Genomic DNA, 56012 nt, shown 5'->3' on the forward strand with positions numbered 1-56012 from the left:
ACGACGACGTCGTGCTCGGCCATGACGCATTCGCCGGCTATCTCGCCGAACGGAAGTTCTTCGGCGCCACCGTCGGCCGCTACGCCAATCGCATCGCCAACGGACAATTTGCGCTGGACGGCGAGACGGTGCAGCTTCCCGTCAACAACGGTCCGAATGCGCTGCACGGCGGCGTTGACGGTTTTGATCGCAAGCTCTGGGACATTGCGGAGATCGACGCTGGCGCCGAGCCCGCGGTCACGCTGACCTACACGAGCCCGCATGGCGAGGAAAACTATCCCGGTCGGCTCGATGTGCGCCTGACCTATCGCGTCACCGGCCCGGCCGAGCTATCCCTGATCATGGAGGCGCGGACCGATCGGCCGACCATCGTCAACCTGACCAACCACAGCTTCTTCAATCTGGAAGGCGCGACATCAGGCACGCCCATTCTCGATCACAAGCTGACGGTCGCCGCCGGGCATTTCCTCGCGATCGATCCCACCGCCATTCCATTGCCGGAGCCGCCGCGCAGCGTTGCCGGCACGCCGTTCGACTTCCGCGGGCCGCGGCCCGTCGGCGAGCGCATCCGCGAGGGCGACCAGCAATTGCGCAACGGCAAGGGCTACGACCACACCTACTGTCTCGCGCGCGACGGCAAGCTCAGTCTCGCGGCACGGCTGGAGGCGCCGCGCTCGGGGCGCATCATGGAGCTGTTCACGGATCAGCCTGGTCTGCAGGTCTATTCGGGTAATTATCTCGACGGCACCATTTCGGGCAAGGGTGGCAAGCTCTACCGGCAGTCGGACGCGATGTGCCTGGAGCCGCATATCTGGCCGGACGCACCGAACCGGCCGGATTTCCCGAGCCCGCGCCTAGCGCCCCGCGAGGTCTATCGCCATCATACGGTCTATCGCTTTGCGGTGAGAAGGTCATGATGGAACAGGTGCCGACCTCGGTTCTTTCGGACGATCCTTGCCATCTCGGCGAGGGGCCGACCTATGACGTGACCACGGACACGGCCTGGTGGTTCGATATCCGCGAGGGGCGACTGTTCGAGGCGCAGCTCGGCCGTGGCAGCGTTCGCGTTCATGCGCTGGGCCGGATGGCGAGCGCACTTGGGCGGATTGACTCCGAGCGGCAGTTGATTGTCGCGGAAGACGGGCTCTATATCCGCAAAACTCCCGACGGCGCGATGACGCTGCTCTGTCCGCTCGAAGCGGACAATCCCGCGACCCGCTCCAACGATGCCCGCGTGCATCCCTCCGGCACGTTCTGGATCGGCACCATGGGCCGCAAGGCGGAAGCAGGGGCAGGCGCGATCTACGCGTTCCATCACGGCGAGATATCGATGCTGTTTCCGCGCATCAGCATTCCCAACTCGATCTGCTTCTCGCCCGATGGCGCCACTGGCTACTTCGCCGACACCGCGCGCGCGCTGCTCTACGCGGTGCCGCTCAATCCCACGACCGGCCTGCCGCTCGGCGAGCCGGAAGTGCTGCTGCGCCACACCGGCATCGGCGGTCTCGACGGCTCGGTGTGCGACGCCGACGGGCAGATTTGGAACGCGTGCTGGGGCGCAAGCCGCGTCGACGTCTACTCTCCGCAAGGCGAGCGCCTGCGTTCGCTGAGCGTGCCGGCAAAGCAGGCGAGCTGCCCCGCTTTTGTCGGCCCTGATCTGTCGCGTCTCCTCGTCACCTCGGCCTGGCAGGACATGGATGCGGCGGCGCGTGCCGCCGATCCGCAAGCCGGCTACACCTTCCTGTTGGAGGCATCCGCGCGCGGTCGCGCGGAGCCCGACGTCAAGCTCGGATAGGAGGCTAGAAGCCGCACACGACCAAATTTCTCGACGACACGAAAAAACAGTCTGACATCAAGGGAGTGAAACATGTTGAAACTGAAGACGACATTCCTCGCGCTGGCGCTGGCCGGCGCTGCGACGATGGCCGCGGGCGTCACCGCCTCGGCCCAGGACAAAGCAACGGTCGGCATCGCCATGCCGACCAAATCGTCGGCGCGCTGGATCGACGATGGCAACAACATGGTGAAGGTGCTGAAGGAGCGCGGCTACAACACCGACCTGCAATATGCCGAGGACGACATTCCGAACCAGCTCTCGCAGGTCGAGAACATGGTGACCAAGGGCGCGAAAGCGCTGGTGATTGCCGCGATCGACGGCACCACGCTCTCCGACGTGCTCAAGCAGGCGAAAGCAAAAGGCATCACCGTGATCGCCTATGACCGCCTGATCCGCGGCACGCCGAATGTCGACTATTACGCGACCTTCGACAATTTCCAGGTCGGCGTGCTCCAGGCGCAATCAATCGAGAAAGGGCTTGGCCTAAAGGAGGGCAAGGGTCCGTTCAACATCGAACTGTTCGGCGGATCGCCCGACGACAACAACGCCTACTTCTTCTACAACGGCGCGATGAGCGTGCTGAAGCCGTACATCGACAGCGGCAAGCTCGTCGTCGCCTCCGGTCAGATGGGTATGGACAAGGTTGCGACCTTGCGCTGGGACGGCGCCACCGCGCAGGCCCGCATGGACAATCTGCTCAGCGCCTACTACGGCAACAAGAAGGTCAACGCCGTGCTGTCGCCGTATGACGGCCTGTCGATCGGCATCATCTCCTCGCTGAAGGGCGTCGGTTATGGCAGCGCCGGCCAGCCGATGCCTATCATCTCGGGCCAGGATGCCGAGGTGCCCTCGATCAAGGCGATGCTGCGCGGCGACCAGTATTCGACCATCTTCAAGGACACCCGCGACCTCGCCAAGGTGACCGCCGACATGGTCGACGCTGCGCTTGCCGGCAAGCAGGTCACCGTCAACGACACCAAGACCTACGAGAACGGCGCCAAGACCGTGCCGTCCTATCTGCTCAAGCCGGTCGTGGTCTACAAGGACAATTGGGAGAAGGTCCTGGTCGAGAGCGGCTACTACAAGAAGGCGCAGTTCCAGTAAGGCTTCTTTTCTTTTCTTTTCCCTCTCCCCGCTTGCGGGGAGAGGGTTAGGGTGAGGGGGAGCCTCCGCGAGGAAGGTAGCAGTGTGTCTCGCGGAGACTCCCCCTCACCCGGATCGCATCTAAAGATGCGATCCGACCTCTCCCCGCAAGCCGGGAGAGGAGCTAACACTGATTGAGGGACGTGAAATCATGACCGCAATGCTGGAGATGCGCAACGTCAGCAAGAGCTTTTCCGGCGTGCAGGCGCTGCGCGATGTCAATTTCTCGGTTGAAGCCGGGCAGATCCACGCCCTCGTCGGCGAGAACGGTGCCGGCAAGTCCACGCTGATGAAGGTGCTCAGTGGCGTCTACCCGGCCGGCAGCTACGAGGGCACCATCATCTTTGATGGCGAGGAGCGCCGCTTCCGCGACATCAACGATTCCGAGGCGCTCGGGATCATCATCATCCATCAGGAGCTGGCGCTGATCCCGCTGATGTCGATCGCCGAAAACATTTTTCTGTCGCACCCGCCGTCCAAGCTTGGCGTCATCGACCGCGACCAGGTATATCGGCGCACGCGCGACCTGCTCGCGCAGGTCGGCCTGAAGGAATCCCCGGATACGCTGATCACCGATCTCGGCGTCGGCAAGCAGCAGCTGGTCGAGATCGCCAAGGCGCTGTCCAAGCGGGTGCGGATGCTGATCCTGGACGAGCCGACCGCGAGCCTCAACGAGGCCGACAGCGCCGCGCTGCTCGAACGTCTCATGGCGTTCCGCGCGCAGGGCATCGGCTCCATCCTGATCTCGCACAAGCTGAACGAGGTCGCCAAGGTCGCCGACCACATCACCGTGCTGCGCGACGGCCGCACCGTTGACGGCATCGACTGCCGCGCCGAGCCGATTCAGGAAGACCGCATCATCCGCAGCATGGTCAACCGCGATCTCGCCCATCGCTTTCCCGAGCGCAGCGTGAAGATCGGCGAGCCCGTTCTCACGGTCGAGAACTGGTCGGTCTACCATCCCATCCATCCCGAGCGGCAGGTGATCAAGAACGTCGATTTCAGCGTGAAACGCGGCGAGGTCGTCGGCATTGCCGGATTGATGGGCGCCGGCCGCACCGAATTCGCGATGAGCCTGTTCGGCCGGTCCTGGGGCACCACGATCAGCGGTCGCATCCGGCTTGAGGGCCATGAGATCGTGCTGCCGAACGTCGCGGCCGCGATCGACGCCGGCCTTGCCTATGTCACCGAGGACCGCAAGCAGCTCGGACTGATCCTCGCCGACGACGTCCGCAAGAACATCACGCTCGCGAGCCTCGACCAGGTCGCGCCGAACCGCGTCATCGACGACATCGCCGAGCTGAAGGTCGCCAGCGACTACCGCAACCGGATGCGCATCCGCTGCTCCGACGTCTACCAGGAGACCAGCCAGCTCTCCGGCGGCAACCAGCAAAAGGTCGTGCTGTCGAAATGGCTGATGACCGACCCCAAGGTCTTGATCCTGGACGAGCCGACCCGGGGCATCGACGTCGGTGCCAAATACGAGATCTACTGTATCATCAACGAGCTTGCGGAAGCCGGCCGCGGCGTGGTGGTGATCTCTTCGGAGATGCCCGAGCTGCTCGGCATCTGCGACCGCATCTGCGTCATGAACGACGGCGCCTTCGTCGGCGAGTTCAAGAGCGCAGACGCAACGCAGGAAAAGATCATGCGCGCCATCATGCGCAACGACAGAAATTATGGAAGCAGCGCCCTTGCGGGTGCGGAGATGGGAGGATCGCAGCCATGACCGACAAGACGGTTTCGCTGCCCGAGGAGGGCCGGCACGGCAGCTTCATCAAGAACAATCTGCGCAATTACGGCATGCTGATGTCGCTGATCGCGATCATGCTGTTCTTCCAGGTCATGACGGGTGGCACGCTGCTGCAGCCGCTCAACCTGACCAATCTGGTGCTGCAGAACAGCTACATCGTCATCATGGCGCTGGGCATGCTGCTGGTGATCGTCACCGGCCATATCGATCTCTCGGTCGGCTCGGTCGCGGGCTTCGTCGGCGCGGTGGCCGCCGTGCTCATGGTGACCTACAAGGTCGACTACACGCTCGCCTTCATCGCCTGCCTGCTGCTGGGCGCGGCGATCGGCGCCGCGCAGGGCTATTGGGTGGCCTATTTCAAGATACCGTCCTTCATCGTCACGCTCGCCGGCATGCTGGTGTTCAAGGGGCTCGCGCTTGCGGTATTGCAGGGCCAGTCGCTCGGACCGTTCCCGGCGACCTTCCAGAAATTGTCGTCGGGCTTCATTCCGGAGATGCTGCCCGAGGCCGGCACGTTGCATCCGACGTCGATGCTGGTCGGTGCGGTGCTCGCGCTCGGCCTCGTCTACGCCAGCGCCAAGGGGCGCTCGCGCGAGCAGCTGCACGGCATCGAGGTCGAGCCTTACGCGTTCTTCCTCGGCAAGAGCATTCTCCTGGCCTGCGCCGTGCTCTATTTCACCTATCTGATCGCCTCGCATCGCGGTCTGCCGAACGTGCTGGTCATCATGACCGCGCTGATCGCGCTCTACGGCTTCGTCACCCGGCGCACCGTCATCGGTCGGCAGGTCTATGCGGTCGGCGGCAACGCGAAAGCGGCAAGCCTGTCGGGCATCAAGACGGAACGGTTGACCTTCCTTACCTTCGTCAACATGGGCGTGCTCGCTGCGCTCGCCGGCCTCGTCTTCGCCGCGCGCCTCAACACGGCAACGCCGAAGGCGGGTCTCGGCTTCGAGCTCGACGTCATCGCCGCCTGCTTCATCGGCGGCGCCTCGGCCTATGGCGGTGTCGGCCGCGTCGGCGGTGCCGTGGTCGGTGCCATGATCATGGGCGTGATGAACAACGGCATGTCCATCCTCGGCATTGGCATCGACTATCAGCAGGTCATCAAGGGACTGGTCCTGCTCGGGGCGGTGTGCATCGACGTGTATAATCAGCGGAGATAGAGACTATCTCTTCGTAGCCCGGATTGCGCTGCGCTCGATCCGGGCTACCATCCAAGATCGACGGCTCTACTGCGTCGTGAACAGCACCGCCGCGATCGCGATGGAAAGGCTCACTGCCGATACGGTTGCCACGGTCGACAGCACGCCCATTCGCCGGAGCGCGATGGCGAAGACGATGATGATGGGCGTTGCGGTCATCAGCCCGATTTGTGCATCGCTCACGTTATCGCTCGCAGCTCCACGGAACCCTGGAGCGTTTGGTACTGCGATCCGGCCGGCAGGACGTTGCGACGGCGCAAACAAATTGATCGGCATTCCCCAAATTTGTCCGGCAACAAACTCGGATCGGCACGGCTGAGCTAAAGCTGGCCGGTGTCCTGATCCGGAAGAGCAGATGTCGGCAGCCGATTGCGAACCACAGGGAACGGGCTGGGGAATCCTGGACGATCTTCCCGGCGATCCCATGATCTGGGTGCTGATCTTCAGCGAGTTCGCCGCCTTCGGTCTGTTTCTCGGTACCTTCACAGTCGCCCGCGCGATCCACCCGGCCGTGTTTGCGGCGGGGCAGGCGGCGCTTGATCCGGGTCTCGCCGGATTAAACACTGTCGTGCTGGTGACGAGCGGTTGGGCCGCAGCCCGGGCTACGAAGGCCGCGCGGGCCAGCGAGAGGCGGGCGACACGATGCTGGCTCCTCACAGCCATGGGGCTTGGTGGCCTGTTCGTGGCGGTCAAGCTCGCCGAATATGCGGAAGAGATCGGGCGCGGCATCGGACTTGAAACCAGTCCGTTCTTCACACTCTATTTCCTCCTGACCGGCTTCCATCTCCTGCACGTCTGCCTCGGCATCATCATCCTCGCATTCGTCTGCCGCCGCGCCGAGGCGTTCGGCGTCGAGACGGGGACGGCCTTCTGGCACATGGTCGATCTGGTCTGGATCGTGATGTTCCCGATTCTTTATCTGGTGCGGTGACGATGCCGGATCGCCTGGAAATCACCTGGCTCGCGCTGATCGGCCTCGCGCTCGCGACCATCATGGTGCCACTACTGGTGCCGCTGCCGCTGCTCGGCGACGCCCTGCTGCTGGCCGTGGCCGCCGTCAAGGGCCGCCGGATTGCGCTCGATTTCCTCGATCTTCGCGCGGCGCCTGCGCTCTGGCGCGGCCTCGTCAGCGCCTGGATCCTCATGGTGGTGCTGTTTGCCTGGCTCACATCCGCCGTCGCCGCCCTGATCTGACCCACTCCTTGCGCCCTGACAAAGAACAGGCCGGGCCAATCGGCAATAGATCGCATCACCGATTTTCTCGACGGGACTCAATTGAAAGGATTGGCAATGGCTGAACGCCTGACCAAGTCGGCCGCTCGAAACGTCTTCTACGGCGGCTCGGCCTTTTTCTTCGCCATCTTCATCGGGCTGACGGCGCACAGCCACTACTACATGGCCACGACATCGACGGACGCGGCGACGCTGACGTCGTCGGTCGCCCGCGGCAAGCATGTCTGGGAGAAGAACTCCTGCATCAACTGCCACACTTTGCTCGGCGAAGGCGCCTATTTCGCGCCCGAAGTCGGCAACGTCTGGGATCGATGGGGCGGCAAGGAGGATCCGGCCGGCGCGCGAGAGACGTTGAAGGCCTGGATGCAGTCGCAGCCTTCGGGCGCGGAGGGCCGGCGACAGATGCCGCAGTTCAACCTCACCGATCAGGAGCTCAACGATCTCGCCGATTTCCTGCAATGGGTGAGCACGATCAAGCGCCAGGATTGGCCGCCGAACAAGGCCGGCTGAGCCCGCCGCTTTCCTCTTTCAAGACAGAGAGAATCCGAGATGAAATATCAAACGCAGAAAGTCGCGATGCTGTATTTCTACGGCGCGCTGACCCTGTTCCTGGCCCAGGTCCTGTTCGGCCTCCTCGCCGGGACCATCTACGTCCTGCCCAACACGCTGTCGGTGCTGCTGCCGTTCAACATCGTCAGGATGATCCACACCAATGCGCTGATCGTGTGGTCGTTGCTCGGCTTCATGGGCGCGACCTACTACCTGCTGCCTGAGGAAACCGAGACCGAGCTGTACAGCCCGCTGCTCGCAAAGATCCAGTTCTGGATGTTCTTCGGCGCAGCGGGCGTCGCGGTGGTCGGCTATCTCTTCCACTACCATGAAGGCCGCGAGTTCCTCGAGCAGCCCTTCATCATCAAGGTCGGCATCGTCGTCGTCTGCCTGATGTTCCTGTTCAACGTGACCATGACCGCGCTCAAGGGACGCAAAACCACGGTCACCAACATCTTGCTGTTCGGCCTGTGGGGCGTTGCGATCTTCTTCCTGTTCGCCTTCTACAATCCGGCGAACCTCGCCGTCGACAAGATGTACTGGTGGTACGTCGTCCATCTCTGGGTCGAGGGCGTCTGGGAGCTGATCATGGCCTCCGTGCTCGCCTATCTCATGATCAAGCTCAATGGCATCGATCGCGAGGTGGTCGAGAAGTGGCTCTACGTCATTATCGGCCTCGCGCTGTTCTCCGGGATTCTCGGCACCGGCCACCACTTCTACTGGATCGGCGCGCCCGGCTACTGGCAGTGGATCGGCTCGCTGTTCTCGACGCTCGAGGTCGCGCCGTTCTTCACGATGGTGATCTTCACGGTGCAGATGACCTGGAAGGCCGGCCGCAAGCATCCGAACCGCGCCGCGCTGCTGTGGTCGGTCGGCTGTTCGGTGATGGCGTTCCTGGGGGCCGGCGTCTGGGGTTTCCTGCACACGCTGTCCTCGGTGAACTACTACACCCACGGCACCCAGGTCACCGCCGCGCATGGCCATCTCGCCTTCTTCGGCGCCTATGTGATGCTCAATCTTGCCGTGATGGCTTACGCCATCCCGCAGATCAAGGGACGCGCACCCTATAACCAGTGGCTCAGCATGACGAGCTTCTGGATCATGTGCACGGCCATGATGACGATGACGTTCGCGCTGACCTTTGCCGGCGTGGTCCAGGTCCATCTCCAGCGCGTGCTCGGCCAGGGCTACATGGACGTGCAGGACCAGCTCGCCTTTTTCTACTGGGTGCGGCTCGGCTCCGGTGGGTTCGTCGCGATCTCCGCGCTGATGTTCGTCTGGGCGGTGCTGGTGCCCGGCCGCGAAAAGCTGGCGACCATTCCCGCCGCGCTGCAGCCGGCCGAGTAAGCGTGACGGCGGCCGCGTTTCGTCGCGGCCGCCGCTTCAGACATCTACGGAGAGAGATCATGAAAGCAGCCCTTCACGCCTTGGCCGCGCCCGCACCCGCGCTACCGGCCTACGTCGCAAGCGGCAACGAGTGTGCCCTGTTCGAGCACGCCTGGCGGCACCGGCTTCCGGTCCTGCTGAAGGGGCCGACCGGTTGCGGCAAGACGCGTTTCGTCGCGCATATGGCGGCGCGGCTGGGCTTGCCGCTCCACACCGTCGCCTGCCACGACGATCTCACCGCCGCCGATCTCACCGGCCGCTATCTGCTGAGGGGCGGCGACACCGTGTGGACCGACGGTCCATTAACGCGCGCGGTCCGCGAGGGCGGCATCTGCTATCTCGACGAGGTGGTGGAAGCCCGCAAGGACGTCACCGTCGTGCTGCATCCGCTCACCGATGACCGCCGTATCCTTCCGCTGGAGCGAACCGGCGAGGAGCTCGCTGCTCCCGCGAGCTTCATGCTCGTCGTCTCCTACAATCCCGGTTACCAGACCCTGCTCAAGGCGTTGAAGCCATCGACGCGGCAGCGCTTCGTCGCCATCGAGTTCGGCTTCCTGCCAGCCGAGCAGGAGATTGCGGTGGTGTCGGCCGAGAGCGGGCTGCCACCGGATCGCGTACGGCCGCTGGTCGCGCTTGCCGGACGCCTGCGGGCGTTGAAGGGGCATGATCTGGAGGAGGGCGTCTCGACCCGGCTCGTGGTGTATTGCGCGACCTTGATCGCGGCGGGTGTCTCGATCGCCGATGCCGTGCTCGCCGGCATGATCGAGCCGCTGACCGACGATTCCGACGTCAAGGCGGCGCTGCTGGATGTCGCGCGCGCCGTGATCGGGTGAGGCAGGTTCCATGCTCGACTTCCTCGAACTTGAGGAGACGGTCGGCCGCGCCTGGCATCGGATGGTCGGCGGCACCGCGAGCTATCCGGTTCACGATGATCACGCGGTGGCACTTGCGGACATCAGAGGCCGGCTCGCGGTGATGTTCCGTGCGCTTGGCGGCGAGACGGGCGTTCAGATCGCGAGCGCGGGCGCACGCAGGGCGGGCCATCGGCCCGGCTGGCGGCAACGCATCGGCCTTGGAGACGAACGTCTCGAACAGCCGGGCCGCGACGCCGCGACCATCTTCCTTCCCGATCGCATCGCGATATTTGCCGACCGCGGCCTCAACACATGCCTCTATCGCTGGCTTACGGCGTGGTTCGCGGTCGCGCCGATCGAGACGATCACGGAGGATGATCCGCTGCGGCGGGACCTTCTGGTCTTGCGCCGGGCGAGCGAGACGGCGGTCTTCGTGCTCACGCAGTTTCCCGGGCTCGCCGCCGATTACGCGCGGCTCGCCGCAGCAATGGCCAAGGCCCGGCCGCGACGTCCGTTGCCGCGTCTCGAGCAGGAGATCGAGCAGATCGCTCTCGCCTTGCTCGGGGCCGGAAAGGCGTCCGCAAGCCGGCTGTGGCCGGCGATGATGGGGACAGGTCCGCTGCCGGACAAGGCACCGCCGGGCTATCGCTCGGTGCTGCCGTGTCCGCTCTGGGGCGATTGCTGGACGCGCGAGCTCTCGCCCGCGCATGCGGGCGGCGATGCGTGCGCACCGGGCGCGAATGCCGTGGCCCAGGATAATCGCAAGCGCTTTGCCGTGCGCGAGCGCGGGGACAACCCCAACCGCCGCGATCCCTTCGTGCTCAACCGCTTCGAAAAGATTCTCGCAATGGCCGAGATGGTCAATGTCGACCGTCCGGCTGACGACAGCGAGGATGAGGACGCGCAGAAGGCCGCCGACGATCTCGAGGAGATGACGCTGAGCCGCCGCAGCGGCAAGCCGGCGAGCCGGCTCAAATTCGATCTCGACCTGCCGCCGGAAGCCCTCGATGCCTCGCCGCTGAAGGCTGACCTCACCTATCCCGAATGGGACTACCGCAGCAGCTCCTACCTCTCCGATCACTGTCGCGTGCTCGCGGGCGCCGCGTCCGAGACCGGCGAGACCTGGTCGCCCGACGAGACGATGCGCCGGCATATCCGTCAGGTGCGGCAGCGCTTCGAGATCTTGCGGCCGCGCCGCGAATTGATGCGCGCCCAGGCTGACGGACACGACCTCGACCTCGACGCGCTCGTGCGCGCCCGCTGCGATCTTCGCGCCGGCAGCGGCGGCGGTCTCGATCGCATCCATGTCGCGATGCGCCCGCAGGGGCACGATCTCGCCGTCACGCTGCTTGTCGACGTCTCGCTCTCGACGGACGCCTGGGTCGACGGCCATCGCGTGCTCGACGTCGAGAAGGAGGCGCTACTCGTGCTCGCGCACGGCCTGTCGGCCTGCGGCGATCACCACAGCATCCTGACCTTCACCTCGCGCCGGCGATCCTGGGTGAGGCTTGAGACCGTCAAGGCCTTCGGCGAGCCGATGAGCGGGACAGTGGAGCGTCGTATCGGCGCGCTGAAGCCCGGCTATTACACGCGGATCGGCGCGGCGGTGCGCCACGCCTCGGCCGAGCTCACGCGTCAGCCCCAGCGCAAGAAGCTGCTGCTCGTCCTCACCGACGGCAAGCCGAACGATGTCGATCATTACGAAGGCCGCTTCGCGGTCGAGGACACCCGCAAATCGGTGCAGGAGGCGCGCCGGCTCGGCATCGCCGCCTTCGGCGTCACGGTGGACGCAACCGCGCAATCCTATTTCCCGACGCTGTTCGGGCGCGGCGGCTACGCCATCGTCGGCAACATCCGCCGACTGCCCGCGGCGCTGCCGGCGATTTACCGGCAGGTGGCGCACTGATTCAGGAAAGGGTGCGGCGTTCCGATCTCGGGGGTGAGCTATTGCCCATGCTATGGGTATATGATCGAATGGCGGGATGGACCAGGGCCGGCCGAAACCCGATCTGATCATCTTCGACTGCGACGGCGTGCTGGTCGACAGTGAGCTGTTGAGCTGTCGGTGCCTGTCCGACGTGCTGGCCGAATGCGGCATCGCGCTGAGCCCGGAGCAGGCGCTCGAGCTCTTTCTCGGACGCAGCACGAAAGCGGTCGAGCAGCATTATCGTGATCTCGGGCAGGTCGTGCCGGACGGCTTTCTGCCGCGCTTGAAGTCGCATGTGTTGAGCACGTTCGCCGGATCACTTCAGCCGATCGCGGATATTGCCACCGTGATATCGGAATTGCGGTCACCATTCTGCGTGGCCTCGTCCAGCGACATCGACCGTGTCGCGCTCTCCCTTGACGTTACCGGCCTGCGGGCGCATTTCGGCGGCCGGATTTACACCGCGCAGATGGTCAGGCATGGCAAGCCGGCGCCCGATCTCTTTCTGTACGCGGCCGAGCAGATGGGCACGCAACCTGCGCGCACGCTGGTGATCGAGGACAGTGCGAGTGGCGTGCAGGCGGGCAAGGCGGCCGGCATGATGGTCTGGGGATTTGCCGGCGGCAGCCATTATCGCGGACGCGACGGGCAGGCTATACTGTCGGGTGCGGGGGCCGACCGGGTCTTCGCGCGCATGATCGATTTCTAAGGACGCCTGACGCCTGCCATGGCCGCCGAGAACGAAAAGTCCAGGCTCGATGACGCCGCGCGTGCCGGCTGGCTCTATTTCATTGCCGGTCACACCCAGGACGAGATCGCGAAGATGCTCCAGGTGTCGCGCGCGTCGGCGCAGCGGCTGGTGTCGCTGTGTCTAGCCGAGCGGCTCATCACCTTCCGGCTCGAACATCCCATCGCCGCGTGCATGGAGCTGGCGGCGCGGTTGAAGGAACGTTTCGACCTCGCCCATTGCGAGGTGGTGCCGGCGGATCCCGCCGCGCCGCAGGCCACGGCGGGCATTGCCGAACGCTGCGCCAATCTGCTCGATTCCACGCTGCGTTCGGAAACCCCCGTCATCGTTGCGCTCGGCACGGGACGCGCCGTGCGCGCCGCGGTCGAGCGCGTCACGCCGATTGACCGGCCCAACCACCAGATCGTCTCGCTGGTCGGCAATATCTCCGCCGACGGTTCGGCGAGCTTCTACGACACCGTCGGCCGGCTTGCCGACCGCACCGGCGCGCGGCACTATCCGATGCCGCTGCCGTTCCTGATGTCATCCGAGGATGAGCGCAACAAAATGGTCCGGATCGAGCCGATCGCGAAGGTGAAGGCCGTCGCAGCCAAGGCGGATTTGCGCCTCGTCGGCATCGGTCAGATGGACCAGAAGGCGCAGGTCCATGTCGACGGCTTCGTCACCCGCGACGAATTGTTCGAGATGATGCGGCAAGGGGCGATCGGCGAGATCACCGGCTGGGCCTATGATTCCAAGGGCCGCCTGCTGAAGGCCGGCACCAACAGGCGCCTGACCAGCATCCCGCCGGAAGTGCCCGCGAAGACCACGACGATCGGCGCCGCCGTCGGCGCGGCCAAGGTGCCGGCGATTGCTGCGGCGTTGAATGGACGGTTGATCAACGGCCTGATCACGGACGAGGCGACGGCAAGGGCGATTCTGGAGCGCTGAGGCGGCTCGCTCTTCGTGCCGGGGAGGCAGGCGGTCTTTCCCCACACCACACTGTCATCGTCCGCGCAGGCGACGATCCAGTACGCCGCGGCTCCTCTTGGGGCAAACCAATAGACGACACGGCGTACTGGATGCCCCGCTTTCGCGGGGCAAGACACTGGGTGGGAGACGAGAGCTCAGCCCATCTCCCGCACCGCAGCACTCATAAGTTGCGCGAACAGCTTTGCGCCTGCTTGACAACGGCCCGCCCTCAGTCGAACATACGCCCAACGCGTGGGCATATGCTCAAAAGCGCGATTCTAGGGAGGTCACCGTGAAACACGTCCTCGGCGCCGTCTGCGGCGCGTCTTGCCTGTTGCTGGCCGTCCCCGCGATGGCTGAAACGACCCTGACGATCGCCACCGTGAACAACGGCGACATGATCCGGATGCAGGGGCTGACGGCCGAATTCACCAAGAAGAACCCCGATATCAGCGTCAAATGGGTGACGCTGGAAGAGAACGTGCTGCGCCAGCGCGTCACCACCGACATCGCCACCAAGGGCGGCCAGTTCGACGTCCTCACGATCGGCACCTACGAGGTGCCGATCTGGGCCAAGAAGGGCTGGCTGGTGCCGCTGGCCAATCTCGGCGCCGACTACGACGTCGCCGACCTCCTGCCCAAGATCAAGGATGCGGTCTCGGTCGACGGCAAGCTCTACGCCGCGCCGTTCTACGGCGAGAGCTCGATGGTGATGTACCGCACCGACCTGTTCGACAAGGCCGGCCTCAAGATGCCGGAAAAGCCGACCTGGGATTTTGTCATCGACGCCGCCAAGAAGCTCACCGACAAGAGCGCCGGCGTCTACGGCATCTGCCTGCGCGGCAAGGCCGGCTGGGGCGAGAACATGGCGTTCCTCTCCGCCATGGCCAATTCCTACGGCGCACGCTGGTTCGATGAGAAGTGGCAGCCGCAGTTCAACACGCCGGAATGGAAGGCGACCCTCACGACCTATGTCGACCTGATGAAGCAGGCCGGCCCTCCCGGTGCGAGCTCGAACGGCTTCAACGAGAACCTCGCGCTGTTCAATGCCGGCAAGTGCGCAATGTGGATCGATGCCACGGTCGCGGCGTCCTTCGTCACCAATCCGAAGGACTCCAAGGTCGCCGAAAAGGTCGGCTTCGCGCTCGCGCCCAACACGGGCCTTGGCAAGAACGCCAACTGGCTGTGGGCCTGGAATCTCGCGATCCCCGCGGGTTCGAAGAAGGCGGAAGCCGCCGAGAAGTTCATCGCCTGGGCAACGAGCAAGGACTACACCAAGACCGTCGCCGCAAAGGAGGGTTGGGCCAACGTGCCGCCGGGCACCCGAACCTCTCTGTACCAGAACCCCGAATATCTGAAGGTCGCCCCGTTTGCGAAGCTGACGCTGGCCTCGATCGATGCCGCCGATCCGAACAAGCCGACGGTGAAGCCGGTGCCCTATGTCGGCGTGCAATATGCCGCGATCCCCGAATTCCAGGGCATCGGCACGCAGGTGGGCCAGCAGTTCTCGGCCGCGCTTGCGGGATCGATGACGGTCGATGCCGCGCTCACCGCGGCGCAATCCTCAACCGAGCGCGAGATGAAGCGCGCCGGCTACATCAAGTGAGATCGAACTCTCCCTCCTGAGCTCAGACTTGCGGCCATCCACCGCTAAGGATGGATGGCCGCCGTCTTCCCGCAAGCGGAGAAGCCTAGAATGGCAACCCGGCAGACGCAGCTTCTCGCACGGATGCTCCTGACGCCGGCCGTCGGACTGCTGTTCATCTGGATGATCGTCCCGCTCGCGCTGACGCTCTATTTCTCGACACTGCACTACAGCCTGCTGGATCCCGGCTCGGAATCATTCGTCGGGCTGGAAAACTTCCGCTACTTCCTCACCGATCCCGCGTTCCTCGCCTCCCTCCAGAACACGCTGGTGCTGGTCGGCTCGGTGCTGGCGCTGACCGTCCTGCTCGGAATTCCGCTGGCGCTGTTGCTCGACCAGCCCGTGATCGGCCTCAACATCGTGCGGCTGATGGTGATCGCGCCGTTCTTCGTCATGCCGACGGTGAGCGCACTGGTCTGGAAGAACCTGTTGATGCATCCGGTGTCCGGGCTGTTTGCCTGGATCGCGTCGCTGTTCGGCTTGACGCCGATCGACTGGTTTACCGACGCGCCGCTGCTCGCGGTGATCCTGATCGTGTCCTGGCAATGGCTGCCGTTCGCCACGCTGATTTTGCTCACTGCGATGCAGTCGCTCGACGAGGAGCAGAAGGAAGCCGCCGAAATGGACGGCGCCAGCGCGGTCTCGACCTTCATCTACATTACGCTCCCGCACCTCGCGCGTCCCATCACGGTGGTGATCCTGATCGAGACGATCTTCCTGCTCACCGTCTTTGCCGAAATTTACGTCACCACGGGTGGCGGCCCAGGACTGTCGACCACCAACATCGCTTTCCTGATCTATTCGCAGGCACTGATCCAGTACGATGTCGGCACCGCCTCGGCGGGCGGCCTCGTCGCTGTCGTGATCGCCAACGTCGTAGCCTTCTTCCTGGTCCGCATCGTCGGCCGCAATCTGGAGGCATGAGACATGGCGCGGATGGCGACGAGGCGGCGGGTGGTGGTCTCGACGATCGGGGCGTGGTTCTTCGGCTTCCTGATCTTTTTCCCGATCCTCTGGATGGTGCTGGCGAGCTTCAAGACCGAACTTGAGGCCTTCGCGATTCCGCCGTCCTTCCTGTTCTTCCACTGGACCACCGAGAACTACGCGACCGTGCAGGAGCGCAGCGACTATTTCCTCCACGCGATGAACTCGATCATCATCGCCGGCGGTTCGACGCTCATTGCGCTATTGATCGCGATCCCCGCCGCCTGGTCGATGGCGTTCTCGCCGACCAAGCGCACCAAGGACATCCTGCTCTGGATGCTCTCGACCAAGATGATGCCACCGGTCGGCGTGTTGGTGCCGATCTACCTGATCTACAAGTCCTTCGGCCTGCTCGATTCCCGCATCGGCCTGGTTTTCATCCTGTGCCTCGGAAACTTGCCGATCGTGATCTGGATGCTCTTCACCTATTTCAAGGAGATCCCGCGCGACATCCTGGAAGCCGCGCGCATGGACGGCGCCACCATCGGCCGCGAGCTGGTCTATGTCCTGACGCCGATGGCGATCCCGGGGCTCGCATCGACCATGCTGCTGAACCTGATCCTGGCCTGGAACGAGGCGTTCTGGACGCTCAATCTGTCGACCTCGAACGCTGCGCCGCTCACCACGTTCATCGCGTCCTATTCGAGCCCGGAAGGGCTGTTCTGGGCAAAGCTGTCGGCAGCGTCGACGCTGGCGATTGCGCCCATTCTCGTCCTCGGTTGGTTCAGCCAGAAGCAGCTCGTGCGCGGGCTCACCTTTGGCGCGGTAAAGTAGGAAGGGCTGCCGGATCATGGGTCAGATCACACTTCAGGACGTGCAGAAATCCTTCGGCCCCGTGCACATCATCAAGGGCGCGGACCTGGAGATTGCCGACGGGTCGTTCGTGGTGTTCGTGGGGCCATCGGGCTGCGGCAAGACCACGCTCTTGCGGCTGATCGCGGGGCTCGAGGACGTCTCCGGCGGCAAGATCCTGATCGACGGCAAAAACGTGGTCGACACGCCACCGGCCAAACGCGGGCTCTCGATGGTATTCCAGTCCTATGCGCTCTATCCGCATATGAGCGTGCGCGGCAACATCGGCTTCGGCCTGAAGATGGCGGGGCTGGCCAAGGACGAGATCAACCGCAAGGTCGAGGCCGCCGCCGCGACGCTGAACCTCACGCCCTATCTCGACCGCAAGCCGCGCGAGCTCTCCGGCGGCCAGCGCCAGCGCGTCGCGATCGGGCGTGCCATCGTCCGCGAGCCCAAGGCGTTTTTGTTCGACGAGCCACTCTCCAATCTCGACGCGGCGTTGCGTGTGCAGATGCGCATCGAGGTGACGCGGCTCCAGAAGCAGCTCGGCACCACCGCGGTCTACGTCACCCACGACCAGGTCGAGGCCATGACCATGGCCGACAAGATCGTGGTGCTTAACGGCGGCAAGATCGAGCAATACGGCTCGCCGCTGGAGCTCTACGAGAAGCCGGCCAACCTTTTCGTCGCCGGCTTCATCGGCTCGCCCAAGATGAACTTCGTCACCGGCGAGCACGCCCTGCAGAAGGGCGCGGCAACGATCGGGGTGCGGCCGGAGCATCTCAAGATCGAGCGCGACGGTGCCGGCGGCTGGCAGGGAACGATCGCGGTGGCCGAGCATCTCGGCAGCGACACCTTCCTCTATGTCGATGCCGGTCCGCTCGGCATGCTGACGGCGCGCTACATCGGTGAATTGAGCCTGCACGCCGGCGACCATGTATCGCTGGTGCCGGAGCCCCCGCGCATCCATCGCTTCGACGCAAGCGGCAACGCGGTCAGGCTCTGACAAGAACCGGCAAAAAAGACAAGAATCGGAAAGAACAACATGTACCTGGAAAAATTCAAGCTGAACGGGAAGACGGCGTTCATCACCGGCGGCGGGCAGGGCATCGGGCTCGCCTGCGCGGAAGCGCTGGCTGAAGCCGGCGCCAGGGTGGTCATCGGCGATCGTGACAGCAAGGTCGCCGATGATGCGAAAGCCAGCCTGAAGGCGAAGGGCTACGACATCGAGACGGCGATCATGGACGTCACCGACACCAGGCGCGTGGCGGAAGTGGCCAACGACCTCGTCGCCCGCCACGGCAAGGTCGACATCCTCGTCAACAACGCCGGCATCGCCCGCAGCGAGACAGCCGCGGAGACCGTGACCGACGAGCACTGGCTCAATGTGATCGACGTCAATCTCAACGGCACCTTCTGGTGCTGTCGTGAGTTCGGCAAGCACATGCTCAAGGCGAAGAGCGGCGCCATCGTCAATGTCGGATCGATGTCCGGCTTCATCGTCAACAAGCCGCAGGAGCAGTGCTTCTACAATGCGTCCAAGGCCGGCGTGCACCATCTGACGAAATCGCTGGCCGCCGAATGGGGCGCGCGCGGTATCCGCGTCAACGCGGTGGCGCCGACCTACATCGAGACGCCGCTCAACGCCTTCGTGAAGAGCAATCCGAGAATGTACGACGCCTGGATCGGTGGAACCCCGATGGCGCGGATGGGGCAGGTCGAGGAGATCGCCTCGGTGGTGCTGTTCCTCTCCTCCGAGGCCGCGAGCCTGATGACCGGCAGCATCGTGCTGGTGGATGGCGGCTACACTTGCTGGTAGGCTTGCGTCAAAACTGACGAGAGCTTCCGGGGGCGACAATGCCGCGAGCGTATATCGGCGTCGATGTAGGGACCAATAGCACGCGGGCAGGGGTGTTCGACGAGGCGGGCACCTTGCTGGCGATCGCACGGCATCCGATCAGGATATGGCACGAGGCGGGTGACATCGTCGAACAGTCGTCCCAGGATATCTGGGACGCTTGCACGGCGTCGGTACGGGCCGCGATGGCGGAAGCTGCAATCGCGCCCGACAGCGTCGGCGGTATCGGTTTCGACGCCACCTGCTCCCTCGTGGTGCTCGACCGGCAAGGCGGGCCGCTCACTATCAGCACCTCCGGCGACCGGCAGCGCAACGTCATCGTCTGGATGGATCACCGCGCCACGGCCGAGGCGCGGCTGATCAACGAGACCGGTGACGCCGTGCTGCGCTATGTCGGCGGCTCGATCTCGCCAGAGATGGAAATGCCGAAACTGCTGTGGCTGAAGCGGCATATGCGCGCGAGCTTCGACGCTGCAGGGCACTTTTTCGATCTGGCAGACTACTTGACCTGGCGCGCCACCGGTTCGCTGCAACGCTCGACCTGCACCGTCACCTGCAAATGGAACTATCTCGCCCATGACGGTGGCGGCTGGAGCGCGCCATTCTTCAAGCGGATCGGCCTGTCGGACTTCGTCAACGAGAAATACGCCCGCATTGGCACCGAGATCGTCGCGCCCGGCACGCGGCTCGGCGCCGGTCTAACCGGTACGGCAGCTGCCGATCTTGGCTTGTCACCGGGCACACCGGTCGGAGCGTCCCTGATCGATGCCCATGCCGGCGGCATTGGCGCAATCGGCGGCCGCGACGGATCGGGCGGGATGAGCGACGTTGGCGACCGTCTCGCCTACATCATGGGAACGTCGGCCTGCATCATGGCGACGACGAAAGAACCGTGCTTCGTGCCGGGCGTGTGGGGTCCTTATTACTCCGGCATGGTGCCGAATTTCTGGCTTAACGAGGGCGGGCAGTCGGCTGCGGGCGCCGCGATCGACCATCTTCTCAAATCGCATCCCGGCCACGCCGAGGCGAGCGCCGCCGCGCGCAACGAGGGTCTCGACCTCATCGAGTTCCTCGAACGCCGCATCATCGCGCGCGCCGGCGGCGCCAGCCGCGCCGCGCTGCTGGCCCGCGATGTCCATGTGCTTCCCGAGTTCATCGGTAACCGCTCGCCCTATGCCGACCCTGAAACGCGCGCGGTAATCGCAGGCCTCGATCTCGACACCGACATCGCCTCGATGGAGCGGCTCTTCGTCGCTGGCCTCTGCGGTCTCGCCTATGGGCTTGCCGAGGTGATCGAGGCCTTTGCCGCGCATGGCGTCCACTCCAGCATCATGATCATGGGCGGCGGCGCAAGCCGCAGTCCGCTGGTGCGGCAGATCATGGCCGATACGACCGGCCTCACCGTGGCGCTGCCGCAGACCGGGGAGCCGGTGCTGCTCGGCGCTGCCATGCTCGGCGCGGTCGCCGGTGGCGCCTACGCCTCGATCGGGGAGACCATGGCAAAGATGTCGGCGCTGGGACGGAAAAGCGAGCCGACCACGCCCGACATCGCCGCCTTCCACGCCCGCAAGCGCGAGGTCTACAGATTGCTGCGCGAGGTCGATCGCGGCAGCCGCGTCGCGATGCGTGGAATGGCCGGAGGTTGAATCGGATGTTGATTTCCTGCGGCGACGCGCTGATCGATTTCGTCCCGACGCGGAACACCGACAGGCGCGAAGCGGTGATGCCGGCGGTCGGCGGCTCCTGCCTCAACGTCGCAATCGGCATGGCGCGGCTCGGCGCGCCGACCGGCTTTGTCGGTGGGATCTCGACGGACATGTTCGGGCGCATGATCGCCGACCACGCCGCTGCCTCCAATGTCGAGCTCGCGCTCGCCACCCGCAGCGAACACCAGACCACGCTCGCCTTCGTTCGCATCGTCGCCGGCGAGTCGCATTACGCCTTCTACGACGCCGAGACCGCGACGCGGAATTGGACCTACCGGCGCGGCTCCATTCCATTCGCGACCGTCGAAGCGCTCCATGTCGGCTCGACCACGCTCGTCAATGACCAGGGCGCGACCGAGACCAGGGCCCTGATCGCGGGCGCACGAGCGTCCTCGACGATCTCCTTTGATCCGAACTGCCGGCCCAACCTCGTGAAGGACAGGCCGGCTTATCTCGCCCGCATGACCGAGTTTGCGGCCAGCGCCGATCTCATCAAGATGTCGGACGTCGATTTTGCCTATCTGTTCGCCGACGAGCCGTATCACCAGCGAGCGAGCACGCTGCTCGCACGCGGCGCGAGCCTCGTCGTCATCACCCGTGGGGACAACGGTGCAATCGCGTGGCATGCGGGGGCAGGGCAGATCGAGGTCGCCGCCCCCAAAGTCGTGGTCGCCGACACCATCGGCGCGGGCGACAGTTTTCAGGCTGCGTTGTTGTTCGCCCTGCACAAGCAGGGACGTCTCGCCCGACAGCAACTTAAGGATATCGGCGCAGACGAGCTTCGCCGCGCGCTGTCGTTTGCCGCCAACTGCGCCGGGCTGACCTGCACCCGTCCGGGCGCCGATCCGCCCTGGAGCCACGAGATCAGTTGGAGCTCGTAGGCCGCGTCACATCCGCGCGACCGCCTTCTCGGCACACTTCAGGAAGGTGCGGATCAGCGGACTCTGGGAGTCGCGCCGCCAGCAGACTGCGATGTCGATGGAATCGGTCGCATCCCGCAGCGTCCGGAATACGACCCCGCGCGGCGCGCCGAGCTGGGCGCAGGCGGGCAGGATGGCCAGGCCTTCACCGGCGAGAACCAGGCTCATCGCCGAATGCACCGTCTCCACCCGGCTCGCAATCGGCATCACGATCTGATGCCGCCGCAGCAGGGCCGCGACCGCGGAGGAGGAGGGGTCCCGCTCCGGCGGCGGCAGCGCGATCAGCGGACGGCCTTGTAGTCGTGTCATTGGCACCGCGCTCAGGCGCGCAAGCGGCGAACGGTTTGGCACCGCCAGCATGAACGGCTGCGCGCCGATTCGGGCCACCTGAATCTCGGGATGGTTGATGGCTGGCATGCACAGCGCGGCGGTGACGCTGCGGTCGAGCAGACGCTGCTCGCGCGTCGTGGCACTGAGCTCGGCGAAATCGAGATCGACGCCGGGAATGGATCGCCGCAACTCCGGGATGAGACGCGGCAGCATCGCGTTCGCCAGCACGAACATGTAGCCGACGGACAGCCGACCACGGCTGCCGGCCGCGACCGCGCGCGCGGCTTCGATGCCGTCGGCTGCCAGCGCCAGCGCCTCGCCGGCGCGCGCCAGCAGCGCCTGGCCCGCTTCGGTCAAATCCATGCCGCGCGTGCCACGGCGGAACAGCGGCGCGCCGACCTCGGCCTCCAGCTTGCGGATCTGGACCGAGAGCGGCGGCTGCGCCATCCGCAGCCGCTCGGCAGCCTTGCCGACACTGCGCGTCTCGGCGACGGCGACGAAATAGCGGAGCCGGCGAAGATCCATTGGCATACCGAAAACGTATGGGTTGGTGTGCAAAATCGTATTGGACGCCGAGTTAACAAAACTGTCATCCTCGCTGTCAATGCTATCGGCCAACGGCGGCCGGCTTCGGGAGCGATGTGACGATGAACGGCGATCCTTGCCTGCTATCCGCAACCATGCTGCGCGGCCTCATCGCGACAAAGCAGATCTCGCCCGTCGAGCTCACCCGTGCGGTGCTCGCCCGTGCCGAGGCGCTCCAGCCCGAGCTGAACTGCTTCATCACGATCTGCGGCGACGAGGCGCTTGCCGCCGCGCGCGAGGCCGAGCGCAAGCTGATGGCCGGCGAGCCGCTCGGCCTGCTGCACGGCATCCCCGTCACCGTCAAGGACATCGTCAACACCAGGGGCGTGAAGACCAGTTTCGGCGCCATTCCTTACAAGGACAATGTTCCGGACGAGGATGCCGTCGCGGTTGTGCGGCTCCGTGCGGAAGGCGCCATCCTGATCGGCAAGACCACGACGCCCGAATTCGGCAGCAAATGCCTGACCGACTCGCCGCTGTTCGGCCGCACCCGCAATGCGTGGAGCGCCGAGCGCTCGTCGGGCGGCTCTAGTGGCGGCGCGGCGGTGGCGGTGGCGAGCGGCATCGCGCCGCTTGCGATCGCGACCGATGGCGGCGGCTCGACGCGGATTCCCGCCGCTTGCAACGGCGTGGTCGGATTGAAGCAGAGTAACGGCGTCATCCCGCACAGCCAGGCGCTGGACGTCTTCGGCAACCAGACCTACGTCACGCCGATGACGCGGACCGTCGCCGACACCGCGCTGATGATGCAGGCGATGGCCGGCGAGGATCCTTGCGATCCCTGGTCGATCGGCGTTCCCGTGCCGGACTTCGCCGGCACGGCCGCTCCGCGCGGCGATCTGCGTGGGCAGAAAATCCTGTATTGTCTGTCGCCGCCCGGACGCCCTGTCTCTGCCGACGTCGCAGCCAGCTTCAAGGCGAGTCTCGATCGACTCACGGGCCTGGGTGCCGAGCTCGAGGAGTTTTCGGGCGAGGGGTTCGACATCGAGCCGATCTGGCGCGCCATCAACCACACGGTCTGGCGCACGCGCTTTGCCAAACTCGCGGCCGAACATGGGGACCAGCTGAGCGAGGCCTTCCTCAAGCAGCTCGCGCTTGCCACCGACGTCAGCGGCGTCGCCTATCAGGAGGCGATGTTCGCGCGTACGGCGCTGTTCCGCCGGGTGCAATCCCTGCTTGCGCGCGGGCATCTCTTGGCCACGCCGACCATCACCCGTACGGCGCTGCCGATCAAGCAGGACCTGTTCGGCACCATCGAGATCGACGGGGCGCATTTCGACAGCATTCGGCCGCACTGGTTCCCCTGGACCATGCCGTTCAACATGACCGGACACCCCGCGATCAGTCTGCCCTGCGGCTTCGGCCCCGACGGCCTGCCGATCGGCTTGCAACTCGTAGGCCGCTTCCGCAGCGATGCTGACTTGCTGCGCGTGAGCGCGCTGTTCGAGGCGTCGCAAGGCCTTCTGTCCCGCTGGCCCGGCTGGGGTGAGGCACATGCTGCAAAGGACTTGTTTGCAAAGCACTTGCCTCCGGTGCCCGGACATGTTGATCGTGCTGCGAGTGAGCCCTGAATCCGAGCGCGCATGAACGTATTTGTCCCAATGCGGCATGACGCCCGCAATCCCGTCGGTGTCGTCCTGGCTTTCGCCAGGACGACGTCGGAGCTCGTGAGCGCATGAGCGTATTTGTCCTCCGACGTCTGCTGACCTTGCTGGCGACCCTGGTCGGCGCGTCCGTGATCATTTTCCTGGTGTTGGATGCTCTCCCGGGCAACGCCGCGCAGATGCTAATGGGCGCCGATGCCTCGGCCGACGCGGTGCGTGCGCTCACCGTCAAGCTCGGGCTCGACCAGCCGCTGGCGGTTCGCTATCTGCAGTGGATCAAGGGGCTGCTCGTCGGCGATCTCGGCAATTCCTATGTCTACGGCACGCCGGTCGCAAGCCTGATTGCGGAGCGGCTGGTGCTGACCATTCCGCTCGCGATGATGTCCATGCTGATCACCGTGACGCTGGCGCTGTCGGCCGGCATCTACACCGCCGCCAACCACAACAAGCTCGGCGACGTCGGCGTGATGTCGCTGACGCAGGTGGGCATCGCGCTGCCGAATTTCTGGTTCGCGATCCTGCTGGTGCTGTTGTTTTCGGTGCGGCTGCAATGGCTGTCCGCGGGCGGTTTCCCCGGTTGGGAGGACGGCATCTGGCTCGGAATCAAGTCGCTGCTGCTGCCGGCGGTGTCGCTCGCGGTGGTGCAGGCCGCGATCCTCGCACGCGTCACGCGCTCGGCCGTGCTGGAAGTGCTGCGTGAAGACTTCGTCCGCACGGCGCGCGCAAAGGGCCTCGGCAAGCGCGAGGTGCTGTGGCGTCACGTGCTGCGCAACGCCATGATCCCCGTGATGACGGTGATGGGCCTGCAATTCGCCAATCTGCTCGCCGGCACCATCGTGATCGAGAACGTGTTCTATCTGCCGGGCCTCGGCCGCCTGATTTTTCAGTCGATCGCCAACCGCGACCTCATCGTGGTGCGCAACTGCGTGATGCTGCTCGCGACTATGGTCGTCATCGTCAATTTCGTGGTCGACGTGCTCTATGCCTTCGTCGATCCCCGCATCAAGGTTCACGACCTGTGAGCGCGCCGCTGACCACCCTCGTCGATGCGCCGGCCATCGCGCGCCCTCTGCCGGCCCGGACCTTCTGGCGCCGCGCGCTGCATCATCGCAGCTTCGTGCTCGGCGGCGCGCTGAGCCTGCTGGTGCTCGCCTCGGCGTTGTTGTCGCTGCTGTGGACGCCCTGGTCGCCTTATGAGATCGACATCGCGTCAAAGCTCCGGCCCCCCTCGGCCGCGCACTGGCTCGGCACCGACGTCTTCGGCCGCGACATCGTCTCGCTGCTGCTCGCCGGCGCCCGCTCCACCATCATGGTCGGCATCATCGCGGTCAGCATCGGCCTCACCTTTGGCGTCTGTCTCGGCCTGATTGCCTCGGCCAAGCGCGGCTGGACCGAAGAGATCATCATGCGCTTCTCCGATTTCACCTTCGCCTTTCCGGCCGTGCTCTCCGCCATCATGCTCGCCGCGGTCGTTGGGCCGGGCATGGTGACCTCGATCGTAGCCATCGGCATCTTCCAGATCCCAACGCTGATCCGGCTGACGCGCGGCTCGGCCAACGCGATCTGGGCGCGCGAATTCGTGCTGGCCGCGCGCGCGGCGGGGAAGGGCAAGTTTCGCATCACCATCGAGCACGTTCTGCCCAACATCCTGTCGATCCTGATCGTGCAGGCGACGATCCAGTTTGCGCTCGCGATCCTTGCCGAGGCCGCCTTGTCCTATCTCGGTCTCGGCACGCAGCCGCCGCAGCCGTCCTGGGGACGGATGTTGAATGACGCGCAGACACTGCTGTTCCAGTCGCCGATGCTCGCGGTCTATCCGGGTGCTGCGATCGCGATCGCGGTGCTCGGTCTCAATCTGCTCGGCGACGGGTTGCGCGATCTGCTCGATCCACGACTGGCGCGGGAGCGATGACAATGGGCGAGCGCTCGACCATGCCGTTGATCGAGGTCGAAAATCTCGGCGTGCGCCTCAATACCAGCCGCGGGCCGGCGCAGGCCGTGCGCGGCGTCAGCTTTGCCCTGAAGCGCGGCGAGACGCTCGGGCTCGTCGGTGAATCCGGCTGCGGCAAGTCGGTCACCGCGTTGTCGCTGATGGGGCTGCTGCCGGACAGCGCGTCCGTCACCGGCAGCGTCAAGCTGGATGGCGGCGAGCTCGCCGGATTGTCGGACGCGGACTATTGTCGGCTGCGCGGCAATCGCATCAGCATGATCTTCCAGGAGCCGATGACCGCGCTCAACCCGATGCACACGATCGGCCACCAGGTCGCCGAGCCGCTGCGGCGTCACAGGAAATATTCGGCATCGCAGGCGCGCAAGGAAGCGATCGCCTTGCTCGACCGCGTCGGGCTGCCTGATCCGGCCAGGCGTGTCGACGCCTATCCGCACCAGTTTTCCGGCGGCCAGCGTCAGCGCGTCACGATTGCGATGGCGCTCGCCTGCGAGCCGGACCTTCTGATCGCGGACGAGCCGACCACCGCGCTCGACGTCACTATCCAGGGCCAGATCCTCGACCTGATCGCCGATCTCGTCGAGGAGCGCGGCATGTCCATGATCCTGATCTCGCACGATCTCGGCGTCATCGCCGAGAACGTGCAACGCATGATGGTGATGTACGGCGGCACGATCATCGAGAGCGGACCGACCGACGAGGTGTTCCGCCGGATGGGACATCCCTACACGCAGGGCCTGTTCCGCGCCCGACCGAAGCTCGGCGCGCGCAAGGGGACGCGGCTGACGACGATATCCGGCACGGTGCCGGAGCTCGCCGATCTGCCTTCCGGTTGCACCTTCGCCGACCGGTGTCCACTCGTGATCGACCAGTGCCGGGTCGCACTTCCACCGATGGTGGACGTCGGACCCGGCCATTTCGTGCGCTGCATCCGGACCGACGTGTCCATGGCCGAACGCGTCGGAGCGCTGACCGTATGAGCACGGCGCCTCTTCTCGACGTGAAGGATCTCGAGCAGCGCTACACGCTGCCGCGCGAAAGCGTGTTCCGCCCGCCGGGGCAGGTGCGTGCGCTCAACGGTGTCAGCGTGCGGGTCGACGCCGGCAAGAGCCTCGGTATCGTCGGCGAATCCGGCTCCGGCAAGTCGACCTTCGCGCGCGTGGTGATGGCGCTGGAGCGGCCGACATCGGGGCAGGTCGCGCTGCTCGGCCGCGACCTCAACCGCATCTCCGCTGACGAGCTGCGCCGAGCCCGCCGCGATTTCCAGATGGTGTTCCAGGATCCCTACGGATCGCTGGATCCACGCCAGACCATCGCGCGCATCGTTGCCGAACCGCTGACCGTGTTGGAGGCGATTGATCGCACGACGCTTCGTGCCCGCGTCTCCGCGGTGCTGCGGCAGGTGGGCCTGCGCGATGCCGACATGGAGAAATATCCGCACGAATTCTCCGGCGGCCAGCGCCAGCGCATCGCCATCGCGCGCGCGCTGATCACCCAGCCGAAGCTGATCGTCGCCGACGAGCCGGTCTCCGCGCTCGACGTCTCCGTGCAGGCGCAAGTCTTGAACCTGATGCAGGACCTCCAGGAACAGTTCGGCCTGAGTTACGTCCTGATCAGCCACGACCTGGCCGTCGTCGACTATCTCTGCGACGAGGTCGCGGTGATGTATCTCGGCCGCATCGTCGAGCAGGGCCGTCCCGAGGATTTGTTCGAGCGCTGCGCCCATCCCTATACGCGAGCGCTACTGGATGCCGTGCCGCGGGTGCGCGCCGGCGGCGGCCGGCGGCGGCGCGGGGCCCAGGCGATCGCCTCGCAATCGGCGGCCGCGACCGGGTGTCCCTATGTCTCGCGATGCGCGCTCGCCGACCAGCATTGCCGCGAGGTTCTGCCTGAGCTACGCAAGGTGGGCGAGACGCATCTGGCTGCCTGCCACAAGGCGGAAGCCGTGATGGCGTTGCCGCAATTGCCCGCGGAAGGTTAGTGTCCGGGGCAGAATTGGCGTAGGCTGGGACGAGATGAAGGCCGGGGAGTTACGCATGTTCAGGAAACTATCGATTGTCGCATTCGCCGCCACGCTTGCCGTGGCGCCGTTGCCGGTGCTGGCGCAGAGCAAGAAGGACAGCGTCGTCATGGCGATGACGCTGGAGCCGCCGGGGCTCGATCCCACCAACGCGGCCGCCGCCGCGATCGCCGAGGTCACGCTCTACAACATCTACGAGACGCTGACCAAGATCAACGAGGACGGCTCGACCTCGCCATTGCTGGCGGAGAGCTGGACGGCCTCGCCCGATCTGAAGACCTATACGTTCAAGCTGCGCAAGGGAGTCAAATTCCACAATGGCGAGCCGTTCGACTCGGCCGCCGTGAAGTTCTCGTTCGAGCGCAATGCCGTCCCCACCAGCACCAACAAGGACAAGAGCCTGTTCCAGGGCTTCGAGAAGGTCGATGCGCCCGATGCCGACACGGTCGTGATCACCCTGAAGAATTCAGAGCCTAACCTGCCGTTCCTGCTGGGGCAGGCGAGCGGCTCGATCGTCGAGCCGAAGAGCGCTGCCACCAATATCACGCAGCCGGTTGGGACCGGGCCCTATCAGTTGGGCGCCTGGGCCAAGGGCTCCTCGATGACTCTGACCAAATGGGCCGACTATCGCAACGCCGCAGCGATCAAGCTGTCGAAGGTGACGATCCGCTTCATCTCCGATCCGTCGGCGCAGACGGCCGCGCTGCTGTCGGGCGACGTCGATGCTTTTCCGCGCGTCTCAGCCCAGCGCACCATCGCGCAGTTCAAGGCCGATCCGCGCTTCAACGTCCTGGTCGGCGGCTCCCGCGCCAAGACCATCGTGGCCATCAACCACCGCAAGAAGCCGCTCGACGATGTCCGCGTCCGCCGTGCGATCCTTGCCGCGATCGATCGCAAGGCGATGATCGACGGCGCGGTCGACGGTTTCGGCACGCCGATCGGCAGCTTCTACGTCCCGACTGCACTCGGCTATGTCGACACGACAGGCATCAACCCCTACGACCCCGAGAAGGCCAAGAAGCTGCTGGCCGAAGCCGGTGTCACCACGCCGCTCGAACTGTCGCTGAAGCTGCCGCCGCCGCCTTATGCGCGGCAGGGCGGCGAGATCCTCGCGGCCCAGCTCGCCAAGGTCGGCATCATCGCCAAGATCGAGAACGTCGAATGGGCGCAATGGCTGTCGCAGGTGTTCGCCGGCAATGGTCCGCACAATTTCGACCTCACCATCGTCAGCCATGTCGAGCCGTTCGATCTCGTCAAGATCACCGAACAGGACTACTATCTCGGCTACAACAACGCGGCGTTCAACGCGCTCTACAAGCAGATCGTGTCGACGCCGGATGAAGCCGCCCGTGTCAAGCTTCTCGGTGATGCCCAGCGCATGCTGGCCACCGACGCGGTCTCCGGCTATTTGTACCAGCCGCAGCTGATCACCATCACCAACAAGAAGCTGAAGGGCGTCTGGAAGGACGTGCCCCAGTACGAGAACGACTTCTCGACCTGGGCGTGGGAGTAGGGTCGCGCGGGTCGATTGCGCGATTTCGGTGACGATCTCTCCAACGGAAGAGATCGTCACGAGACCGGTCCAAACAAAAACCTGAAAAACAACCCCATGCACAGTAGCCGGGGGTAGTCATTTCAATGGCTTGCGCGTCACGCGATCAGATGGTTTGCGGCGATGCCGTTGATGCGTCGGGCAAAACACTGGCATGATGGCATCATCGAGGAAGGCCGCGCCCGCCTGGTTGATTGCGCCGGCCCGATGCTCCCCCGACTTTGAACGTTCGGAACCCTCATGCGTTAGCTCGGCGCAGGATGGCCGCAGGCCGTGCGATCCGGCGCGAGGGTATGCGGAGTTCGGTTCTTGCTCAAACTGTACAGGTGGCCATCCGACGAATGGCAGAAGATCGGCGCGGAGATGCCGTCCGAGATCATCTGGGCTGATCTTTTGGACGCGACCGCGGAAGAAAAGCAGTTCGTCGAACGATTGCTCGGGATCCGCGTTCCGTCCGAGGATTCGCTCAGCGAGATCGAAGCGTCGAGCCGCCTGATCCTCGACAACGGCACGCTCTATCTCAGCTCGCCGGCGGTTCGGCTCAACGAGGACAACGAGGCCGAGATCACGCCGGTGGGATTCGTCATCGGCCCGCGCGTGCTGGTGACGGTGCGCTTCGCGCAGCTGCCGATCTTCGACGACATCGGCAAGCGTATCGGCTCCGATGACAGCCTGGAGAACGGCATGTGCGTGTTCGCCAGCCTGGTCGAGGCCATGGTCGACCGCGGGGCCGATGTCCTTGAGCATCTCGGCGCCAAGGTCGACAGGCTCTCGCGGGGCGTCTTCAAAGGTGGGCTCGTCCGCACCAAGCGGCCGGTTCGCTCCAGCCGGCGGATGCGCGAGGCGCTGGAGAACATCGGGGAGCTGGCCGATCGGCTCGCCAAGGCGCGCGATGTCCTGCTTGGCGTCGGCCGCGTCGCCTCGTTTGCCGGCGATGTCGGGAGTGAGTGGATCACGGCCGCGTCGAAGAAGCGCCTCGAAGCCGTCTCCAAGGATGTCGCTTCGCTCGGCGATTACGAGACGCGATTGTCGGACAAGATCCAGCTTCTGCTCGATGCCGTGCTCGGCTTCATCAACATCCAGCAGAACGAGCTGTTCAAGATCCTGACCATCGTCTCGGTCGTCGGCGTGCCGCCCACGATCATGGTCGGCATCTGGGGCATGAACTTCAAGCACATGCCGGAGCTGGACTGGACGTTCGGCTATCCGCTGGCGTGGCTCGCCATCATTGCCAGCGGCGTGCTGCCGCTGATCTGGTTCAAGCGCCGCGGCTGGTTCGAGTGAAGCCGCGGCGCACCGTTCGACAACGATGCGCCGCTTTTCGGGATCAGACGACTTCGGCGGCGAATTTGCCGATCCAGTCGCGGGCAAGCGTCAAATCGGTTTGCGACAATTGATGGCCCGCCGGCAGGACCTTGTGTCCGACCCGGGCTCCGGCTTCCGACAACAGCGAGGCAAGCTTCGCGGAATTGCTCGCCGGAACGATCGGATCAGTCTGCCCCGACAGAAGCAGGACGGGCTTGCCACCGAGCTCAGCCTTCGGCGGATCCGACAGCGGCACCATCGCGCGGAGCAGGATCGCGCCTGCCAGCGCATCCGGCTCCAGCAGCAACAGCGCGGCCGCGATGTTGGCACCGTTGGAGAAGCCGACCGCAACCGGCGCGGCGAGGCCATATCGCTGCCGTGCCTCCGCGACGAAGTCGCCGAGTTCGTGCGCGCGGCGGCGCACGTCGTCCTCGTCGAACACGCCCTCGGCAAGGCGGCGGAAGAAACGCGGCATGCCGTGCTCGAGCACGCGGCCGCGCGGCGAGAGCAGGGCCGAGCCGGGCGAGATCATCCTGCCGAGCCCGAGCAGATCGTTCTCGTCGCCACCGGTGCCGTGCAGCAGCAGGAGTGGAGGGGAGCCCGCGCTGGTCGCGGGCTCGAAACGATGGACGAATGAACTCTCGGTCATGACACGCTCTCTGCCAAATTCGGCAACACAGCCTCGATCTGCTTGCGCTGCGCTTCGAGGAAGCTCGGCAGCTTGAGGTCGCGTCCCAGCGTCGCGACGGGCTCGTCGACGGCGAAGCCGGGGATATCGGTCGCGATCTCGAACAGCACGCCGCCGGGCTCGCGGAAGTAGATCGAGCGGAAGTAGTTGCGGTCCCGCTGTTCGGTCGGGTGCAGGCCGTGATTGCTCACGAGCCTTTGCGCCATCTTGCCCTGCTCGGCGTCGTCGACCGCGCGGAAAGCGATGTGGTGCACGGAGCCGCCGCCTTGGTGCCCGCGCAAAAAGCCCTTGGCCTCGTAGATGTCGACCACGCTGCCTTCGACATCGCCCGGTGCCTTGAAGCGGATCACCGAGCCTTCGCGCGCCGTCTCCTTGAAGCCGAACACGTCGGTGAGGACGGCAGCCGTCTTCGCCGCGCTGTCGAGCAGCAAGGTCACGCCGTGGAAGCCGCGGATCGCATGTTCGGCGGGAACGTCGCCATTGCTCCAGCCGGGCTCGCTCTCGGCGCCGGGGATGCCGACGAGCGCGAGGGCCATGCCATCAGGGTCTGTGAACGGCAGCACGGACTCGCCAAAGCGCTTCTCCAGCGCCTCGTAAGCGATGCCCTTCTCGACGAAGCGTTGCGTCCAATAGCCGAGCGAACGTTGCGGCACGCGGAAGGCAGTCTGATGCGTCTCGCCGACGCCGCGGCGCCCGGCCGGTACGCCAGCCCAGGGAAAGAAGGTGAGGATGGTGCCGGGGCGGCCGGTCTCGTCGCCATAATAGAAGTGATAGGTGCCGGGATCGTCGAAATTGACCGTCTTCTTGACGAAGCGCAGGCCGAGATCCCGGGTGTAAAAACCGAAATTCCTGATGGGGTCGCCCGCAATCGCGGTCACATGATGCAATCCAGACATTGTCGTCCTCCAAAGCTCGGGGAGCGGTCTTGCTCTGACCGGAAATATCGTTCCGCTTTGGATTGGAGACAATCCATGCAAATATGACGTCTATGTCTACGATTTGGAAACAATCGCCGGCGCCAGTCCATGGATAAGGTCGCCAGCCTCCGGGCCTTCGTAAAGGTGGTCGAAAGCGGCAGTTTTGCCGAGGCGGGCCGGCAGTTGCGGCTTTCACGCTCGGCGATCAGCAAATACATCGCCGACCTCGAAGAAAGCCTCGGCGTGCAGCTCCTGAACCGGACCACGCGCCATGCGAGCCCGACCGAGAACGGCCAGCGCTATTTCGAGCGCGCGGTTGTGATCCTGTCGGAGATCGAGGCGGCCGACCAGGCCGTGGCGCAAGCCCAGTCGGCGCCGCGCGGCCTGTTGCGCGTCAACGCGCCGATGTCGTTCGGAACCCTGCGGCTCGGGCCGGTGCTTGCCGATTTCATGACGCGATATCCGGAGCTGCAGCTCCAGCTCGTGCTCAGCGACGACCTGCTCGATCCAGTCCAGGACGGCTTTGACGTGACCTTGCGCATCGCGGAATTGGAATCGTCGAGTTTGATCGCGCGAAAAGTCATGCCGGTGGCGCGCATGATCTGCGCTTCGCCGGATTATCTGGCGCGTCACGGCACACCGAAACATCCGCAGGATCTGCGCGAACATGCCTCGTTGACCTACGGCTTCCTGCTTACGGGCAATCAGTGGAAGCTCACCGGCACCGATGGCGATCACTGGATCCAGCCGGCCTGGTCGCTCTGCGTCAACAATGCCGAAGTGCTGCGTGATGTCGCGATCAAGGGCAGGGGGCTCGCGCTGCTCCCGGAGTTCATCGCCGCCGATGCCTTGAGGAAGGGCGAGCTGCGAACGGTGCTGGACGATTTTTCTGCGCCGCCGCTTGCGCTCTATGCGGTGTATCCGCCGACCCGGCATCTGTCGGTGAAAGTGCGGCTGTTCATTGATTTTCTAGTTGAGCGTTTTGGCAGAGAGAATGAAGCGTCGGGCCGATTAAAATGACCCGCGCGGAAGGACCGAGCCGAGATATGTCGGCTCCGCGCGGCTCGCTGCTCTATTTTTTGGTATCGAGAAATTGGCGTATCGCCTTCACGGTTGCCGCCGGTTGCTCTTCCATCAGCCAATGACCGGCGTCCGGAATGACCAATTCGGTGACGTCAGTCGCGGCGTTTCGCATCACGACGGCCTCCGTCGCACCGAAGGATTTCTCGCCCCCGACGGCCAGAACGGGGATGGTCAACTTGGTCGCGATCGCCTTCTTGTTGTCCTCGGCGTCGGTTCGGATCGACCTGAACTGGGCGAACGCAGCACGCATGGCGCCCGGCCGCGCATAGAGCTCCGCGTAATGACGGCGTGTCGCTTCCGCGATCCTGGAGGGCGTGCCCGCGAAGTCATTCCAGAAGCGGTCGAGGTAGATGCGCTCGCGGCCCTTGACCAGCCGCTCCATGTCCAGGCCTCCGAGATCAAAATGCCAGAGCTGCGGGCTGCGCACCACCTCGTCCCACGGCGGCACCCCGGGCACCGGGGCATCCATGACGATCAGCTTCTCGGTCAGGTCGCGATACCGGGCCGCGTAGGCATAGGCCACCATGGTTCCGATGTCGTGGCCGACGACGGCGGCCTTTTCGATGCCGAGCGCTGCGAGAACGGCCCGCATGTCGGCCGCCTGGGTCCATTTGTCGTAGCCATTGTCGGGCTTGCTCGAGAGGCCCATACCGCGCAGATCAGGCACGACAACGGTGTGGTCGCGCACGAGGTCAGCGGCGAGCTTGACCCACATGTCGCCGGTATCACCAAAACCGTGGATCAGGATCACGGCAGGCCCCTGACCGCCGACGCGAACATGAATCTGCGTGCCGTTGGCCGCGATGGTTTTAGTCTTGAAGCCGGCCGGAAACTGTTCGACCTCGGCGCGCGCGGCAGGGGCGAGCAGCATGAGACCAATGGCGAGATATCTTGCGCGCACCGGCGCCTCCGATCATCTTGTATTTCAGTCCAGTGACCGAAGGCTCTTAGGTCGGCCGGAGCAGATCGTCCAGCGCGCTCATCGAGGCCTTTCGAAGCGCGGCGAGCTCGCGGGCGGCACTCTGGCATTCGGGCGTGGACATCGTGACCGCCGCCAGTTCGACCTCACGGCAGCGCTCGAACAAGCGGACCAAGCCGAGCGCACTCGCGCCGCTGCCGAGTTGATGCACGCAGCGTGCGAGTTGCGTGGCATCGCCAATCACTGCTGCCTTGGCGATGTCCTCGACCAGCTTTTCGCTGGTCTGTTCCAGCAGGTCGTGGAGTTTTGCGATCTGCGCCGCGCCCAGCAGCTCTTTCTGGTCATCGAGGAAATGCCGGTCGATCAACGCGCCTGCGGCGAGTTGCGCCGCCGCTGGCTGGTTCTGGGCATCGTCCTCGATCGCCTCGCGCAGCGCATTGATCAGGATCGGCTTGCTGACGATCCTGGCAATGCCTGCCCCCGCGAGCCGCTCGCGGGCGCGGCGCGACATGTCGGCGGTTACCGCGATGATGCGCGGCATGGTCGGCAGATCGAGCGTTCGGATCCGCGATGCCGCCTCGACGCCGTCCATGTCGGGCATGTGCAGATCCATCAGGATGACATCGAACGCCTGGTCGCGCGCGTGTGCGATGGCCGACGCGCCGTTCGTGGCGATGGTGGCGTGGTGGCCGAGCCTCTTCAACATCGCTTCACCGACCTCGCAATTGACGGGGTCGTCGTCGACCAGCAGCACGCGAAGCTGCCGCGATGGCGGCTGAACCGCGCCTTGCGCGATGTCGGTCGTGGCGAGGCCAAGCGGGACCTCAAGCATGAACGAGCTGCCCTTACCCGGCGTGCTCGCCACCGTGAGCTCGCCGCGCATCAGGCGGGTGAGGCGCCGCGCGATCGCCAGTCCAAGGCCGGTGCCGCCGAACCGCCGCGCGATGCTGTCGTCGGCCTGGACGAAATCCTCGAAAATCCGCTCGTGCATGTCGGGCGCGATGCCGATGCCGGTATCGCGAACGGTGATGCGCAGCAGGACATGATCGTCATGTGCCTCGGCGGCCGCGCTCAAGCCGATGCCGCCGCGCGGGGTGAACTTGATCGCGTTGCCGATCAGATTGAGCAGGATGCGATTGAGCCGCACCGGATCGCCATGCACGGAGGTGTTGATCGTCGCATCGCAGGCGAGATCGAAGGTCAGGCCCTTGTGAGAGGCCTGCGGACGCATCAGATCGGCGGCCGTTTCGATGAGCTGGTCGAGGCGGAAATCGCGGGTCTCCAGAGTCTCGGCGCTGGCCTCCAGGCGCGCATATTCGAGGATGCCGTCGACCAGCGCGATCAGCGTTTCGCCCGACGCGGCCGCGGTCGTGAGGTGGCGCCGCTGCACTTCGCCGAGGCTGCCGTCGTCGAACGTTTGCAGCACGCCCATGACGCCGTTCAGCGGCGTGCGTAGCTCGTGGCTGACGACCGCGAGAAAGCGCGATTTGGTCTCGTTGGCTGCGACCGCCGCGCTGCGCGCGCGCTCGGCGGCATCGTGCTCGGCAAGGGCCTGGTCGCGGGTCCTTTCCAGTTCGGAGGTGCGCTCGATCACCTTGCGCTCGAGCGTCGCATAGGATTCGCGCAAGTGAGCAGCCATCCGGTTGAACTGATCGCCGAGCGCCTCCAGCTCGTCACCGGTCTTGATCGCGAGCCGCAGGCCGAGGTCGCCGCTGCCGATCCGCCGCGCGCCCTGCGTCAGGATCTGGATCGGCACGGTCATGCGCCGGCTCAGAAAGAGAGAGACCAGCACCGCACATGCCAGCAGGATGACCAGGAGAAAAGTCGAGCGTCCGATCGACGCATAGATCGGCGCAAAGGCTTCGGTGAGCGGCAGCTCGACGAACACCAGCCAGCCCAGCGAGGGGACGGTCGCATAGGTCGACAGCACGCGTTGACCGGACAGATCCTCCTTGACCAGGCCGCCCGAGGGCGGCCCGATGCCATCGAGCGCGGCGCGGACGTCGGCATGGCCGGAGAGATCGCTGCGACGCAACGCCGGCCACAGATCGGGATGCGCGATCAACAACCCCATCCGATCGACCACATAGGCCTTGCCGGTGTTGCCGACCCTGATCCCGGCGACGAGGTCCCAGATGAAGCGAAGATTGACCTCGGCGACAATCACATCGGGCGTGAGACCGGTTCCGCGCGTGGCAAGCGTCATGAACGGCTCGGTGTCACCGAGGAAGTAGACCGGTCCGTAATAGGCGCGGCTTTCATTGGCGCCGCGGAAGGCCTGCGAGGCGGAGAGGTCGGCCTTGCTGCCGATCCTGTCTGCGACGCGGCGCGACACGCGCACCTGCTCGCGGCCTTGGGCGTCGAGCTCGGCGATTTCCGCGATCGCGGGCGAGAGGCGCAGGAGGCGGATGGCGTTCAGGCGCTGGTCCTCGTTCGTGGACAGCTCCGGGGGCAGGCGCGAGAGCCACCTGATCTGGTTTTCGATCTGGCCAATGAACTGGCCGATCTGGATCGCGGCGCTTGCTGCCTGCTCGCGCTGGGTCGCCGCCAGAAGCTGCTTCTGCTCGCGATAGGAGAACCAGACGTCGAAGCCGGTGTTGATGGCGAGCGCGGCAAAAGCGAGCGCGACGATCGAGTAGAGGTATTTGCGGAACAGCCGGCCGGCAGGCGGCCGCAAATCTCCCTGGTCGATCGTCTCGTTCACTCGCGGATCTCGTCGGCGCGCGCGAGCAGCGTGAATGGGAGCGTCAAATCCAGCGTGCGGGCGACCGTGCGGTTGATCAGGAGCTCATATTTCCGCGGCGATTGCACCGGAAGATCGCCGGCCTTGGTGCCGCGCAGGATGAGATCGACGTAGTCGGCCGAGCGCACTTCGAGGGTCGGCCCGTAGCTCATCAGCCCGCCCGCATCCATGAAATAATGGAACGGGTAGATCGTGGGCACGCGATGCTTCGCGGTTGCCGCGATGATAGCCTGCCGGTTGACCACCAGAAAGCTGTCGACGAGCGCGATCATCGCGGCCTTGGGCGGTTCGGTAAAGCGTCTGACGGCTTCGTCAATCTCCGTCGGCGCGCTGACGGGGGCGGGGACCACGGACACGCCGGACAGTGCTGCCTCTTGTTCGATGGAATCGAGGAAGAAGCGGCCGCCGCGAGGTGTGGTCGCCGGGTTGAACAGGATGCCGACGCGCGCAAGATCCGGCACGGCCTCCCGGATGAGCTGAAGCCATTTGCCACCCATCTCGGCGGTGCTGTTGGTGAAGCCGGTCACGTTGCCGCCGGGACGGGCAAGGCTTTCGACGAAGCCGTTGCCGACGGGATCGTTGGCGGTCGCGAACACGATCGGGATGGTTTTCGTGGCTTCGAGGACGGCCGCGGTTTCGATCGTCGAGCCGGTCAGGATCACATCCGGCTTGAGCGCCAGCAATTCCTGAACCGCGGTTTTCAGTCTATCCGGCGCGCCGAAGGTCGAACGGAGCTCAAGGCGGAAATTGACGCCTTCGACCCAGCCTCGCTGCCTCAAGCCCACGATGAGGCCACCCAGGCGGGAGGTCGGGCTGTCGATCATGCTCCTTCTGGTAAGTTCGTCGTCGAGCGGCAATGCGGTCAGCGATGCGACGACGCGCATGCGATCAGATGTCGCGCCGAGCGCCAGCCACCCCGCGGCGGTCGTGCTGGCAAGGCGAATGAACCCGCGGCGATCCACCGCGAGAGCGGAAGGCCGTTCGGTCATGGATGTCTTTGCATGATGGTTTGCCCCAACCCGATGCTTTAGCCCGAACAGCCGGCATCCACAATTGATGAAAAAATGCGTTTGTGACTGCTCATTCGCAGCGGATCTCCGGCGTGGCCTGATTAACGCCGCAGCGTGAATTCTTCCGCACCCCGCCGCTGCTCCCACTTCGCCTGTTCCAGCTCGGGCCGGTCGCATTCGATCTCGGGATAGCCGATGCAGAGATAGGCGATGAATTTCCAGGTGTCGGGCACGTCGAGAATGGCGTGGATGCGATCCGGATGGAGGATCGAGACCCAGCCAAGCCCGATGTCGTCGGCGCGCGCGGCCAGCCACATCGCGGTGATCGCCGCGACCACGGAATATTCCGTCGTCTCCGGCATCGTCGCGCGGCCGAGGCCGTGACCGGTGTCGCTGGCCTTGTCCGCGAACACGGCGAGGTGGCCGGGGGCCTGTTCGAGACCCGACAGTTTCAGCGTGGCGTAGCGCGCTGCGCGCTCACCAGCATAGGCATTCAGCGCGTCGGCGTTGCACGCTTTGAAGTCGTCGATCACGGCGCGACGCCGTGCGGCGTCGTCGACGATGACAAAGCGCCAGGGCTGGCTGAGGCCGACCGAGGGTGAGAGACAGGCCGTCTCGATCAGGCGATCGATGGCGCCGTCAGGCAACGGATCGGCGCGAAAGCGGCGCACGTCGCGGCGCCACACGAACAGCTCGCGCAAGTGCTGGCGAAAAATGTCGTCGAACTCGACCATCGCGTCACCCTCCGATCTGGAAAGCTGCGGCAACCAGCAGGATCAGGATCTCGCCGGTCTGCTCGAACGCGCCGAGGATGTCGCCGGTCTGCCCGCCGATCTGGCGGATGGCAAGTCGCGCCAGCATCAGGCCGGCGAGGGAGATCAGGATCAGGCTCACCAGCGCCTTGCCCGGCCCAAGCGCGAACGTGAGCGCGAGGGTTCCAACAGCGAATGCGATCGCAACGCTGCGGCCCGGCGGTGATCCGGCGCTCGCCGACAAGCCGTCAGGTCGTGCAGGCGCGACCTGCGACATGAAGGCCGGCAACCCCGCGCGGGCCGCAGTGTGCGCAGCGCACAGCGCGAGCGCGACTGCCCACGGATTGGCGATCGCCGCGAGCGCGCTCCAGCGCAGGCCGAAGGACAGGATCAGCGTGCAGACGCCATAGGTGCCGATCCGGCTGTCACGCATGATCTCGAGCTTGCGCTCGCGCGTGCGGCCGCCGCCGAGCCCGTCGGCGGTATCGGCAAGGCCGTCCTCGTGCAGCGCGCCGGTGATGAGGGCGGTCGCGGCCAGCGCGAGCAGGGCGGCAAGGTTCGGTGCCAGACCGAACCAGCTGGCGACCTTGTAGACCAAGGCGCCGGCAAGGCCGACCAGCAGTCCCGCGACGGGCAGGGCCCAGGTCGCGCGCGCGATGGCGCCGTCAGCCGCGGGCTTCGAAGGAGCGACCGGGAGGATCGTCACGAACGATGCCGCCGTTCTGAGATCGGCGATGACATCTCGCAAGAATTCGTCGCGCGGCATCATTTCAGTTTCATCGGCAGGCCCGCGACGACGATCTCGACCTCGTCGGCAACGGCCGCGATGGCCTGGTTCATGAACCCGGCGGCGTCGCGGAAGCTCCGCGCCAGCGCGTTGTCAGGCACGATGCCGAGGCCGACTTCGTTGGTGACGAAGACGACGGGGCTCTTAAGGCGGGGCAGGGCGGTGACGAGCTCGCTCACCTCTCGTTCCCAATCGCGCTCCGCATGCATGAGGTTGGAGAGCCACAACGTCAGGCAATCGACGAGCCGCGCGCCGCCGCCATCGGTTGCGACCAGCGCGGGGACGAGATCGAGCGGCACTTCGCGTTCGATCCAGTCGGTTCCGCGGCGCGCGCGATGCCTCGCGATGCGCGCCTCCATTTCGGCATCGAGAGCCTCGGCCGTCGCGACATAGACCGGCTGCCCGGGTAAGGCGCGCGCGCGCATTTCCGCGCGCTTGCTCTTGCCCGACCGTGCTCCGCCGGTGATCAAAATGACCGCCATAAAGTCTCCTGTCGGCCTGCACTAATCACCAAACGCGGCCAAAAACAAAGCCGAAATCCGCCAGCCGGGGGCTTGCGCTTCGGCCACCCTTTGCGCAACAGGGGCGGGACAGGAGGCGTGCGTGGGTTTTGCGGGTGCGATGGCGGTGGCGATGGCGGTGGATGCCCTGTTGGGCTGGCCGTCGTGGTTGTTCGCGCACATCGGCCATCCTGTCACCTGGCTGGGCCGGCTGATCTCTACCATCGACGCTGCCTGGAATCGGCCGTCCGATACGCCGGCATTCCGCCGCGCCGCGGGTCTCGCCGGTGCGCTCGTGGTGATCGCGCTCTCCGTCGCGCTCGGCTGGACGCTTCAGTCCTTGCTTGCCGTGGGCTGGATCCAGATCGTGCTGGTCGGCGTCCTGGCCTGGCCGCTGGTCGCCTTGCGTTCGTTGCACGACCACGTGGCTGCCGTCGCAAATCCCATGCGGGCCGGTGACACCGTCGCCGCACGCGAGGCGGTCTCGCGCATCGTCGGCCGCGATCCCGCAGCGCTCGACGAGGCCGGGATTGCTCGTGCGGCGATCGAGAGCCTCGCCGAGAATGCATCCGACGGCATCGTCGCACCGATGTTCTGGGGCGCGCTGTTCGGCTTGCCCGGCATTTTGGGCTACAAGGCGATCAACACGCTGGACTCCATGATCGGCCATCGCTCCGAGCGCCACGAAGCTTTCGGCTGGGCCGCGGCGCGCATCGACGATGTCGCCAATTTCATTCCGGCGCGGCTGACCGGCTGTCTGTTCGTGCTGCTGGCGCCACGGCGATCAGAGGCGCTGTCGTGCATGACGCGGGACGCACGCCGACATCGATCGCCCAATGCCGGCTGGCCGGAAGCCGCCATGGCCGGCGCGCTTGGTGTGCGGCTCAGCGGTCCGCGGATCTATCACGGCAGCACCACCAACGAGCCCTGGCTGAATGAAGGTGCGCGCGATCCGCTTGCCGCCGACATCGATCGGGGATTGACGGTTTACCGCCGCGCCATGCTGCTGCTCGCCGGTGTCCTTGCGATCCTGGCCTTCGCGTGAAAGAACAGCGCATGCGCGAGCACGGTGGAAATCTCGATCAGGCCCAGCAGCGTTTTGGCGGTCGCGCGGAGGATTGGATCGATCTGTCGACCGGGATCAACCGCCTGCCTTATCCCGTGGGCGAGGTGAGCTCGCGCGCGTGGAGCGCGTTGCCGTCGCGCGCCGAGATCGAGGCGCTGCATCAGGCGGCGCGGCACGCTTACGGCACGAGCGCGGCGGTTGTCGCGCTTGGCGGCGCACAGGCCGCGATTCAACTGCTGCCGCAGCTCGCGCCGCCCGGCCGCGCGCGCATCCTCGCGCCGACCTACAACGAATATGCCGGGGTCCTCTCGGCCGCGGGCTGGGAGGTGGAAGAGGTCAGCGCGCTCGAGGCGCTGGCTGGCGCCGACGTCGCCATTGTCGTCAATCCCAACAATCCTGACGGCCGATGCTACGCACCAAGGGATTTGCTGACGCTGCTGCCGCGCGTGGGCCGCCTCGTCATCGACGAGAGTTTTGCCGATGTGGCCCCGCAGCTTTCACTTGCATCCGAGGGTCGGCCGGGCCTGCTGATCCTGCGCTCCTTCGGAAAGTTCTACGGCCTTGCCGGCCTGCGGCTCGGCTTCGCGCTCGGCAATTCATCCGACATCGCCAGGCTCGCATCGATGTCGGGGCCCTGGCCGGTCTCGGGAGCGGCGATCGCGATCGGTTGCCGTGCTCTGCGTGACGATACCTGGGCCGAGGCAACGTCCGCGCGGCTCGTGCGAGACTGCGTTCGCCTCGACGGCATGGTGCAGTCGCAAGGCTGGACGCTCGTCGGCGGGACGCAGCTGTTTCGTCTCTACGGGACGGCTGACGCCCTTGCCGCACAGGAGCAGCTGGCGCGTCGCCATATCTGGTCGCGCGTTTTCGCGCGAGAGCCGACATGGCTGCGCCTCGGGCTTCCGGGGAGCGAACTCGAATGGACGCGCCTGGCCGAGGCGCTAGCGCGCTAGCGCGAGCAGGCCGTCGACGTCGAGATGTTGCTCGATGTGATCGGCGAGCGCATCGAGCGCGCTCTCGACCCTGGCGTGATAGGGCTCGTCGCCGGCGGGAATGTCGAGCTTCGCCAAAAAGGCCTTACGGAAATCATCCGACGTGAACAGGCCGTGCAGATAGCTGCCTTGCACGCGTCCGTCGCGCGAGATCGCGCCTTCCGGTTCGCCATTCAGCCTTGCGAATGGCCGCGCGCGATCCGACCCATCGGTGCGCCCGATGTGGATTTCATAAGCCTCGATCGGCTGATCCGTCGCGGCATGCACGGCCGCGACACGCGTCAGTGTCTTCTGCGGGCTCATCACCGTTGCCACATCCAGAAGCCCGAGGCCATCTGTGTCGCCCGCGGGGCCCTCGATCCCTTCAGGATCCGTGACGCTGCGTCCGAGCATCTGATAGCCGCCGCAGAGGCCGAGCACATGGCCGCCTCTGCGGTGATGCGCCAGGAGATCGATGTCCCAGCCCTGGGCGCGCAGGAAGGCGAGGTCGCCGCGGGTGGATTTCGATCCGGGGATGATGACGAGCCTGACGTCGCCGGGAATTGCTTCGCCCGGCCGCACCATCACGAGATCGACGCCGGGCTCGAGCTTGAGCGGATCGAGATCGTCGAAATTGGCGATCCGCGACAGTGCGAGACAGGCGATCTTGCATTGGCCCGGCTTGCGCGCATCGCTCAGGCCCAGCGCATCCTCGGCCGGCAGTTCGCCGGCGCGCGCGAACCAGGGCAGCACGCCGAGGCCGCGCCATGCGGTCTTCTCTTCGATCAGTCTGTAGCCGTCGTCGAATAATGTGGGATCGCCGCGGAACTTGTTGATGACAAAACCCCGGATCATCGCGGCATCGTCCGGGTCGATCACCGTCTTGATGCCGACGAGTTGCGCGATGACCCCGCCGCGGTCGATGTCGCCGACCAGCACGACCGGCACATCGGCCTTGCGCGCAAAGCCCATATTGGCGATGTCGGCCTTGCGCAGGTTCACCTCGGCCGGACTGCCGGCGCCCTCCACCAGCACGAGATCGGCGCGCGCTTTCAGCCGCTCAAAACTCTCCAGCACCGCGCCCATCAATGACGGCTTCATCGCCGCATATTCACGCGCACGCGCGGTCGCGAGGCGTTTCCCTTGCACGATCACCTGCGCGCCGACATCGGTCTCGGGCTTGAGCAGCACCGGATTCATGTCGGTGTGCGGCTCGACGCGAGCGGCCAGTGCCTGGAGTGCCTGGGCGCGGCCGATCTCGCCGCCGTCGACGGTGACGGCCGCGTTGTTCGACATGTTCTGCGGCTTGAACGGGAGCACGCGCAGGCCGCGTCGCACAAAGGCGCGCGCGAGGCCGGCAACGATGAGCGACTTGCCCACGTCCGAGCCGGCCCCCTGGATCATCAAGGCGCGCGCCATCGCGAGTTTCTTAGAACTCCACGCCGGCTTGCGCCTTGATGCCGGAGCGGAAGGGGTGCTTGACCAGCGTCATCTCGGTGACGAGATCGGCGATCTCGATCAACTCGTCCTTGGCGTTGCGTCCGGTGAGCACGACATGCGTCATCGGCGGCTTCGAGGTCACCAGGAAATCGACGACCTCGGCGATGTCCAGATAATCGTAGCGCAGCGCGATGTTGATCTCGTCGAGCACGACCATGCGGAGATTCTGGTCGAGGATCAGCTCCTTGGCCTTCTCCCAGCCGGCGCGCGCTGCGGCGATGTCGCGAGCGCGGTCCTGCGTCTCCCAGGTAAAACCCTCGCCCATGGCGTGGAATTGGCAGAGGTCGCCGAAATGGCCGGTGAGCATGCGGCGCTCGCCGGTATCCCAGGCGCCCTTGATGAACTGCACGACCGCGCAGGGGAAGCCATGGGCGACGCAGCGGACGATCATGCCGAAGGCCGAGGACGACTTGCCCTTGCCGGCGCCGGTGTGGACGATGATGAGGCCCTTTTCGCCGCTCTTGGTCGCCATGATCTTGTCGCGGGCGACCTTCTTCTTCGCCATTTTCGAGGCGTGGCGGGCGTCGGTTTCGTCGGCCGTCTGGGTATCCGGTTCTGACGTCATCGGACGGGGTCCTTCGGCTTGACAAGAGGCGGTCGGGGGCAAATGGTGACCCGGCGTTGGTTCCTGTCCTACGACAGGCGAAGAGGGAATGCGATAGGGTCCGAATCGGCAAGATTTGGTTCCAAAATGCAGCCGCCCCCGCGACCGTGACCGGAGAGATGCCCGAAGCCACTGATCCCCTACGGGATCGGGAAGGCGGGGATCGAAGGGGAAACCCTGCTCCGGAAGCCGGGAGACCTGCCAGCGCGGACGATTTTGGACCGGCGGACGGGGTGTTCCGCGACGGGGAAACGGGCCTTCGCAAGAACGGTTCGTGGGCCTCATCGCTTCCCGCTGTTTATTCTGGAAGAAGCGATGACCGTCACACTTCATGTCTGCATCACCTGCCGCGCCGGCCAGACGCTTGGCGAGGGCGAGACGACGCCCGGCAAGCGCCTGCACGGTGCGATCCTCGAGGCCGGCGTGCCTGACGGCGTCAGCGTGGTTCCCGTCGAATGCCTCTCGGCCTGCAACCAGGGTTGCTCGGTCGCGCTCAGCGCGCCTGGCCGCTGGTCCTATGTCTATGGCCGTCTGTCGGATGCGAATGCGAGCGACGTCGTCGCGGGCGCCGCAGCCTATGTGGCCGCGCCCGACGGCCTCGTGCCCTGGCGCAGCCGCCCGGAGATCTTCCGCAAGCAATCGCTTGCCCGCATTCCCCCCATTCTCCCCTTGGCCGTCGTGCCGGAGGCCGCCGAATGAATTCGCTCGCAAAAGTCCCGGTCACGGTCGTCACAGGCTTTCTCGGCTCCGGCAAGACCACGCTGATCCAGCATCTGCTTGCCAACGCCAACGGCAAGAAGCTGGCGGTGCTCGTCAACGAGTTCGGCAGCGAGGGCGTCGATGGCGAGATTCTGAAATCCTGCGCCGATGCGAATTGCCCGGAAGAGAACATCATCGAACTCGCCAATGGCTGCATCTGCTGCACCGTCGCCGACGATTTCATTCCGACCATGGAGAAGCTGCTGTCGCGGCCGGTGCGGCCCGATCACATCCTGATCGAGACCTCGGGCCTGGCGCTGCCCAAGCCGTTGCTGAAGGCGTTCGACTGGCCGGAGATCCGTTCGCGCATCACGGTCGACGGCGTGATCGCGCTGGCCGACGCCGAAGCTGTCGCCGCCGGCCGGTTCGCGCCCGACCCTGACGCCGTCGAAGCGCAGCGCGCGGCGGACGGCAATCTCGACCATGAGACGCCGCTGTCGGAAGTGTTCGAGGACCAGATTGCCTGCGCCGACATCGTGCTGCTGACCAAGGCCGATCTTGCGGGCGCGGCAGGCCTCGAAGCAGCCAAGGCGGCGATCACCGCCGAGATGCCGCGCCGCGTGCCGATGCTGGCGATCACCGACGGTGCGATCGACGCCCGCCTCATCCTCGGCCTCGGCGCTGCCGCCGAGAACGATCTCGCCGCGCGTCCCTCGCATCACGACGGCGAGGAGGATCACGAGCACGACGATTTTGCATCCGTCGTCATTGATGTTCCTGAGGTGACCGATATCGACACGCTGGTCGCATCCGTTCAGCGTCTGGCGCGCGAGCAGAACGTCCTGCGCGTCAAGGGATACATCGCGGTGGAAGGCAAGCCGATGCGCCTCTTGCTGCAAGCGGTCGGCGAGCGCGTGCGACACCAGTTCGACAAGCCCTGGGGCATGGGTGCGAGGCAGTCAAAGCTCGTCGTGATCGGCGAGCACGGAAACATTGATGAAGCCGCGATCAAGGCGGGACTCGGTCTTTCAGGATCTGGTATCTGATGCACGTCGTCTTCCGCGAGAGCCGCGGTCTCGAGGAGACTGCGACACCAAGGGACATCGGCCAGGACCCGGCCGATCTCGTGGTGCTCTCGTATTCGGATTCCGATCTGGCGGCGTTCGCGGCCGGCTGGCGCCGGGGCCGCGACAGCCTGCCGTCGCTACGCCTCGTCAATCTCGCCGAACTCCGTCATCCGCTCTCGGTCGACACCTACATCGAGCGCACGCTTGCGCAGGCGCGCGGCATCCTCGTGCGTCTGATCGGCGGGGAATCCTACTGGCCGTATGGGCTCGCGGCGCTGCAGCAACTGGTGAAGGAGCGCGGCATCGTGCTGGCCGTGTTGCCGGCCGACGGCCGCGACGACACGCGACTGGATGCATATTCGACCCTGCCGGTCTCGACATTGCGGCGGCTCAAGGTGCTCTGCGACACCGGCGGCCCTGTCGCGGCGCAAGCCGCGATCGCTCAGCTTGCGTTGGCCTCGGGCCTCTATGCGGGACCTGTTATCGGCGAGATGACCGTGCCCGAGATGGGCTTTTACGATCCGGCGCGCGGTGTCATTGCCGCGCCGGCGTCGGGTGAGGGCAGGCCGCGCGCGCTCGTGGCCTTCTATCGCTCCTATCTCACCGCCGCAGACACAGGCCCGATCGATGCCCTGATCGCGGCGCTGCGCGAGAAGGGGTACGACGCGCATGGTGTGTTCGTCACCTCGCTGAAGGCTCCAGGCGTTGCGGATTGGTTGCGCGGGTATCTCGCGCAAAATCCTCCGGCCGCGATCGTCAATGCGACGGCGTTCTCGGCGATGGGCGACGACGGCACGACGCCGTTCGATGTCGCGTCCTGCCCGGTGTTCCAGGTCGCGCTCTCCACGGCGCGGCGCGAGGATTGGGCGAGCTCGCTCCGCGGCCTGTCGCCTGGCGACCTCGCGATGCATGTGGTGCTGCCCGAGGTCGACGGCCGCCTGTTTGCGGGCGTGGTGAGCTTTAAGTCGGCAGCGACGCGCGATCCCGATTTGCAATTTTCGCATCTGGCGCACAGGCCGGACGATGAGCGCGTGAAGGCCGTCGCCGCGCGCGTTGCGGCCTGGCGGCGCCTTGCGGAGACGCCGGCTGCTGAAAAGCGGTTGGCACTCGTGCTCTCCAACTATCCGGGCCGCCCGCATCAGATCGCGCATGCGGTGGGTCTCGATGCGCTGGCGTCGGTCGAGGCTTTGGTGTCCGACCTCGCGGAAGCCGGCTTCGATGTCGCGCCGGTCCACGGACTCGGCGAGAGATTGCTCAAGCAGACCTTGAACTGGAGCGTCGCCGATTACCGCGCAGCGCTCTCGCGCCTTCCGCAATCCTTGCAGGATGATCTCGCGCAAGCCTGGGGCGCGCCGGAGACCGATCCGGGTTGTCGCGACGGCGCCTTCCATTTCGCCGCGATTGAATGCGGCCGGTCGATCATCGCGGTTCAGCCGGAGCGTGGCGATGCGACCACGCGCGATGCCGACTATCACGATCTCGCCCGCACGCCGCGCCACGCCTATGTCGCCTTCTCTCTCTGGCTCCGGGAGCAGGGCTGTGATGCCGTCGTGCACATGGGCGCCCACGGCACGCTGGAATGGCTGCCGGGAAAATCCGTGGCGCTGTCGCAGGCGTGCTGGCCGGAAGCCCTGATTGGCGATTTGCCCGTCATCTATCCCTTCATCGTCAACGATCCCGGCGAGGCTGCGCAGGCCAAGCGGCGCCTGGGTGCCGTCACGATCGGCCATCTGCCGCCGCAGCTCGCAGCATCAGCGGTGCCCGACGGATTGCGCAGGCTTGAACAGCTCCTCGACGAGTACTCGACGGCCGATGGCCTCGATCCCGCCCGCCGCCAGCGTCTGATCGCCGCGATCCGCGACGAGGCGCGCGCGGCAGGCCTTGAAGACGATCTTGGCCTCGATGCAGCCGCCGCGCCGGCCGAAGCGATTCCGCGGATCGACCGCTTCGTCTGCGATCTCAAGGAAAGCCAGTTCGGCGACGGCCTGCACGTGTTCGGCCGCGGCGCCTGCGGTGAAGCGGAACGCGACGCTTTGCGGGTCGCGCTTGCAGGACAGCGCGTCGCGCCGGGGCCGTCAGGCTCACCCTATCGCGGCCGCCAGGACGTGCTGCCCACGGGACGCAATCTCTTTGCCGTCGATCCGCGCGCGGTGCCAACGCCGTCCGCGCATGCGCAAGGCATCAAGCTCGCGGAAGAGCTGCTCCGCCGTCATCTGCAGGATCATGGCGACTGGCCGAAGGGCCTTGTCGTCGATCTCTGGGGCTCGGCGACGATGCGCACCGCGGGCGAAGAGTTTGCCATGGCGCTGCATCTGGCCGGCCTCGCGCCCCGCTGGGATCACGCGTCGGGCCGTGTGACCGGCTACGACATCATCGCGCCTGCCGAGCTTGGTCGGCCCCGCATCGACGTCACGCTGCGCGTCTCGGGCCTGTTTCGCGACGTCTTCTCAGGCCTTGCGCAATTGTTCGAGGCGGCAGCCGAGGCGCTGTCGACGCGCGAGGACGAGGGCGACGAAAATCCATATCGCCATCGCATATCGCGCGTGTTCGCGCCGCGTCCCGGACAATACGGCGTGGGTCTCTCGGCAATCCCGGACGCCTTCACGCCCGAGACGCGCGAGGCCGCCGGCGAAGCGTGGCTCTCGGCATCGTCATGGGCGTTCTCGGCCAATGGCGAAATCAAGCTCGATCGTGCGGGTATCGAGAAGCGGCTCGCATCCGCCGATGCTTTTGTTCACGTGCAGGATTTGCCGGAAACCGATCTTCTGCTCGCGGCCGACTATGCAGCGCATGAAGCCGGCATTGCGGCGGCCGCAGCACATCTCGGCGCGGCGAAGCCATCACTCTATCATCTCGATGCGACGCGCGCCGAGCAGCCGCATGCGCGTACGCTGACCGAAGAAATCTCCCGTGTCGTCCGCGCGCGCGCGGCCAATCCGGCCTGGATCGCCGGCATGATGCGCCACGGTTTTCGCGGGGCGGCCGAGATCACCGCAACGCTCGAGCACATGGCCGCCTTCGCGCATCTGGCCGGCGCGGTGCCGCCGCATCTGTTCGACCTCTACTACGATGCGACGCTCGGCGATGACGACGTTCGTGCCTTCATGGCCCGCGAAAATCCGGCGGCACTCGCCGCGATGGAGACGTGTTTCACGCGCCTGCATGAGGCCTCGCTCTGGCGAACGCGCCGCAATTCGATTGCGGCTGCGCTGCGGGAGGCGTCATGAGCGCTTCCGTGGTCAAGGGCTGGTGTCCCGGCGCGCTGCGCCCGATGCAATCGGGCGACGGGCTCGTGGTCCGCGTGCGTCCGTTCGGCGGACGGCTCGATGCGGCGCAAATCTCCGGACTGGCCCATCTCGCCGAACGCCATGGCAACGGCCTGATTGACGTGACCAGCCGGGCCAATCTCCAGATCAGGGGCGTCAACGAGACCAGCCACAGGCTGCTGCTCGACGGCCTTTCGCAACTGGCGCTGCTCGACCCGGACGCCGACACCGAATCCCGTCGCAACATCCTTGTGACGCCGTTCTGGCGTGCCGGGGACACGACCCAATCGCTCGCCGCCGAACTCGAGGAGGCGCTCGCCGATAGCACGCTCGAACTTCCAACCAAATTCGGCTTCGCGATCGATGACGGCACCTCACGCGTGCTTGCGGGTGATTCCGCGGACGTGCGGATTGAGCGCGATCGTTCCGGCGGACTGCTGGTGCGGGCTGATGGCGACAAGCTTGGCCGCTCCGTCGCGCGCGGCGAGGCCGTGACCACCGCGCTCGCGTTCGCCGACTGGTTCGTGACCTCAGGCGGCGCCAGAGGCGGGCGAGGGCGGATGGCGGCGCATCTTTCAACCGGTGCAATCTTGTCGGCGGCATTGCGCGGCGAGGCCGAGCCGGCGCCGATCATGGCCGCGGCGCGTCCCGGCCTCTATGCGCAAGGTGCGATGGTCGGGGTCGCCTTCGGACAGATGGCGTATGCAACGCTCAACCAGTTCGCCGGTTGCGGGCATGCGCTGCGCATGACGCCATGGCGGATGGTTTTGAGCGAAGGCAAGCGCGCGATGCCGAACGCGACTGGCCTGATCACCGAGGCCTACGACCCTGCGTTGCGCGTCATCGCCTGCAGCGGTGCGCCACGCTGTCGTGAGGCGCATGCCGATACGCGTGGCCTTGCCGCGGCCCTGGCGCCGAACATCGGCGCGGCCGCACGGCTCCACGTCTCCGGCTGTGCCAAAGGTTGCGCCCATTCCGGTGCGGCTGCCATCACTCTGGTCGCGACCGGCGCCGGCTTCGATCTTGTGCGCGGTGGGTCGACACGCGATGAGCCCATCCTGCGAGGGCTGAACCGCGACGATATCGTCCGAGATCCCTCCATCCTGATGGGAGGGCACTGATGCCGTACATTTACGAGACCGACGGCGCGGCGATCTACCGGCAATCCTTTGCGACCATCCGGGCAGAAGCCGATCTTGCGCGCTTCACGCCGGACGAGGAGCAGGTCGTGGTGCGGATGATCCATGCCGCCGGCATGGTCGGCCTGGAGGCGCATATCCGCTTCACATCAGGCATGGCGGTCGCCGCGCGCGCGGCGTTGCAGAAGGGCGCACCGATTCTGTGCGACGCGCGCATGGTCTCCGAAGGAATTACGCGCGCGCGGCTTCCCGCCGCCAACGCCGTCATCTGCACCCTGGGCGACGAGACCGTTCCCGCGCTCGCGCAGTCCATGCGCAACACCCGTTCGGCTGCGGCCCTGGAGCTGTGGCGGCCGCATCTCGACGGCGCGATCGTGGCGATCGGCAACGCGCCGACCGCGTTGTTTCATCTCCTCAACATGCTGGAGGACCGGGACTGCCCGCGGCCCGCGGCGATCATCGGCTGTCCGGTCGGCTTCGTCGGCGCCGCGGAGTCCAAGGCGGCGCTGATGGCCGATCCGAAGGTCCCCGCGCTGACGGTCGAGGGCCGCCTCGGCGGTTCCGCGATCACGGTCGCCGCCGTGAACGCGTTGGCGAGCCGGAGCGAATAGCGATGGGACGCATCATCTGCTGCGGTCTCGGCCCCGGTGATCCTGACATGATGAGCGTGCGCGCCGATCGCACAGTGCGCGGCGCGAGGCATGTCGCCTATTTCCGCAAGAAGGGCCGGCCCGGCCAGGCGCGCCGCATCGTCGAGGGCATGTTGGCGGCCGACGTCACCGAATATCCGATGGAATACCCTGTCACCACCGAGATCGCCTTCGACACGCCCGAATATGTCCAGCTGCTTGCCGGCTTCCATGACGAATGGGCGGAACGTCTGGCGCGGCTGGCGCGCGCAGTCGATGTCGTCGTGCTCTGCGAGGGCGATCCTTACTTCTACGGCTCCTTCATGCATCTGCACACGCGTCTGCAGGGCCGCGTCGAGATCGAGGTGATCGCCGGCATTCCCGGCATGGTCGGCTGCTGGAATGGCGTGGGACAGCCGATCGCGCTCGGCGATGACGTGACGACGGTGCTCATGGGCACGCTTGCCGAAGCAGAGCTCGAACGCCGCATGCGCGATTCCGATGCGCTCGTGATCATGAAGACCGGGCGCAATCTCGCCAAGGTGCGCCGCGCGCTCGCGTCCGCCGGACGGCTGGACGACGCGTGGCTGGTCGAGCGCGGCACCATGCCGGGGGAGCGCGTGGTGCGGCTCGCGGAGATCGATGCCGCCGACTGCCCTTATTTTGCGATCGTGCTCGTGCACGGCAGGGGCCGGCATCCGGACGCCGCGGAATGACGGGCACGCTGACCATCGCGGGCCTCGGGCCGGGCAGCGATGCGCTGGTGACGCCCGAAGTCTCCGCCGCGCTTGCCGCTGCGACCGACATTCTGGGCTACGCGCCCTATGTCGCGCGAGTGCCGCCGCGATCGGGACTCAAGCTGCATCCCTCCGACAATCGCGAAGAGCTGCAGCGCGCGAGCGAGGCGCTGCGGCTCGCGGCCGAAGGCGGCCAAGTCGTCATCGTGTCCTCGGGCGACCCCGGCGTGTTCGCGATGGCGTCCGCCGTGTTCGAGGCGCTCGAACAGGCACCGCAATGGCAGGAGCTGCCGATCCGCGTGCTGCCCGGCATCACCGCGATGCTGGCCGCTGCCGCACGCGCTGGCGCGCCGCTCGGCCATGATTTCTGTGCAATCAATCTCTCCGACAATCTCAAGCCGTGGGCGCTGATCGAGAAGCGCCTGCGGCTCGCCGCTGAAGCCGATTTTGCCATTGCGATGTATAATCCGCGCTCGGGGAGCCGGCCGGAGGGATTTGGCCGTGCGCTCGCAGTGTTGAACGAGGCCGGCTGTGGCGAACGCCTCGTGATCTTCGCGCGCGCGATCAGCGCCGCCGATGAAAGGATCGAAACCGTCAGGCTGAACGAAGCGACGCCTGAAATGGCCGACATGCGTACGCTGGTGATCGTCGGCAACTCGCAGACACGCCGCATCGGCCGCTGGGTCTATGCGCCGAGGCAGGTCCGATGACCGAGCCACTGTATGATATCGGCCACGCTCTCGACCCGCAATCGTTTCGGCAATTGCGGTCGTGCGATCATGATCACGGGCAGGCCGAGCCTGCGGGCTGCGTCGATCTTGGCCCGCGCGCCGTCGCCGCCGGAATTGCGGGCGACGATCCGGGTGATGCCTCGCGTGCGCATCATCTCCAGCTCGTCCTCGAGCGTGAACGGTCCACGCGACACGATGACGTCCGCGGCGAAGGGCAGGGGCGCATCGGGCGGATCGACGAATCTCAGCGTGTAGGCGTGCTGCGGCCTGGTCGCGAACGGTGCGATGTGCTGGCGGCCGATGGCGAGGAACACATTTGCCGGCGCCTCGGGCAGTGCGGCGACGGCGGCGTTGACATCAGGTATTTCGATCCAATTGTCACCGGGCGCTTTCATCCAGGGCGCGCGCTCGAGAGCGATCAGCGGCGTGCCGGTTTCCGCGCATGCCGCGACCGCATTGCGGCTCATTTCGGCGGCAAAGGGATGCGTCGCGTCGATCACATGCGTGATGTGCTCGCTGCGGATGTAATCGACAAGCCCCCCGACGCCGCCAAAACCGCCGATGCGGGTCGGCAACGGTTGACCGGCAGGCGCGCGGGTGCGGCCGCCATAGGAATACACGGCGTCGATGCCGGCACGCGCGATCTCCGCCGCGAGCAGGCTCGCGTCGGCCGTTCCGCCCAGAATGAGCGCGCGCATCATGGCTGATCCCTGGCTGACCATCATCGGTATCGGCGAAGATGGCCTCGCCGGGCTGTCCGAGGCAAGCCGAAAGGCGCTCGCCGAGGCTGAAACTGTCTTTGGCGGTGAACGGCATCTTGCACTTGCCGGCGTGACCGGGCGCGGCCGTCCATGGCCGGTGCCGTTCGATGCAGAGATCGTGCTGAGTCGCCGCGGCGAGCCAACGGTCGTGCTCGCCTCCGGCGACCCGTTCTGGTTTGGCGCCGGCGCGAGCCTCGCCGAAAAGCTCGATTGCGACGAATGGATCGCGTATCCAGCTGCCTCGACATTCTCGCTCGCCGCCGCGCGATTGGGCTGGCGCCTCGAAGCAACTACCTGTCTCGGTCTCCACGCCGCGCCATTCGAGCGTCTCGTGCCGCATCTGGCGCGAGGTGCACGCATCATTTGCCTCGTGCGCGATGGCAAGGCGGTCCGTGACCTTGCGAAGTGGCTGACGCAACGCGGATGGGGCGCCTCACTCGTGTGGACTCTCGTTGCGCTTGGCGGCCCAAGCGAATGCATCGACCAGCATCGCGCCGATCTCTTTCTCGAGGATATTGCCGGCAATCTTGTTGCAGTGGCGGTGCTGGCGAGGGGAGACCAGGGCCTTCCGCGCAGCTCGGGATTACCGGACGAACTCTTCGTCCACGACGGCCAGATCACAAAGCGCCCGGTGCGTGCGCTCGCGCTGTCGGCGCTGGCGCCGCGTCCCGGTGAACGGCTCTGGGATATTGGCGCGGGCTCGGGTTCGATTTCGGTCGAGTGGGCACTGTGCGGCGGCACCGCGACCGCCGTCGAGGCACGCGAGGGTCGCGCCGGGAACATTCGCAGCAATGCGACGGCGTTTGGGTTGGCACATCGGATCACGATCATCGCGGGAAAGGCGCCGGAAGCCCTTGCTGCGCTGGACGCACCTGACGCCGTTTTCATCGGCGGCGGTCTGGACATCGTGATGTTCGACGCCATCTGGTCGCGGCTCTCGCCCGGTACGCGGCTGGTCGCGCATTCAGTGACGCTGGAGACGGAAGCGCTGGTGGGTGAACTGCACCAGCGCCACGGCGGCGAATTGATGCGGGTCGAGATTGCGCACGCCGCTCCGCTCGGCCGCTACCGTTCCTGGGACGCAGCGCGGCCGGTGGTGCAATGGAGTGCGGTCCGATGAAGGTCGCCGGGCTCGGATTCAAGCGGGACGTCACGCTGGCCTCGCTGCGTGAGGCTCTTCTGGCGGCCGGCGGTCCCGAAGGCCTCGCTGCGATGGCAACGGTCAGCGACAGGGCCGACGCGGAGGCGCTGAAGCAGCTTGCGCGCGAATGCGGCATACCGATCAAGGCAATCACCGCCGAAATGCTGGCCGGCATCGACACGCCAACACAATCAAAGCTCATCGCGGAAAAGTTCGGGACGGGATCGGTCGCCGAAGCGGCCGCGCTCGCGGCAGCTGGACCTCGCGCGCGATTGATTGCGACGCGGGTGGTCTCGCAGGATCGCACCGCGACCGCGGCGATCGCGGAAGGGGACGGCGCATGACGGTGCACTTCATCGGTGCGGGGCCCGGTGCCCCTGACTTGCTGACGTTGCGCGGCCGCGACCTCATCTCCGCCTGTCCGGTCTGCCTCTATGCCGGCTCGCTTGTCCCTGAAGGCGTCTTGGCGCATTGCCCGCCCGGTGCACGGATCGTCAACACCGCGCCGCTGTCGCTCGACGAGATCATCGCGGAGATCGCTGCCGCGCATGCGGGCGGCAAGGACGTCGCGCGGCTGCATTCTGGCGATCTCTCGATCTGGTCGGCGATGGGCGAGCAACTCCGCCGCCTGCGCGCGCTCGACATTCCTTACACCGTCACGCCCGGCGTTCCCTCTTTCTCGGCCGCCGCGGCTGCGCTGGAGGTCGAGCTGACGCTGCCCGGCCTTGCCCAGACGGTGGTGCTGACGCGCACGCCTGGCCGAGCCAGCGCGATGCCGGAAGGCGAGAAGCTCGCGGCCTTCGCCGCCACCGGCGCGGTGCTCGCCATCCATCTGTCGATCCATCTGCTCGACAAGGTCGTCGCCGATCTGACGCCGCATTACGGCGCGGATTGCCCGGTCGCGATCGTCTGGCGTGCGAGCTGGCCCGACCAGCGCATCGTCCGCGCCACGCTCGCAACACTCGACCTAGCTGTCGGCAGCGAGATGGAGCGCACTGCATTGATTCTGGTCGGCAGGACGCTGGGCTCGGCGGATTTTTCCGAGAGCCGTCTCTATGCTGCCGATTATGACCGTCGCTATCGGCCGGTCGGCGCCGAGCCGCGCTTTCCGGAGGTGTCGTGATGGCGGCAGGGCTCGTCATCTCCGCGCCGGCGTCGGGCGTCGGCAAGACCACGCTGACGCTGGCGCTTGCCCGCGCCTGGCGCAACGGCGGATTGCGGGTGCAGTGCTTCAAGAGCGGCCCCGATTACATCGATCCCGCGTTTCATGCAGCCGCGACAGGACGCGCCTCAGTCAACGTCGACAGCTGGGCGATGGATCGCGGGACAATCTCGCATCTCGTCAGTCGCGGCATTGACGCCGATGTCGTGCTGGCCGAAGGCTCGATGGGCCTGTTCGACGGCGTGGCTGCCCGTGGCGTCTGCGGCACCGGGGCGACCGCCGACATCGCGGAGATGCTGGACTGGCCG

General features: G+C 65.7%; 54 protein-coding genes and 1 riboswitch (2 of these 55 only partly in view). Of the genes, 41 read left to right on the forward strand and 13 right to left on the reverse strand.

Annotation, left to right across the window (positions count from 1 at the left end; translation table 11 throughout):
* From AC0L2F_RS20640 to mmsB, 5 genes are all read left to right on the forward strand, one after another.
* On the forward strand, positions 1–917 hold the 3' portion of the coding sequence (locus AC0L2F_RS20640) for an aldose epimerase family protein (protein ID WP_007608438.1). It extends 160 nt beyond the left edge of the window; 917 of the gene's 1077 nt are visible here — the last part of the coding sequence; its start codon lies off the left edge, out of view; the stop codon is at positions 915–917.
* Positions 917–1795 (forward strand): SMP-30/gluconolactonase/LRE family protein, encoded by an 879-nt coding sequence (locus tag AC0L2F_RS20645; RefSeq protein ID WP_473249719.1) that lies wholly within the window; start codon positions 917–919, stop codon positions 1793–1795. Before AC0L2F_RS20640 ends, AC0L2F_RS20645 begins: the two co-directional genes overlap by 1 nt.
* A gap of 72 nt (positions 1796–1867) precedes the next feature.
* Positions 1868–2941: a multiple monosaccharide ABC transporter substrate-binding protein gene (gene chvE, locus AC0L2F_RS20650; RefSeq protein ID WP_063993005.1), complete on the forward strand. Its 1074-nt coding sequence runs from the start codon at positions 1868–1870 to the stop codon at positions 2939–2941.
* Between the two features lie 190 nt (positions 2942–3131).
* A complete protein-coding gene (gene mmsA / locus AC0L2F_RS20655) occupies positions 3132–4709 on the forward strand; it encodes a multiple monosaccharide ABC transporter ATP-binding protein (protein ID WP_007608441.1) in 1578 nt (525 codons plus the stop codon).
* Positions 4706–5896 carry a multiple monosaccharide ABC transporter permease gene (gene mmsB, locus AC0L2F_RS20660; protein WP_007608442.1) on the forward strand — a complete coding sequence of 397 codons (1191 nt, stop codon included), beginning with the start codon at positions 4706–4708 and terminating at the stop codon, positions 5894–5896. The genes mmsA and mmsB overlap by 4 nt, the downstream gene beginning before the upstream one ends.
* Positions 5897–5962: 66 nt before the next feature.
* Here mmsB and AC0L2F_RS20665 read toward each other — a convergent pair whose 3' ends face one another.
* Positions 5963–6118 carry a hypothetical protein gene (locus AC0L2F_RS20665; protein ID WP_167552244.1) on the reverse strand — a complete coding sequence of 52 codons (156 nt, stop codon included), beginning with the start codon at positions 6116–6118 and terminating at the stop codon, positions 5963–5965.
* A 172-nt stretch (positions 6119–6290) separates the two neighbouring features.
* On the opposite strand from AC0L2F_RS20665, the gene AC0L2F_RS20670 reads away from it, so the two are divergent.
* The 15 genes from AC0L2F_RS20670 to AC0L2F_RS20740 all read left to right on the forward strand — a co-directional run bounded on the left by AC0L2F_RS20670 (position 6291) and on the right by AC0L2F_RS20740 (position 21449).
* Entirely contained in the window at positions 6291–6866 is a 576-nt protein-coding gene (locus AC0L2F_RS20670; RefSeq protein ID WP_007608444.1) for a cytochrome c oxidase subunit 3 family protein, read from the forward strand.
* Between the two features lie 2 nt (positions 6867–6868).
* The gene (locus tag AC0L2F_RS20675) at positions 6869–7129 is read left to right on the forward strand and encodes a cytochrome C oxidase subunit IV family protein (RefSeq protein WP_473249652.1); all 261 of its coding nucleotides are present in this window, start codon (positions 6869–6871) and stop codon (positions 7127–7129) included.
* A gap of 96 nt (positions 7130–7225) precedes the next feature.
* The gene (locus AC0L2F_RS20680) at positions 7226–7678 is read left to right on the forward strand and encodes a c-type cytochrome (RefSeq protein WP_007608447.1); all 453 of its coding nucleotides are present in this window, start codon (positions 7226–7228) and stop codon (positions 7676–7678) included.
* Between the two features lie 39 nt (positions 7679–7717).
* Positions 7718–9064 carry a cbb3-type cytochrome c oxidase subunit I gene (locus AC0L2F_RS20685; protein WP_473249653.1) on the forward strand — a complete coding sequence of 449 codons (1347 nt, stop codon included), beginning with the start codon at positions 7718–7720 and terminating at the stop codon, positions 9062–9064.
* A 59-nt stretch (positions 9065–9123) separates the two neighbouring features.
* Complete coding sequence (locus tag AC0L2F_RS20690; RefSeq protein ID WP_473249654.1) at positions 9124–9936, forward strand: AAA family ATPase; 813 nt, start codon at positions 9124–9126, stop codon at positions 9934–9936.
* Positions 9937–9946: 10 nt separating this feature from the next.
* Positions 9947–11863: a nitric oxide reductase activation protein NorD gene (locus tag AC0L2F_RS20695; RefSeq protein WP_473249655.1), complete on the forward strand. Its 1917-nt coding sequence runs from the start codon at positions 9947–9949 to the stop codon at positions 11861–11863.
* A gap of 76 nt (positions 11864–11939) precedes the next feature.
* Positions 11940–12593 carry an HAD family hydrolase gene (locus AC0L2F_RS20700; RefSeq protein ID WP_473249656.1) on the forward strand — a complete coding sequence of 218 codons (654 nt, stop codon included), beginning with the start codon at positions 11940–11942 and terminating at the stop codon, positions 12591–12593.
* 18 nt (positions 12594–12611) lie between these two features.
* Positions 12612–13562 (forward strand): sugar-binding transcriptional regulator, encoded by a 951-nt coding sequence (locus AC0L2F_RS20705; RefSeq protein ID WP_456652408.1) that lies wholly within the window; start codon positions 12612–12614, stop codon positions 13560–13562.
* A 313-nt stretch (positions 13563–13875) separates the two neighbouring features.
* The gene (locus AC0L2F_RS20710; RefSeq protein ID WP_473249657.1) at positions 13876–15189 is read left to right on the forward strand and encodes an ABC transporter substrate-binding protein; all 1314 of its coding nucleotides are present in this window, start codon (positions 13876–13878) and stop codon (positions 15187–15189) included.
* Between the two features lie 90 nt (positions 15190–15279).
* On the forward strand, positions 15280–16152 hold the full coding sequence (locus AC0L2F_RS20715; protein WP_473249658.1) for a carbohydrate ABC transporter permease: 873 nt from the start codon (positions 15280–15282) through the stop codon (positions 16150–16152).
* 3 nt (positions 16153–16155) lie between these two features.
* Positions 16156–16986, forward strand: a complete 831-nt coding sequence (locus AC0L2F_RS20720; RefSeq protein ID WP_473249659.1) for a carbohydrate ABC transporter permease — start codon at positions 16156–16158, stop codon at positions 16984–16986.
* A gap of 16 nt (positions 16987–17002) precedes the next feature.
* Positions 17003–18010, forward strand: coding sequence for an ABC transporter ATP-binding protein (locus AC0L2F_RS20725; RefSeq protein WP_007608462.1), 1008 nt, complete (start codon positions 17003–17005; stop codon positions 18008–18010).
* Positions 18011–18049: 39 nt separating this feature from the next.
* Positions 18050–18823: an SDR family NAD(P)-dependent oxidoreductase gene (locus AC0L2F_RS20730; RefSeq protein ID WP_473249660.1), complete on the forward strand. Its 774-nt coding sequence runs from the start codon at positions 18050–18052 to the stop codon at positions 18821–18823.
* 38 nt (positions 18824–18861) lie between these two features.
* The gene (locus AC0L2F_RS20735; RefSeq protein WP_473249661.1) at positions 18862–20508 is read left to right on the forward strand and encodes an FGGY-family carbohydrate kinase; all 1647 of its coding nucleotides are present in this window, start codon (positions 18862–18864) and stop codon (positions 20506–20508) included.
* 5 nt (positions 20509–20513) lie between these two features.
* The gene (locus tag AC0L2F_RS20740; RefSeq protein WP_473249662.1) at positions 20514–21449 is read left to right on the forward strand and encodes a carbohydrate kinase family protein; all 936 of its coding nucleotides are present in this window, start codon (positions 20514–20516) and stop codon (positions 21447–21449) included.
* A gap of 6 nt (positions 21450–21455) precedes the next feature.
* Here the strand turns inward: AC0L2F_RS20740 and AC0L2F_RS20745 are convergent, their stop codons facing one another.
* The gene (locus AC0L2F_RS20745; protein WP_473249663.1) at positions 21456–22343 is read right to left on the reverse strand and encodes a LysR family transcriptional regulator; all 888 of its coding nucleotides are present in this window, start codon (positions 22341–22343) and stop codon (positions 21456–21458) included.
* Between the two features lie 122 nt (positions 22344–22465).
* On the opposite strand from AC0L2F_RS20745, the gene AC0L2F_RS20750 reads away from it, so the two are divergent.
* The 7 genes from AC0L2F_RS20750 to AC0L2F_RS20780 all read left to right on the forward strand — a co-directional run bounded on the left by AC0L2F_RS20750 (position 22466) and on the right by AC0L2F_RS20780 (position 30811).
* The gene (locus AC0L2F_RS20750; protein ID WP_473249664.1) at positions 22466–23974 is read left to right on the forward strand and encodes an amidase; all 1509 of its coding nucleotides are present in this window, start codon (positions 22466–22468) and stop codon (positions 23972–23974) included.
* A gap of 104 nt (positions 23975–24078) precedes the next feature.
* Positions 24079–25029 carry an ABC transporter permease gene (locus AC0L2F_RS20755; protein WP_063992992.1) on the forward strand — a complete coding sequence of 317 codons (951 nt, stop codon included), beginning with the start codon at positions 24079–24081 and terminating at the stop codon, positions 25027–25029.
* A complete protein-coding gene (locus tag AC0L2F_RS20760; protein WP_007608475.1) occupies positions 25026–25919 on the forward strand; it encodes an ABC transporter permease in 894 nt (297 codons plus the stop codon). The genes AC0L2F_RS20755 and AC0L2F_RS20760 overlap by 4 nt, the downstream gene beginning before the upstream one ends.
* A 2-nt stretch (positions 25920–25921) precedes the next feature.
* The gene (locus tag AC0L2F_RS20765) at positions 25922–26935 is read left to right on the forward strand and encodes an ABC transporter ATP-binding protein (protein WP_473249665.1); all 1014 of its coding nucleotides are present in this window, start codon (positions 25922–25924) and stop codon (positions 26933–26935) included.
* Complete coding sequence (locus AC0L2F_RS20770) at positions 26932–27936, forward strand: ABC transporter ATP-binding protein (RefSeq protein ID WP_473249666.1); 1005 nt, start codon at positions 26932–26934, stop codon at positions 27934–27936. The genes AC0L2F_RS20765 and AC0L2F_RS20770 overlap by 4 nt, the downstream gene beginning before the upstream one ends.
* A gap of 55 nt (positions 27937–27991) precedes the next feature.
* The gene (locus AC0L2F_RS20775) at positions 27992–29488 is read left to right on the forward strand and encodes an ABC transporter substrate-binding protein (RefSeq protein WP_473249667.1); all 1497 of its coding nucleotides are present in this window, start codon (positions 27992–27994) and stop codon (positions 29486–29488) included.
* 348 nt (positions 29489–29836) lie between these two features.
* A complete protein-coding gene (locus tag AC0L2F_RS20780; protein WP_473249668.1) occupies positions 29837–30811 on the forward strand; it encodes a magnesium transporter CorA family protein in 975 nt (324 codons plus the stop codon).
* A gap of 43 nt (positions 30812–30854) precedes the next feature.
* On the opposite strand, the gene AC0L2F_RS20785 is transcribed toward AC0L2F_RS20780, so the two are convergent.
* Together AC0L2F_RS20785 and AC0L2F_RS20790 are read right to left on the reverse strand one after the other, a co-directional pair.
* The gene (locus AC0L2F_RS20785; RefSeq protein WP_473249669.1) at positions 30855–31481 is read right to left on the reverse strand and encodes an alpha/beta hydrolase; all 627 of its coding nucleotides are present in this window, start codon (positions 31479–31481) and stop codon (positions 30855–30857) included.
* On the reverse strand, positions 31478–32416 hold the full coding sequence (locus AC0L2F_RS20790) for a ring-cleaving dioxygenase (RefSeq protein ID WP_473249670.1): 939 nt from the start codon (positions 32414–32416) through the stop codon (positions 31478–31480). The genes AC0L2F_RS20785 and AC0L2F_RS20790 overlap by 4 nt, the downstream gene beginning before the upstream one ends.
* Positions 32417–32545: 129 nt before the next feature.
* Between AC0L2F_RS20790 and AC0L2F_RS20795 the strand changes: the two genes are divergently transcribed.
* Positions 32546–33457, forward strand: a complete 912-nt coding sequence (locus AC0L2F_RS20795; protein ID WP_063992987.1) for a LysR family transcriptional regulator — start codon at positions 32546–32548, stop codon at positions 33455–33457.
* Between the two features lie 52 nt (positions 33458–33509).
* On the opposite strand, the gene AC0L2F_RS20800 is transcribed toward AC0L2F_RS20795, so the two are convergent.
* From AC0L2F_RS20800 to cobU, 6 genes are all read right to left on the reverse strand, one after another.
* The gene (locus AC0L2F_RS20800) at positions 33510–34391 is read right to left on the reverse strand and encodes an alpha/beta fold hydrolase (RefSeq protein ID WP_473249720.1); all 882 of its coding nucleotides are present in this window, start codon (positions 34389–34391) and stop codon (positions 33510–33512) included.
* Between the two features lie 76 nt (positions 34392–34467).
* Entirely contained in the window at positions 34468–37143 is a 2676-nt protein-coding gene (locus tag AC0L2F_RS20805) for a hybrid sensor histidine kinase/response regulator (protein WP_473249671.1), read from the reverse strand.
* The gene (locus tag AC0L2F_RS20810) at positions 37140–38171 is read right to left on the reverse strand and encodes an ABC transporter substrate-binding protein (protein ID WP_473249672.1); all 1032 of its coding nucleotides are present in this window, start codon (positions 38169–38171) and stop codon (positions 37140–37142) included. Before AC0L2F_RS20810 ends, AC0L2F_RS20805 begins: the two co-directional genes overlap by 4 nt.
* A 122-nt stretch (positions 38172–38293) precedes the next feature.
* Positions 38294–38926, reverse strand: a complete 633-nt coding sequence (gene bluB / locus AC0L2F_RS20815; protein ID WP_007608488.1) for a 5,6-dimethylbenzimidazole synthase — start codon at positions 38924–38926, stop codon at positions 38294–38296.
* Positions 38927–38930: 4 nt separating this feature from the next.
* Positions 38931–39713, reverse strand: a complete 783-nt coding sequence (cobS, locus tag AC0L2F_RS20820; protein ID WP_473249673.1) for an adenosylcobinamide-GDP ribazoletransferase — start codon at positions 39711–39713, stop codon at positions 38931–38933.
* Positions 39710–40213: a bifunctional adenosylcobinamide kinase/adenosylcobinamide-phosphate guanylyltransferase gene (gene cobU, locus AC0L2F_RS20825; protein ID WP_063992983.1), complete on the reverse strand. Its 504-nt coding sequence runs from the start codon at positions 40211–40213 to the stop codon at positions 39710–39712. The genes cobS and cobU overlap by 4 nt, the downstream gene beginning before the upstream one ends.
* Positions 40214–40334: 121 nt before the next feature.
* On the opposite strand from cobU, the gene cbiB reads away from it, so the two are divergent.
* Positions 40335–41276 carry an adenosylcobinamide-phosphate synthase CbiB gene (cbiB, locus tag AC0L2F_RS20830; protein ID WP_007608494.1) on the forward strand — a complete coding sequence of 314 codons (942 nt, stop codon included), beginning with the start codon at positions 40335–40337 and terminating at the stop codon, positions 41274–41276.
* Between the two features lie 11 nt (positions 41277–41287).
* Positions 41288–42250, forward strand: coding sequence for a threonine-phosphate decarboxylase CobD (gene cobD, locus AC0L2F_RS20835; RefSeq protein WP_473249674.1), 963 nt, complete (start codon positions 41288–41290; stop codon positions 42248–42250).
* On the opposite strand, the gene AC0L2F_RS20840 is transcribed toward cobD, so the two are convergent.
* Together AC0L2F_RS20840 and cobO are read right to left on the reverse strand one after the other, a co-directional pair.
* Positions 42239–43687, reverse strand: a complete 1449-nt coding sequence (locus AC0L2F_RS20840; protein ID WP_473249675.1) for a cobyric acid synthase — start codon at positions 43685–43687, stop codon at positions 42239–42241. The two genes, cobD and AC0L2F_RS20840, sit on opposite strands and share 12 nt — an antisense overlap.
* Before the next feature lie 10 nt (positions 43688–43697).
* On the reverse strand, positions 43698–44333 hold the full coding sequence (cobO, locus tag AC0L2F_RS20845) for a cob(I)yrinic acid a,c-diamide adenosyltransferase (RefSeq protein WP_007608503.1): 636 nt from the start codon (positions 44331–44333) through the stop codon (positions 43698–43700).
* Between the two features lie 40 nt (positions 44334–44373).
* A riboswitch (cobalamin riboswitch) is annotated at positions 44374–44592 on the forward strand.
* Between the two features lie 95 nt (positions 44593–44687).
* Here cobO and AC0L2F_RS20850 point away from each other — a divergent pair.
* From AC0L2F_RS20850 to cobJ, 7 genes are read left to right on the forward strand one after another with little or no spacing between them, the layout of a single operon-like run.
* Entirely contained in the window at positions 44688–45071 is a 384-nt protein-coding gene (locus tag AC0L2F_RS20850; RefSeq protein ID WP_063992979.1) for a DUF1636 family protein, read from the forward strand.
* Positions 45068–46117, forward strand: coding sequence for a cobalamin biosynthesis protein CobW (gene cobW / locus AC0L2F_RS20855; RefSeq protein ID WP_473249676.1), 1050 nt, complete (start codon positions 45068–45070; stop codon positions 46115–46117). Before AC0L2F_RS20850 ends, cobW begins: the two co-directional genes overlap by 4 nt.
* Entirely contained in the window at positions 46117–49365 is a 3249-nt protein-coding gene (gene cobN / locus AC0L2F_RS20860) for a cobaltochelatase subunit CobN (protein ID WP_473249677.1), read from the forward strand. Before cobW ends, cobN begins: the two co-directional genes overlap by 1 nt.
* Positions 49362–50525: a precorrin-3B synthase gene (cobG, locus tag AC0L2F_RS20865; RefSeq protein ID WP_473249678.1), complete on the forward strand. Its 1164-nt coding sequence runs from the start codon at positions 49362–49364 to the stop codon at positions 50523–50525. Before cobN ends, cobG begins: the two co-directional genes overlap by 4 nt.
* Positions 50525–51154: a precorrin-8X methylmutase gene (locus tag AC0L2F_RS20870; protein ID WP_473249679.1), complete on the forward strand. Its 630-nt coding sequence runs from the start codon at positions 50525–50527 to the stop codon at positions 51152–51154. The genes cobG and AC0L2F_RS20870 overlap by 1 nt, the downstream gene beginning before the upstream one ends.
* A gap of 2 nt (positions 51155–51156) precedes the next feature.
* Positions 51157–51888: a precorrin-2 C(20)-methyltransferase gene (locus AC0L2F_RS20875; RefSeq protein WP_007608520.1), complete on the forward strand. Its 732-nt coding sequence runs from the start codon at positions 51157–51159 to the stop codon at positions 51886–51888.
* Positions 51885–52619, forward strand: a complete 735-nt coding sequence (cobJ, locus tag AC0L2F_RS20880) for a precorrin-3B C(17)-methyltransferase (protein WP_473249680.1) — start codon at positions 51885–51887, stop codon at positions 52617–52619. The genes AC0L2F_RS20875 and cobJ overlap by 4 nt, the downstream gene beginning before the upstream one ends.
* Here cobJ and AC0L2F_RS20885 read toward each other — a convergent pair.
* Entirely contained in the window at positions 52595–53341 is a 747-nt protein-coding gene (locus AC0L2F_RS20885; protein WP_473249681.1) for a cobalt-precorrin-6A reductase, read from the reverse strand. The two genes, cobJ and AC0L2F_RS20885, sit on opposite strands and share 25 nt — an antisense overlap.
* Here AC0L2F_RS20885 and cbiE point away from each other — a divergent pair.
* The 4 genes in view from cbiE to AC0L2F_RS20905 are tightly spaced (each overlapping or abutting the next) and all read left to right on the forward strand, a layout consistent with a single transcriptional unit that may run on beyond the window.
* Entirely contained in the window at positions 53340–54521 is a 1182-nt protein-coding gene (gene cbiE, locus AC0L2F_RS20890) for a precorrin-6y C5,15-methyltransferase (decarboxylating) subunit CbiE (RefSeq protein WP_473249682.1), read from the forward strand. The two genes, AC0L2F_RS20885 and cbiE, sit on opposite strands and share 2 nt — an antisense overlap.
* Positions 54518–54886, forward strand: a complete 369-nt coding sequence (locus tag AC0L2F_RS20895; protein WP_473249683.1) for a cobalamin biosynthesis protein — start codon at positions 54518–54520, stop codon at positions 54884–54886. Before cbiE ends, AC0L2F_RS20895 begins: the two co-directional genes overlap by 4 nt.
* Positions 54883–55665, forward strand: a complete 783-nt coding sequence (cobM, locus tag AC0L2F_RS20900) for a precorrin-4 C(11)-methyltransferase (protein WP_473249685.1) — start codon at positions 54883–54885, stop codon at positions 55663–55665. The genes AC0L2F_RS20895 and cobM overlap by 4 nt, the downstream gene beginning before the upstream one ends.
* Positions 55665–56012, forward strand: partial view of a cobyrinate a,c-diamide synthase gene (locus AC0L2F_RS20905; protein ID WP_473249686.1) — the start only. Its footprint extends 963 nt past the window's final position; only the first 348 of its 1311 coding nucleotides appear in the window; it begins with the start codon at positions 55665–55667; its stop codon lies beyond the right edge, outside the window. Before cobM ends, AC0L2F_RS20905 begins: the two co-directional genes overlap by 1 nt.

The organism is Bradyrhizobium sp. Ken64 (assembly GCF_055807555.1).

Excerpts from the sequence above, each read along its gene's own strand:
- AC0L2F_RS20765 (WP_473249665.1), top strand. The coding sequence starts at position 25,922 with ATGGGCGAGCGCTCGACCATGCCGTTGATCGAGGTCGAAAATCTCGGC.
- AC0L2F_RS20745 (WP_473249663.1), bottom strand. The coding sequence starts at position 22,343 with ATGGATCTTCGCCGGCTCCGCTATTTCGTCGCCGTCGCCGAGACGCGC.
- chvE (WP_063993005.1), top strand. The coding sequence starts at position 1,868 with ATGTTGAAACTGAAGACGACATTCCTCGCGCTGGCGCTGGCCGGCGCT.
- AC0L2F_RS20755 (WP_063992992.1), top strand. The coding sequence starts at position 24,079 with ATGAGCGTATTTGTCCTCCGACGTCTGCTGACCTTGCTGGCGACCCTG.
- AC0L2F_RS20705 (WP_456652408.1), top strand. The coding sequence starts at position 12,612 with ATGGCCGCCGAGAACGAAAAGTCCAGGCTCGATGACGCCGCGCGTGCC.
- AC0L2F_RS20800 (WP_473249720.1), bottom strand. The coding sequence starts at position 34,391 with ATGCTGCTCGCCCCTGCCGCGCGCGCCGAGGTCGAACAGTTTCCGGCC.
- mmsB (WP_007608442.1), top strand. The coding sequence starts at position 4,706 with ATGACCGACAAGACGGTTTCGCTGCCCGAGGAGGGCCGGCACGGCAGC.
- AC0L2F_RS20735 (WP_473249661.1), top strand. The coding sequence starts at position 18,862 with ATGCCGCGAGCGTATATCGGCGTCGATGTAGGGACCAATAGCACGCGG.
- cobD (WP_473249674.1), top strand. The coding sequence starts at position 41,288 with ATGCGCGAGCACGGTGGAAATCTCGATCAGGCCCAGCAGCGTTTTGGC.
- AC0L2F_RS20885 (WP_473249681.1), bottom strand. The coding sequence starts at position 53,341 with ATGATGCGCGCGCTCATTCTGGGCGGAACGGCCGACGCGAGCCTGCTC.
- AC0L2F_RS20790 (WP_473249670.1), bottom strand. The coding sequence starts at position 32,416 with ATGTCTGGATTGCATCATGTGACCGCGATTGCGGGCGACCCCATCAGG.
- AC0L2F_RS20670 (WP_007608444.1), top strand. The coding sequence starts at position 6,291 with ATGTCGGCAGCCGATTGCGAACCACAGGGAACGGGCTGGGGAATCCTG.
- AC0L2F_RS20690 (WP_473249654.1), top strand. The coding sequence starts at position 9,124 with ATGAAAGCAGCCCTTCACGCCTTGGCCGCGCCCGCACCCGCGCTACCG.
- cobJ (WP_473249680.1), top strand. The coding sequence starts at position 51,885 with ATGACGGGCACGCTGACCATCGCGGGCCTCGGGCCGGGCAGCGATGCG.
- AC0L2F_RS20645 (WP_473249719.1), top strand. The coding sequence starts at position 917 with ATGGAACAGGTGCCGACCTCGGTTCTTTCGGACGATCCTTGCCATCTC.
- AC0L2F_RS20730 (WP_473249660.1), top strand. The coding sequence starts at position 18,050 with ATGTACCTGGAAAAATTCAAGCTGAACGGGAAGACGGCGTTCATCACC.
- AC0L2F_RS20795 (WP_063992987.1), top strand. The coding sequence starts at position 32,546 with ATGGATAAGGTCGCCAGCCTCCGGGCCTTCGTAAAGGTGGTCGAAAGC.
- AC0L2F_RS20810 (WP_473249672.1), bottom strand. The coding sequence starts at position 38,171 with ATGACCGAACGGCCTTCCGCTCTCGCGGTGGATCGCCGCGGGTTCATT.
- AC0L2F_RS20775 (WP_473249667.1), top strand. The coding sequence starts at position 27,992 with ATGTTCAGGAAACTATCGATTGTCGCATTCGCCGCCACGCTTGCCGTG.
- AC0L2F_RS20685 (WP_473249653.1), top strand. The coding sequence starts at position 7,718 with ATGAAATATCAAACGCAGAAAGTCGCGATGCTGTATTTCTACGGCGCG.
- AC0L2F_RS20750 (WP_473249664.1), top strand. The coding sequence starts at position 22,466 with ATGAACGGCGATCCTTGCCTGCTATCCGCAACCATGCTGCGCGGCCTC.
- AC0L2F_RS20785 (WP_473249669.1), bottom strand. The coding sequence starts at position 31,481 with ATGACCGAGAGTTCATTCGTCCATCGTTTCGAGCCCGCGACCAGCGCG.
- AC0L2F_RS20895 (WP_473249683.1), top strand. The coding sequence starts at position 54,518 with ATGAAGGTCGCCGGGCTCGGATTCAAGCGGGACGTCACGCTGGCCTCG.
- AC0L2F_RS20715 (WP_473249658.1), top strand. The coding sequence starts at position 15,280 with ATGGCAACCCGGCAGACGCAGCTTCTCGCACGGATGCTCCTGACGCCG.
- cobS (WP_473249673.1), bottom strand. The coding sequence starts at position 39,713 with ATGATGCCGCGCGACGAATTCTTGCGAGATGTCATCGCCGATCTCAGA.
- AC0L2F_RS20700 (WP_473249656.1), top strand. The coding sequence starts at position 11,940 with ATGGACCAGGGCCGGCCGAAACCCGATCTGATCATCTTCGACTGCGAC.
- AC0L2F_RS20770 (WP_473249666.1), top strand. The coding sequence starts at position 26,932 with ATGAGCACGGCGCCTCTTCTCGACGTGAAGGATCTCGAGCAGCGCTAC.
- AC0L2F_RS20695 (WP_473249655.1), top strand. The coding sequence starts at position 9,947 with ATGCTCGACTTCCTCGAACTTGAGGAGACGGTCGGCCGCGCCTGGCAT.
- cobN (WP_473249677.1), top strand. The coding sequence starts at position 46,117 with ATGCACGTCGTCTTCCGCGAGAGCCGCGGTCTCGAGGAGACTGCGACA.
- cobG (WP_473249678.1), top strand. The coding sequence starts at position 49,362 with ATGAGCGCTTCCGTGGTCAAGGGCTGGTGTCCCGGCGCGCTGCGCCCG.
- AC0L2F_RS20840 (WP_473249675.1), bottom strand. The coding sequence starts at position 43,687 with ATGGCGCGCGCCTTGATGATCCAGGGGGCCGGCTCGGACGTGGGCAAG.
- AC0L2F_RS20740 (WP_473249662.1), top strand. The coding sequence starts at position 20,514 with ATGTTGATTTCCTGCGGCGACGCGCTGATCGATTTCGTCCCGACGCGG.
- AC0L2F_RS20725 (WP_007608462.1), top strand. The coding sequence starts at position 17,003 with ATGGGTCAGATCACACTTCAGGACGTGCAGAAATCCTTCGGCCCCGTG.
- mmsA (WP_007608441.1), top strand. The coding sequence starts at position 3,132 with ATGACCGCAATGCTGGAGATGCGCAACGTCAGCAAGAGCTTTTCCGGC.
- AC0L2F_RS20870 (WP_473249679.1), top strand. The coding sequence starts at position 50,525 with ATGCCGTACATTTACGAGACCGACGGCGCGGCGATCTACCGGCAATCC.
- cobW (WP_473249676.1), top strand. The coding sequence starts at position 45,068 with ATGAATTCGCTCGCAAAAGTCCCGGTCACGGTCGTCACAGGCTTTCTC.
- AC0L2F_RS20680 (WP_007608447.1), top strand. The coding sequence starts at position 7,226 with ATGGCTGAACGCCTGACCAAGTCGGCCGCTCGAAACGTCTTCTACGGC.
- bluB (WP_007608488.1), bottom strand. The coding sequence starts at position 38,926 with ATGGTCGAGTTCGACGACATTTTTCGCCAGCACTTGCGCGAGCTGTTC.
- cobU (WP_063992983.1), bottom strand. The coding sequence starts at position 40,213 with ATGGCGGTCATTTTGATCACCGGCGGAGCACGGTCGGGCAAGAGCAAG.
- AC0L2F_RS20720 (WP_473249659.1), top strand. The coding sequence starts at position 16,156 with ATGGCGCGGATGGCGACGAGGCGGCGGGTGGTGGTCTCGACGATCGGG.
- cbiE (WP_473249682.1), top strand. The coding sequence starts at position 53,340 with ATGGCTGATCCCTGGCTGACCATCATCGGTATCGGCGAAGATGGCCTC.
- cobO (WP_007608503.1), bottom strand. The coding sequence starts at position 44,333 with ATGACGTCAGAACCGGATACCCAGACGGCCGACGAAACCGACGCCCGC.
- cobM (WP_473249685.1), top strand. The coding sequence starts at position 54,883 with ATGACGGTGCACTTCATCGGTGCGGGGCCCGGTGCCCCTGACTTGCTG.
- AC0L2F_RS20850 (WP_063992979.1), top strand. The coding sequence starts at position 44,688 with ATGACCGTCACACTTCATGTCTGCATCACCTGCCGCGCCGGCCAGACG.
- AC0L2F_RS20675 (WP_473249652.1), top strand. The coding sequence starts at position 6,869 with ATGCCGGATCGCCTGGAAATCACCTGGCTCGCGCTGATCGGCCTCGCG.
- AC0L2F_RS20875 (WP_007608520.1), top strand. The coding sequence starts at position 51,157 with ATGGGACGCATCATCTGCTGCGGTCTCGGCCCCGGTGATCCTGACATG.